This is a genomic window from Campylobacter sp. RM16192 (assembly GCF_004803855.2).
Taxonomy (GTDB): Bacteria; Campylobacterota; Campylobacteria; order Campylobacterales; family Campylobacteraceae; genus Campylobacter_A.
In genome coordinates this window covers 55148-112818 of record NZ_CP012552.1, presented here as the reverse complement: position 1 = coordinate 112818, position 57671 = coordinate 55148, and the positions used below count along the sequence as shown (strand labels likewise).

General features: G+C 34.9%; 45 protein-coding genes, 2 tRNA genes and 1 pseudogene (2 of these 48 running past the window's edge). 29 read left to right on the top strand and 19 right to left on the bottom strand.

Annotated features, from left to right (window positions below; translation table 11 throughout):
* A protein-coding gene (locus CDOMC_RS00600; RefSeq protein WP_172126998.1) for a TRAP transporter substrate-binding protein crosses the window boundary here: on the top strand, positions 1–938 show its 3' portion. It extends 115 nt beyond the left edge of the window; 938 of the gene's 1053 nt are visible here — the last part of the coding sequence; the start codon falls outside the window, past its left edge; it ends in the stop codon at positions 936–938.
* A 28-nt stretch (positions 939–966) separates the two neighbouring features.
* Here the strand turns inward: CDOMC_RS00600 and CDOMC_RS00595 are convergent, their stop codons facing one another.
* Together CDOMC_RS00595 and CDOMC_RS00590 are read right to left on the bottom strand one after the other, a co-directional pair.
* A complete protein-coding gene (locus CDOMC_RS00595) occupies positions 967–2295 on the bottom strand; it encodes a hemolysin family protein (protein WP_172126996.1) in 1329 nt (442 codons plus the stop codon).
* Positions 2296–2392: 97 nt separating this feature from the next.
* Positions 2393–2605, bottom strand: a complete 213-nt coding sequence (locus tag CDOMC_RS00590) for a hypothetical protein (protein WP_172126994.1) — start codon at positions 2603–2605, stop codon at positions 2393–2395.
* Positions 2606–2791: 186 nt separating this feature from the next.
* On the opposite strand from CDOMC_RS00590, the gene CDOMC_RS00585 reads away from it, so the two are divergent.
* The 3 genes from CDOMC_RS00585 (at position 2792) to CDOMC_RS00575 (ending at position 5375) form a co-directional block, all read left to right on the top strand.
* A complete protein-coding gene (locus CDOMC_RS00585; protein ID WP_172126992.1) occupies positions 2792–3772 on the top strand; it encodes a putative transporter in 981 nt (326 codons plus the stop codon).
* A gap of 60 nt (positions 3773–3832) precedes the next feature.
* Complete coding sequence (locus tag CDOMC_RS00580) at positions 3833–4639, top strand: M48 family metallopeptidase (protein ID WP_172126990.1); 807 nt, start codon at positions 3833–3835, stop codon at positions 4637–4639.
* Between the two features lie 97 nt (positions 4640–4736).
* Complete coding sequence (locus tag CDOMC_RS00575) at positions 4737–5375, top strand: hypothetical protein (protein ID WP_172126988.1); 639 nt, start codon at positions 4737–4739, stop codon at positions 5373–5375.
* 6 nt (positions 5376–5381) lie between these two features.
* On the opposite strand, the gene CDOMC_RS00570 is transcribed toward CDOMC_RS00575, so the two are convergent.
* From CDOMC_RS00570 to sodB, 4 genes are all read right to left on the bottom strand, one after another.
* Positions 5382–6722, bottom strand: a complete 1341-nt coding sequence (locus tag CDOMC_RS00570; protein WP_172126987.1) for an FAD-dependent oxidoreductase — start codon at positions 6720–6722, stop codon at positions 5382–5384.
* A gap of 142 nt (positions 6723–6864) precedes the next feature.
* The gene (locus CDOMC_RS00565) at positions 6865–8958 is read right to left on the bottom strand and encodes a ribonucleoside triphosphate reductase (RefSeq protein ID WP_172126985.1); all 2094 of its coding nucleotides are present in this window, start codon (positions 8956–8958) and stop codon (positions 6865–6867) included.
* Between the two features lie 413 nt (positions 8959–9371).
* Positions 9372–9716 (bottom strand): MliC family protein, encoded by a 345-nt coding sequence (locus CDOMC_RS00560; protein ID WP_172126983.1) that lies wholly within the window; start codon positions 9714–9716, stop codon positions 9372–9374.
* A 213-nt stretch (positions 9717–9929) separates the two neighbouring features.
* On the bottom strand, positions 9930–10583 hold the full coding sequence (gene sodB, locus CDOMC_RS00555; protein ID WP_172126981.1) for a superoxide dismutase [Fe]: 654 nt from the start codon (positions 10581–10583) through the stop codon (positions 9930–9932).
* A gap of 328 nt (positions 10584–10911) precedes the next feature.
* Between sodB and CDOMC_RS00550 the strand changes: the two genes are divergently transcribed.
* From CDOMC_RS00550 to CDOMC_RS00540, 3 genes are read left to right on the top strand one after another with little or no spacing between them, the layout of a single operon-like run.
* Positions 10912–11910: a DctP family TRAP transporter solute-binding subunit gene (locus CDOMC_RS00550; RefSeq protein ID WP_172126979.1), complete on the top strand. Its 999-nt coding sequence runs from the start codon at positions 10912–10914 to the stop codon at positions 11908–11910.
* A gap of 6 nt (positions 11911–11916) precedes the next feature.
* Positions 11917–12459, top strand: a complete 543-nt coding sequence (locus CDOMC_RS00545) for a TRAP transporter small permease (RefSeq protein WP_172126977.1) — start codon at positions 11917–11919, stop codon at positions 12457–12459.
* Between the two features lie 9 nt (positions 12460–12468).
* Positions 12469–13752: a TRAP transporter large permease gene (locus tag CDOMC_RS00540; protein ID WP_172126975.1), complete on the top strand. Its 1284-nt coding sequence runs from the start codon at positions 12469–12471 to the stop codon at positions 13750–13752.
* A 52-nt stretch (positions 13753–13804) separates the two neighbouring features.
* Here CDOMC_RS00540 and CDOMC_RS00535 read toward each other — a convergent pair whose 3' ends face one another.
* From CDOMC_RS00535 to CDOMC_RS00525, 3 genes are read right to left on the bottom strand one after another with little or no spacing between them, the layout of a single operon-like run.
* Entirely contained in the window at positions 13805–13954 is a 150-nt protein-coding gene (locus tag CDOMC_RS00535; RefSeq protein WP_172126973.1) for a hypothetical protein, read from the bottom strand.
* Between the two features lie 10 nt (positions 13955–13964).
* The gene (locus CDOMC_RS00530; RefSeq protein WP_172126971.1) at positions 13965–15851 is read right to left on the bottom strand and encodes a mechanosensitive ion channel family protein; all 1887 of its coding nucleotides are present in this window, start codon (positions 15849–15851) and stop codon (positions 13965–13967) included.
* Positions 15848–16477 carry a carbonic anhydrase gene (locus tag CDOMC_RS00525; protein ID WP_172126969.1) on the bottom strand — a complete coding sequence of 210 codons (630 nt, stop codon included), beginning with the start codon at positions 16475–16477 and terminating at the stop codon, positions 15848–15850. Before CDOMC_RS00525 ends, CDOMC_RS00530 begins: the two co-directional genes overlap by 4 nt.
* A gap of 247 nt (positions 16478–16724) precedes the next feature.
* Between CDOMC_RS00525 and CDOMC_RS00520 the strand changes: the two genes are divergently transcribed.
* The 7 genes from CDOMC_RS00520 (at position 16725) to CDOMC_RS00490 (ending at position 20976) form a co-directional block, all read left to right on the top strand.
* Entirely contained in the window at positions 16725–17426 is a 702-nt protein-coding gene (locus tag CDOMC_RS00520) for a Bax inhibitor-1/YccA family protein (RefSeq protein WP_172126967.1), read from the top strand.
* The gene (locus CDOMC_RS00515) at positions 17419–17808 is read left to right on the top strand and encodes a thiamine-phosphate pyrophosphorylase (RefSeq protein ID WP_172129604.1); all 390 of its coding nucleotides are present in this window, start codon (positions 17419–17421) and stop codon (positions 17806–17808) included. Before CDOMC_RS00520 ends, CDOMC_RS00515 begins: the two co-directional genes overlap by 8 nt.
* 61 nt (positions 17809–17869) lie before the next feature.
* Positions 17870–18202, top strand: a complete 333-nt coding sequence (gene secG, locus CDOMC_RS00510) for a preprotein translocase subunit SecG (RefSeq protein ID WP_172126965.1) — start codon at positions 17870–17872, stop codon at positions 18200–18202.
* A gap of 5 nt (positions 18203–18207) precedes the next feature.
* Positions 18208–19182, top strand: a complete 975-nt coding sequence (locus CDOMC_RS00505; protein ID WP_172126963.1) for a polysaccharide deacetylase family protein — start codon at positions 18208–18210, stop codon at positions 19180–19182.
* Positions 19172–19729, top strand: a complete 558-nt coding sequence (gene frr / locus CDOMC_RS00500) for a ribosome recycling factor (protein WP_172126961.1) — start codon at positions 19172–19174, stop codon at positions 19727–19729. The genes CDOMC_RS00505 and frr overlap by 11 nt, the downstream gene beginning before the upstream one ends.
* A gap of 135 nt (positions 19730–19864) precedes the next feature.
* A complete protein-coding gene (gene pyrE, locus CDOMC_RS00495) occupies positions 19865–20473 on the top strand; it encodes an orotate phosphoribosyltransferase (RefSeq protein ID WP_172126959.1) in 609 nt (202 codons plus the stop codon).
* A gap of 77 nt (positions 20474–20550) precedes the next feature.
* Complete coding sequence (locus tag CDOMC_RS00490) at positions 20551–20976, top strand: RDD family protein (protein ID WP_172126957.1); 426 nt, start codon at positions 20551–20553, stop codon at positions 20974–20976.
* 193 nt (positions 20977–21169) lie between these two features.
* On the opposite strand, the gene CDOMC_RS00485 is transcribed toward CDOMC_RS00490, so the two are convergent.
* From CDOMC_RS00485 to CDOMC_RS00465, 5 genes are all read right to left on the bottom strand, one after another.
* On the bottom strand, positions 21170–21907 hold the full coding sequence (locus CDOMC_RS00485; protein ID WP_172126955.1) for a hydroxymethylpyrimidine/phosphomethylpyrimidine kinase: 738 nt from the start codon (positions 21905–21907) through the stop codon (positions 21170–21172).
* Between the two features lie 875 nt (positions 21908–22782).
* On the bottom strand, positions 22783–23055 hold the full coding sequence (gene cas2 / locus CDOMC_RS00480; protein ID WP_172126953.1) for a CRISPR-associated endonuclease Cas2: 273 nt from the start codon (positions 23053–23055) through the stop codon (positions 22783–22785).
* The gene (gene cas1, locus CDOMC_RS00475; RefSeq protein ID WP_172126951.1) at positions 23052–24857 is read right to left on the bottom strand and encodes a CRISPR-associated endonuclease Cas1; all 1806 of its coding nucleotides are present in this window, start codon (positions 24855–24857) and stop codon (positions 23052–23054) included. Before cas1 ends, cas2 begins: the two co-directional genes overlap by 4 nt.
* Positions 24836–25246, bottom strand: a complete 411-nt coding sequence (locus tag CDOMC_RS00470; RefSeq protein ID WP_172126949.1) for a hypothetical protein — start codon at positions 25244–25246, stop codon at positions 24836–24838. Before CDOMC_RS00470 ends, cas1 begins: the two co-directional genes overlap by 22 nt.
* A gap of 133 nt (positions 25247–25379) precedes the next feature.
* Entirely contained in the window at positions 25380–26099 is a 720-nt protein-coding gene (locus CDOMC_RS00465) for a hypothetical protein (protein WP_172126947.1), read from the bottom strand.
* A 379-nt stretch (positions 26100–26478) separates the two neighbouring features.
* Between CDOMC_RS00465 and CDOMC_RS10285 the strand changes: the two are divergent.
* The 4 genes and pseudogenes from CDOMC_RS10285 (at position 26479) to CDOMC_RS00440 (ending at position 32933) form a co-directional block, all read left to right on the top strand.
* A pseudogene (locus tag CDOMC_RS10285) lies at positions 26479–27628 on the top strand (DUF2254 domain-containing protein).
* 417 nt (positions 27629–28045) lie between these two features.
* A complete protein-coding gene (locus tag CDOMC_RS00450; protein ID WP_172126943.1) occupies positions 28046–30352 on the top strand; it encodes a WG repeat-containing protein in 2307 nt (768 codons plus the stop codon).
* Between the two features lie 830 nt (positions 30353–31182).
* Positions 31183–31812 (top strand): recombinase family protein, encoded by a 630-nt coding sequence (locus CDOMC_RS00445; protein WP_172126941.1) that lies wholly within the window; start codon positions 31183–31185, stop codon positions 31810–31812.
* Between the two features lie 824 nt (positions 31813–32636).
* The gene (locus CDOMC_RS00440; protein ID WP_172126939.1) at positions 32637–32933 is read left to right on the top strand and encodes a hypothetical protein; all 297 of its coding nucleotides are present in this window, start codon (positions 32637–32639) and stop codon (positions 32931–32933) included.
* 321 nt (positions 32934–33254) lie between these two features.
* Here CDOMC_RS00440 and CDOMC_RS00435 read toward each other — a convergent pair whose 3' ends face one another.
* From CDOMC_RS00435 to CDOMC_RS00425, 3 genes are all read right to left on the bottom strand, one after another.
* Positions 33255–33617 carry a hypothetical protein gene (locus tag CDOMC_RS00435; RefSeq protein ID WP_172126937.1) on the bottom strand — a complete coding sequence of 121 codons (363 nt, stop codon included), beginning with the start codon at positions 33615–33617 and terminating at the stop codon, positions 33255–33257.
* Positions 33618–33766: 149 nt separating this feature from the next.
* A complete protein-coding gene (locus CDOMC_RS00430; RefSeq protein ID WP_172126935.1) occupies positions 33767–35317 on the bottom strand; it encodes a tyrosine-type recombinase/integrase in 1551 nt (516 codons plus the stop codon).
* A 120-nt stretch (positions 35318–35437) separates the two neighbouring features.
* Positions 35438–35514 (bottom strand) — tRNA-Met (locus CDOMC_RS00425).
* Between the two features lie 111 nt (positions 35515–35625).
* Here CDOMC_RS00425 and CDOMC_RS00420 point away from each other — a divergent pair.
* From CDOMC_RS00420 to CDOMC_RS00395, 6 genes are all read left to right on the top strand, one after another.
* Positions 35626–35714: transfer RNA gene (locus CDOMC_RS00420), tRNA-Ser, on the top strand.
* 194 nt (positions 35715–35908) lie between these two features.
* Entirely contained in the window at positions 35909–37138 is a 1230-nt protein-coding gene (locus tag CDOMC_RS00415; RefSeq protein WP_172126933.1) for a tyrosine-type recombinase/integrase, read from the top strand.
* A gap of 206 nt (positions 37139–37344) precedes the next feature.
* On the top strand, positions 37345–37578 hold the full coding sequence (locus CDOMC_RS00410; RefSeq protein ID WP_172126931.1) for a hypothetical protein: 234 nt from the start codon (positions 37345–37347) through the stop codon (positions 37576–37578).
* A complete protein-coding gene (locus CDOMC_RS00405; RefSeq protein WP_172126929.1) occupies positions 37575–38237 on the top strand; it encodes a helix-turn-helix domain-containing protein in 663 nt (220 codons plus the stop codon). Before CDOMC_RS00410 ends, CDOMC_RS00405 begins: the two co-directional genes overlap by 4 nt.
* Positions 38218–38535 carry a plasmid mobilization protein gene (locus tag CDOMC_RS00400; RefSeq protein WP_172126927.1) on the top strand — a complete coding sequence of 106 codons (318 nt, stop codon included), beginning with the start codon at positions 38218–38220 and terminating at the stop codon, positions 38533–38535. The genes CDOMC_RS00405 and CDOMC_RS00400 overlap by 20 nt, the downstream gene beginning before the upstream one ends.
* Complete coding sequence (locus CDOMC_RS00395; RefSeq protein WP_172126925.1) at positions 38529–39518, top strand: hypothetical protein; 990 nt, start codon at positions 38529–38531, stop codon at positions 39516–39518. Before CDOMC_RS00400 ends, CDOMC_RS00395 begins: the two co-directional genes overlap by 7 nt.
* A gap of 221 nt (positions 39519–39739) precedes the next feature.
* Here the strand turns inward: CDOMC_RS00395 and CDOMC_RS00390 are convergent, their stop codons facing one another.
* Both CDOMC_RS00390 and CDOMC_RS00385 read right to left on the bottom strand, forming a co-directional pair.
* Positions 39740–46525, bottom strand: a complete 6786-nt coding sequence (locus tag CDOMC_RS00390; RefSeq protein WP_172126923.1) for a calcium-binding protein — start codon at positions 46523–46525, stop codon at positions 39740–39742.
* 58 nt (positions 46526–46583) lie between these two features.
* Complete coding sequence (locus CDOMC_RS00385) at positions 46584–47834, bottom strand: ankyrin repeat domain-containing protein (protein WP_172126921.1); 1251 nt, start codon at positions 47832–47834, stop codon at positions 46584–46586.
* 174 nt (positions 47835–48008) lie between these two features.
* Here CDOMC_RS00385 and CDOMC_RS00380 point away from each other — a divergent pair, with 174 nt between their 5' ends.
* The 5 genes from CDOMC_RS00380 to CDOMC_RS00360 form a co-directional block, all read left to right on the top strand.
* On the top strand, positions 48009–49472 hold the full coding sequence (locus CDOMC_RS00380; protein WP_172126919.1) for a TolC family protein: 1464 nt from the start codon (positions 48009–48011) through the stop codon (positions 49470–49472).
* Positions 49457–51556 (top strand): peptidase domain-containing ABC transporter, encoded by a 2100-nt coding sequence (locus CDOMC_RS00375; protein WP_172126917.1) that lies wholly within the window; start codon positions 49457–49459, stop codon positions 51554–51556. The genes CDOMC_RS00380 and CDOMC_RS00375 overlap by 16 nt, the downstream gene beginning before the upstream one ends.
* 9 nt (positions 51557–51565) lie before the next feature.
* Complete coding sequence (locus CDOMC_RS00370; RefSeq protein WP_172126915.1) at positions 51566–52867, top strand: HlyD family type I secretion periplasmic adaptor subunit; 1302 nt, start codon at positions 51566–51568, stop codon at positions 52865–52867.
* Between the two features lie 404 nt (positions 52868–53271).
* On the top strand, positions 53272–54261 hold the full coding sequence (locus tag CDOMC_RS00365; protein ID WP_172126913.1) for a hypothetical protein: 990 nt from the start codon (positions 53272–53274) through the stop codon (positions 54259–54261).
* Between the two features lie 13 nt (positions 54262–54274).
* Positions 54275–57671, top strand: the 5' portion of a protein-coding gene (locus CDOMC_RS00360) for a calcium-binding protein (RefSeq protein WP_172126911.1). It continues 2729 nt past the right edge of the window; only the first 3397 of its 6126 coding nucleotides appear in the window; it begins with the start codon at positions 54275–54277; its stop codon lies beyond the right edge, outside the window.

Below are 57671 nucleotides of genomic sequence, written 5' to 3'. Positions count from 1 at the left end.
GAGAGGCTCCTAAAAAATTTAAAGAGCTAGTTGAAAAGATGAGTAACGGGCGCATAGAAGTGCGAGTAGACTACCCATCAAAGCACAAAGCCGCATTTGCTATACTTGATATGGTTAAAAGCGGGCAATATGACGTAGGATACACCGCAAGCTACTTCTATAAAGGCAAGGATGCAAAACTAATGCTTTTTACAACAGTCCCTTTTGGAATGAATGCATCTGAACAGCATGCTTGGTATAACTACGGAGGCGGAAAAGAGCTATCAAAAAAAGTATTTGCAGAGCATAATTTAGTAACATTTTTAGGCGGAAATTTCGGTATGCAGATGGGCGGATGGTTCAAAAAAGAGATAAAAACCATTGACGATCTAAAAGGGCTAAAACTTAGAATGACAGGGCTTGGCGGTGAAATCATGTCAAAACTTGGAGTAAATATCAATACAATCCCGATAGGTGAGCTTTATATGGCACTTGAGATGAATACTATAGATGCGGTAGAGTGGGTAGGACCTGCGCTAGATATTAGCTTTGGTTTTCAAAAAGTGGCTAAATACTACTACACAGGATGGCAAGAACCTGCTAGCGAGAATGAATTTTATATCAACAAAAAACTGTTTGACAAGATGCCAGAAGATCTAAAATATATAATTGAAGCGGCAACAAAGGTCGTATCTGACTTCGTTTATGAATATGCAACATACCAAAATGCAATTGTTCTTGATAAGATTAAAAAAGAGTATCCGGATATTAAGATAACTTCATTTTCTCCAGAAATAATAGATGCTTTAAAAAATGCAACAGATAAAATTTTAAATGAACTTAGTGAAAAGGATCCTGTGTTTAAAGAAATTTTAGAATCTCAAAGAAACTTTATGAAAATCGGCAGAGAGTGGACTAAAATTTCAGATTATGCATATATTAAAAATTTAGACAAATAGTATTTAGGCGGCTAAGACCGCCTAAAATTTAATCGCTCTCTTCGCCTTCAATCTTTTTGCGCACTTTAACAGTCAGAATGCTTGTTCCATCCATTTTACGTACTTCGTAGTGGCAGTTATCATCATCTATTCTATCTCCGACCACAGGCAGTCTGCCAATAAGGTTAAACACATACCCTCCGATAGTGACTTGATCAGTCTCCTCATCAAAGTTAATTCCCATAAGCTCCTCAACGCTTTCTAGGTCAAATCTGCCGTTAAATTCATATATATTGTCATTTATCTTTCTGTAGTGAGGATCAGCGTCGTCATGCTCATCATTTAGATCGCCCAAAACCTCTTCCATAATATCTTCCATAGTAAGAAGACCTGCGGTACCACCGTATTCATCCACAACAAGAGCTGCTGAAATTTGCTGTTTGTTCATCATTACTAGCGCCTTTGAGATAGACAAACTCTCAGGTACTATCAAAAATTTTCTAACAATCTGATCAAAATCTTTTTTCTTGCCTTCGCTAAAATGAAGAGCCAAGATATCTCTTATATGTATCATTCCCAAAATCACATCTTTACTACCGTCTATATATGGGAAGCGAGTATATTTTGATTCAAATATTACTTTTAAATTATCTTCAAAGCTCTTTTGCTTATTTATACAGACCAAATCACGGCGAGGAGTCATAATTTCTTTAGCTACAGTATCGCTAAAATCCACGGCATTTTTTATAAGTTCAGTCTCAAAACTATCTAAAACTCCGCCTTTTAGGCTCTCTCCTACGATTATCTTTATCTCCTCTTCTGAGTGTGCAAGCTCACTCTCTTTGGCAGGTTTTATACCAAGAGTTTTTAAAGAGATCCATGCAAGATAGTCAAATGTTTTAATAAGAGGTGAAAATACAACCCAAAACAGATGAAGCGGCTTTGCTACAAGAAGGGTTGATTTCTCTGCTTTGGCTATGGCAATTGATTTTGGAACCAACTCTCCAAGCACTACGTGAAATAAAGTAATAGTCGTAAAAGCGATAGCAAATGCAACAGTATGAACGACAAGGTCGCTAACATCAAAATAAATTTGAAGTGGTCTTTCTATCAGTCTTGCGATCGCAGGCTCGCCTATCCAACCAAGAGCAAGCGAACTAAGCGTGATACCAAGTTGAGTTGCACTTAGATATGTATCAAGCTTATTTGACATATCGTAGGCTAATTTCGCATTTGGAACCTTATCTTTAATAAGCTCTTCAAGCCTGCTCTTGCGAACTTTGACAATGGCAAATTCAGATAAAACAAAGAAAGCGTTTAAAAGTACAAATAAAATTGCGAATAAAATCATAAAATATGAATCGCTACTGGGGTGCAATAAAAATCCTTAAAAATTAAGATAAAATTGGCATTATATCACAAAAGCAACCAAATCTCAATTAACTTGCTTGCAAGAGCCTTAAACGATAACAATTTTAAAATTTAGGTTTGCCATCGTTTGATTTAGATATGTTTATAAAATCAATAGCTATCTTCTGGCAAGCGGTTTTATCCTTTTTATCAAGACAAAGTGTCTCAAGCTGCTCTTTGCTCATGTTTTTATAATCCGCTACTGTTTTATTATCCGCACCCATATAAACCCAAACAAGAGCAAATACAACAGTTAAAACAAATATAACTCTAAGCAAATTTGCCTCCTTAAATTTTTAGTTTTTCAAATAATACTATATTTAAACCGAATTCAATCATACTTTATATCAATCAAATTTTATATTATTAAGTCAAATCTAGTAATTTGAATTTAATATCCAAATTTAAATTAATAGATTTTTTGATATACTTTGAAGTTTTAATTTCATACTCGGGAGCAAAAAGTGTTTTTATCCTTTTTCAAGAGCAAGAAGTGGGCCGTTTGGGCCTATGGCGGTATAATTTTTATATCGTTATCTCTTATACTTCAAACATATCTTAATATACAATTTAACAACTGGTATAAAAATTTTTATGATATCTTGCAAAATGCAAAAGAACGTAACGTAGAAGAATTCTGGGCAGGCATAAGGCTCTTTTTATACTTAGCTATGCCGTATGTCATACTCCGCGTTTTCATCTCTTTTTTCTCTAGTCATTGGATATTTCGCTGGCGTGAAGCGATGACATTTAGCTACCTTAGCTACTGGAGAAAGGTCGAAAAAGACGTAGAAGGAAGCTCGCAACGTATGCAAGAAGACACATATAGGTTTGCAAAAATCATGGAAGATCTTGGAGTTGATATCCTAGACTCCATAATGACTCTAATCGCGTTTATTCCGATACTTTGGGGGCTTAGCAATAAAGTAAATTTACCATATCTAAAAGATATTCCGGGTTCACTTGTATGGATAGCTTTGTTTATAAGTGTAGGAGGACTTATAATTTCTTGGATCGTGGGCATAAAACTTCCAGGCCTTGAATACAATAACCAAAAAGTAGAAGCAGCCTTTAGAAAAGAGCTTGTTTTAGCAGAAGATGATAAAGTAAATTACGCTCATCCAGTAAAGATAGTAGAGCTTTTTACAGGACTTAAATTTAACTACTCAAGGCTATTTTTGCATTACGGATATTTTAATATGTGGCTTTATTCTTACCATCAAATTACAATCATAGTTCCTTATCTCATAATGGGTGGAGGGCTATTTACTGGGCTTATCACGCTTGGAATTTTGGTTCAGGTAAATAACGCATTTGCACAAGTTAGATCAAGTTTTGGCGTTTTTATCAGCAACTGGAAGACTATAACCGAGCTTCGCTCAATTCATAAGCGTCTAAAAGAATTTGAGCACAATATAGATTATAAAAAAGTTGACTGGGAGTAGAAATTTAATAAAATCTAGTATAATTTTTAGAATTTTATAACCTAAATTCAAGGATAAAATATGAAAAAAATTATACTTCCTTTTTTATTTATAATCATATTTTTAGCGGGCTGCTTCGTTAGTTCAACTGATTCAGGAGTTGTAGGAGCAAATAGAAAACAGCTCTTTTTGGTAAGCTCAGAAACTATGAATCAAAGCGCAAATTTAGCATATACTAAAGTGCTTCAATCAGCCAGACAGTCAAATGTTTTAAATATAGATCCTATACTAACCAAAAGAGTCCAAGAGATAGGAAGACGCCTTATATTAGAAGTTGGGGCTTTTCGCAAAGATGCGCTTAAATGGGACTGGCAGGTAAATGTCATCAACTCAAATACCTTAAATGCATGGTGTATGCCTGGAGGCAAGATAGCTGTTTATAGCGGGCTTATTAACAACTTATCCTTAACAGACGCGCAGATAGCAGCCGTCATGGGTCATGAGATAGCTCACGCGCTAAGAGAGCATAGCCGCGAGCAAGCTAGCACGGATCAGCTTAAAAATATAGGAATTTTTGCTGTCTCAACCGCTGCAGGGCTTGGCGATACGGCAACAGGGCTTATAAATTTAGCTACCCAGTACACTATCAGCCTGCCTTTTTCAAGAAGCCATGAGACTGAGGCCGATCACATCGGCACCGAGCTAATGGCAAGAGCGGGATATGATCCGCAAGAAGCGGTCGTAGTGTGGGAAAAGATGTCTAAAAAATCAGGCGGTGCGGTGCCTGAAATCCTAAGCACTCACCCGTCAAACGAAAGTCGCATCAAGGATCTAAAAGAGATAGCTAAAAAGGTTGAACCGCTATATCTCGCAGCCAAAAAGAGCTAAATTTATCCAATAAAAGCTTAAATTTGTGTTTGGTTTAAGGGCTTTGAGGCTGTTAAAATGACGATACTAGACTACGCTAAGCAATTTGGCAAATTTAATGCAAATCAATCTTTATTCAGGAGATTTAAAAGATCTGAGTGCTTGTTTTTACGGACTGTTTGAGGAATTTATGCCTTACGGAGATGGTGTAGATAAAGTCTTTGAGCCGCTAGTTTGCGCTAAAGATTTACAAGATAGGATTATGCCGCTTTACGAGGCGAACAAAGACAAAGCAAATGCTTTTATAAAAGCGGGCTTTACGCCGATATTTTCTCCTCCGCCATCAAATGACAAAGCAAAGCTGATCGCTCTTGGCAAATCTCACATCGATAGCCTTAAAAAATTTGCCGAATTTATAAATGACAAAGAGCTTCTTGAGAGGCTTAAACGTGTGCATGAAGTTGCAATTTGGGACATTAGAGAGGCTATTTGGGAGCTAGACTTAGATGAACAACTCTACAAAGCCATAACTAAATGGAGGCACAAAGCAGAATTTATAGACGAAAAAGCTGCAATTTTAAAAGAGACGTACGGATCGGTTGTAGCAGATGCTTTATTGATAAATTACCTGCTTTATCCTGCACTCAGGCACAAGCCTAAGGAGGATTTTTTAAAGAGCTGTTTTGAAATTTATCTACTCGGACACCTTTGCGAGTTTGACAAACATAAACTAGCGATCTATCCTCTAGCTGTGTAAAGTAGCCTAATCTACAAGCTCGGCGTTAAATCTATCCTCATTAAATTTCCTGCCCAAAAACTCGCAAGCTCTTCTAGCGTCTCTAAAGCCGTTTGCAAGACAGCTCGTAGCTCCTGGGCTTGGCGTCATATTAAAGATAATCCCATCTCCTGTGTTTATGCTAGCCTCGCCAAGCATCAGCTCTTTGCTCTTTTTGTCAATCACTTGCGGGCGAACTCCGCCAAAATTTCTAGCATAATAAACATCATCGCTTTTAAGCGAAGGCACGATCTTTCTTGCCGCTTTTACAAATAAAATTTTATTTATCATAGGCACTTCATAGGCGAAATTTCTCATCACATACTCTCTTATATCGCCATCTTTAAAAAGCCCCGTAAGCACACTCATCACACTTGAATCAAGTCGCAAGCTCCTTACAAAATCAACAACCGTCGAATTTCCTCGGTAGCGCTCAAGTTTAGGTAGCACAAGCGCAGTCGGCCCAAATCTAGTAAGCCCGTCGGCTAGGATATCAGGATCGCCGTGGATAGCGGCAAATGGGAGTTTTGGATTTTGCACGGTATATACCTTGCCTCTTAACAGCCGCTTTTTGCTCATGTAAAAGCTTCCCGCGATAGGCAAACAGCTAAATTCAAGCCCAAGTCCCATCATGTGAGCAAGATAAAGCGAATGCGCACCGGCATTTACAACCACGTAATTTGCGTTAAATTTGCGTCCGTCGCGAGTCTTTACAAGATACCTATCACCTTGCTTTTTGATACTCTTAACCCAAGCGTCAAAAAATACATCGGTAGTCTTATTTGCCTCTTTTGCGTGCTTTATAAGGCTATTTGACATCTGCTCAAAATCAACAGTCGTGTACTCGCCGCCACCTACGCCCATAGCGACGATCTGCTCTTTTCGGTCGTTTCCGTCAATGCCTCGCACCACCATAGGCTCAATCTGCTTTAACTTCTCTTTATCAAAAATTTCAAGCGAGGTATAAAGCTCCTTAAACTTCTCAAACCTAGCTCTTATCGCTTCGCTTTCAGTATCACCTACGCCTATGACCATCTTTTGATGAGCGAACATAAATTTGTTCTCATATCCATGCATGAGTGCGTATTTGACGATCATATCGGCTGATTTTTTGACGCTTTTTGCTTTTTCAAAAGTGTAGTTAGTCTCTATATCGCCGCAGTGAATAGTCTGAGAGTTGCTCGTGCCCTTTGAGTTTAGAGTCGCGCAAGCCGGATACTTCTCCAAAAGTGCGATACGCTCTATGTCCGTATAGCGCGCAAGCTCGTAAAACAGAGCCGTTCCTGAAATTCCTCCGCCCACAACCAAAACATCATAGTGATTTGACACGACCTACTCCATGAAAATTTAGACGAATTGTGCCACAGAATTCTTAAAATTTTATTTTATCGTTAAATACCGCTTATAAAAGTGGCTTTAACTCACTCGCATAGCTAAAATTTGGCATAAATTTGAGCGCAAATTTTAGAATTTAAGCCTTTTGAAGCTGCTTCATCAGCTCCTCATCGCAAATCGGACAGTACTCATGCTCGCCTGGGATATATCCGTGCTTTGAGCACACGCTAAAGACAGGCGTGATCGTGATATACGGCAAGCGGTAGTTATTTACGATGCCGCGCACCAGATCTTTGCAAGCTTCAGCCGAGCTAATGCGCTCCTTCATATAAAGGTGAAAGACCGTTCCGCCCGTATAAGCACTTTGAAGCTCATCTTGCAGATCAAGCGCCTCGAAAGCATCGTCGGTGAAATTTGCAGGAAGCTGAGTTGAGTTGGTATAGTAGATGTTTTCATCCATACCCGCTTGCAAGATGTCAGGATAGCGCTTTTTATCCTCTTTGGCAAAGCGGTATGTGGTGCCTTCCGCAGGCGTTGCTTCAAGGTTGTAAAGATTGCCCGTACTCTCTTGAAACTGCCTAATTTTAGAGCGCAGATACTCAACCATCTCAAGCGCAAATTCGCGCCCAAATTCGGTAGAGATATTTTCTGTATCGCTTGTAAAATTTCTTAAAAGCTCGTTCATACCGTTGATGCCGATAGTGCTAAAGTGGTTGTTAAAATGCTTCAAATAGCGCGCCGTATAAGGATAAAGTCCGCGATCATACATCTCTTGGATAAATTTGCGCTTCTTTTCAAGGGTTGATTTTGCTAAATTTAAAAGATAGTCAAGCCTTGTATAAAGCCCTTTTTTATCGCTTTTATACAGATATCCAAGGCGAGCTAAATTTATGGTTACGACGCCTATAGATCCTGTCATCTCGGCACTGCCAAATAGCCCTCCTCCACGCTTTAAAAGCTCTCTTAGATCAAGCTGCAAGCGGCAGCACATCGAGCGAACGTGTCCTGGCTTATAAGCGCTTTCATTTAGAACGCGGTTGCCGTTTTCATCAAATTTATACTGAGAACCGACGAAATTTTGAAAGTAGCTTGAGCCCATCTTTGCTGTATTTTCAAACAAAATTTTAGCCACTTCGCTATCCCAGTCAAAATCCTCGGTGATATTTACGGTAGGGATCGGGAAGGTAAATGGTTGAGAGCACTTGTCGCCCGTGGTTAAAATTTCATAAAATGCCTTATCGATGCGCGCCATCTCAGGCTCAAACGCTCCGTAAGTCATATCGGTAAGTTTATTAAACCCACGCTCTTTGGCAAGTTTCAAAAGCTCCTCATCCTCTAAATTTGAAAACAGATGTATGTCGGTTGAAGTTGGAATTTGCCCCTTTAGATCGGTCGGACAAGTGATGTCGATAGTTACGTTGGTAAAGGGACTTTGACCCCAGCGAGCAGGGACGTTTAGGTTAAATATAAAGCTTGTAATCGCTTTTTTTATCTCCGTATCGCTTAGCTTATCTTTAAAAACATATGGCGCAAGATAGGTGTCAAAGCTACTAAATGCCTGAGCTCCCGCCCATTCGCTTTGCAAAATTCCTAAGAAATTTGCCATCTGGCTAAGAGCTTCGCGAAAATGCTTTGGCGCGCGACTTTCGACCCTGCCGCGAACGCCGTTAAAACCTTCATTAAGAAGCGCTCTAAGCGACCAGCCTGCACAATATCCGGTGAGGCAGTCCAGATCGTGGATGTGATAGTCGCCGTTTCTGTGCGCGATGCCCTCTTCTTTGGAGTAAATCGCGTCAAGCCAGTAGTTTGCGATAACCTTACCTGCAGTGTTGTTAATGAGTCCCGCGTTTGAGTAGCTTGTGTTTGAATTAGCCGAAATTCGCCAGTCTGTGCCGTTTATGTATTCATTTATCGTTTGGGTGGAGTTTATGTATGTGGTGTCTTCGTTGAGGCCTAAAATTTGTTCGCGCTGCATTTTGTGAGTGTGGCGATAGAGCATGAAACTCTTCATCACGTCAAAATAGCCCGCCTTAAAGAGTGCTTTTTCTATGAAGTCTTGGACGTCCTCGACGGTGATAAGCTCCTTTTGCGCGACATCTTGCATAACGTCAGCAAAAATTCTATCATCATACTCTTTGCTCTCGCTTGCAAAAGCCTTTTTAATGGCATCTTGAATTTTATATGGAAGATACTCCTGTCTTGTGCCGTCGCGCTTTAAAATTTGCTTCATAGTCACCCTCTTAAAAATTTATCAATTTGTTAAGTATAGTAAATTTAGATTAAAAGTTTAATTAGGTAAAATTGAATATTTTTGATAGTAAATTTCGATAAATGACATAATAGTGACATTTTTCTTAAGTTTTAAATTTGTTAAATTATAGCTTATTTACAGTGGAGTTCATTAAATTCATTTTTCTAATATCTTAAAAATATATATTAATATTTTTATTTAATTATTTAAAAATAACATTATTCAAATTTATATAGACTAAGTTTAATATGTATTTGAAAATAATTTTATACCATAAAAACAAAAGCTGTTAATAAAGCTGAAAGGAAATTAGGAGTAGATATATGAGTTTATAGAAAGATTTGATTTAAATTTTGAAAAGGAAGGGGTGTTTAGCCCCTCTATCTAGCTTATTAATATTTTAAAAATATATCTTTTTGGCCCTTGCCAAGATTTAGTATAGCTTCACCTTTTTTAAAATGTATCTCAGCACCATTATCAGCCACTAACCTTGTTCCGCTTGCTGAAGGAGCATTTTTTAACTTAAATTTATTGCCTTTTGTATCAGCAAAAACAGCCGTCTCAAAATTGTCCGTAGAGATTAGGTTAACTTTATAGTTCTTATCGTCAATACTTTGGAATTCAATAGTATCAACGTTTATAACTTTTGTAGTAGACGCTTCTTGTTTTGGTGCAGTTGATGCGCAACCGCTTAAAAGTGCAACCGCAACCAAAGAAGAGATTATGATTTTTTTCATTTTGTATCCTTTAATAAAATATTTTCTAATACTAACCAAGAAAGGTAAATTAAATTTACACAGGATTATATATTTATACAATCGGCAGACACAAGTTTTATATAGACGTTCAGATAAACAATAAGTTTAAAAATATTAAAATATAGTAAGAATATTAAAAAAGTGATTTATAAGTTATGTAATTTAAGAAGAGGTCAAGACCTCTTCAAAAAATTAATGGCAACCGCATCCTTTGCCACATCCACAACCTTTAGCATGAAGCTCGCCAATATAAAATTTAACTGAATTTACACCCTCTTTTAATGCCCACTCATAAGCTGCGGAAACAAAATCCCAGTTAATATTTTCATAAAATTTCTCTAGATATGCAGCTCTTGCATTTCTATGATCTACATAATAGGCATGCTCCCATACATCTACCACCAAAAGAGGTATCAGACCCACCGTTACAGGTGTTTGAGCATTGCTAGTTTGGATTATTTCTAGTTTGTCAGATTTTGGACTATAGACTAACCATGCCCACCCAGAGCCAAATAATGTAGTAGCTGATTTTAAAAATTCCTCTTTAAAATTCGGAAGATCTTTTTGCAATCTTGCTTTTAGTTCATCGCTCATATCGCTCTTTTTAGCTATACAATCCCAATAAAAATCATGGTTGTAAACTTGGGCAGCATTGTTAAAGATACTACCTGAACTCTTTGATATAATTTCATATAATCCTGAATTTTCAAATTCGGTACCTTTAATAAGGTTATTAAGATTTGTTACGTAAGTTTGGTGGTGCTTACCGTGATGATAAGAACAGGTTTCTTCGCTTACAACTGCATTTGATTTAGGATCAAATGGAAGCTTTCTAAGATTAAACATTTTGATTCTCCTTGTAATTTAATAAAATTTTCGAGATTATATGATAAAAAAGTAATTATTTTGTTAATAGGATAAAATTACTATTATTTATAAAATTTAAATTTAAGTGTATTTTAGTAACACTGTTTCAAAAAATAATCGAATTTAATAAAATTACTTAAATTTTATCTGCTATTACAATAATAAAAATGTTACTAATTTACTCATATAAAAATAAATTTTTGAGAGTTTTTGAAACAAGATTGCCAATTTATAAATTTTATGATTTATAATTACGTCTAGCTATGATTAATTTTGTAGTGAATCAAAAAATAAAAAGGATTCAATAATGAAACTAAAATTTCTTTCGGCACTATTCCTAACTTGTGCTCTAGCAGGTAGCGCATTTGGCGCCCAAAAGACATACACTATAAAATTTGCTCACGTTGTTGCCGCAACTACACCAAAAGGTAAAGCCGCAGACTTTTTTGCTAAACGTGTAAGCGAACTTAGCCAAGGTGCAATTAAAGTTGAGGTTTATCCTGCAGCTCAACTAGTAGATGATGACCGCGTATTTGGTGCACTAAAACTAAATAACGTTCAAATGGCGGCTCCGAGCTTTTCTAAATTTACGCCTATAGTTCCTGAGTTCCAACTATTTGACTTACCTTTTATATTTAGAGATAACGCCCACTTATATTCAGTACAAGGTGGTGAAGTTGGACAAAAGCTTAAAGATATGATCGCTAAAAAAGGCTTTGTAGCACTTGATTTTTGGGATGCGGGCTTTAAACACTTTAGTTCAAGCAAAAAAGCTATCGTTGCTCCTGAAGATGCAAAAGGACAGAAATTTAGAATTATGAGCTCAAAAGTTCTAGAAGAGCAAACAAAAGTAATAGGTGGTAACCCGCAAGTTCTACCATTCTCTGAAGTTTATCCTGCACTTCAACAAAAAGTTGTAGATGCTACAGAGAACCCATTGTCAAACTTTTATAACTCAAAATTCTATGAGGCGCAAAATTCTCTAACAATATCTTCACACGGATATTTGGGATATTTAGTTATTTTAAGTGAGAAATTCTGGAAAAGCTTGCCACAAGATATGAAAAATCACGTTACTCAAGCTCTTAAAGAGGCTACTGCTTTTGAAAGAGAAGAGTCTGCGAAAGAGGATGCCAAAATTATAGACGCTCTTAAAAAATATGCAAGCGAGACAGGCAAACTTGAGATAGTAGAGTTAACCCCTGAGCAGAAAGTTAAATGGGCTGAGGTTATGAAAACTATCTATCCAAACTTCTATAAAGTTATAGGAAAAGACCTGATAGAAAAAACTATTAATACAAAGTAGGTCTTTATGCGAAGATTCTTTGAGATTATAGATATCGGCATCGCGACTGTAAATAAGACGATCGCCGTAGTAGGCATAGTAGCGGGAACGCTACTTGCCTTTATAAACGTTGTAATGCGTTATGTCTTTAATACCGGATGGGCATGGGCGGGAGAGGCGACTAATTATCTTTTTATTTGGTCCGCATTCTTTGCTGCCGCATACGGCTTTAGAAAAGGCATACACATATCAGTCACAATCCTCATTGAAAGATTCCCTTCCCCGATAGCAAAAGCATACCTTGTATTCTCCAGTGCTCTTACTACAATCTTTTTAATATTTATAGTAGTTTATAGCGTGCAGTATCTATACGTGATGTACGAGCTAAATTTCATGAGCGTAGACCTTGGAATACCACAATGGGTGCCTATGTCAGTTCTTCCTATAGCATTTTTAGGAGCAAGCTATAGAGCGGGAGAAAAAGTATATCAAATAGCCGCTACACCTTCTGATAAGGTTATCATTAACGCTGAAGCAGAGATGATTCGTGACTCTATCAAGAAAGACTAAGGGGTAAAGATGACTATTGCATTTTTATTTATATGTTTATTTGGACTTATGCTGATTGGTGTTCCTGTCGCAGTCTCTCTTGGCGCTAGCACTGTTCTTACAATGCTTCTTTTTACAGACCTTGATGTAGCTACGGTTCCACAAATCATATTTGACGGTATTAACAAATTTGCACTTATGGCAATTCCTATGTTTATTTTGGCTGGAAATTTACTCAGCAAAGGTGGTTCAGCTAAAAGAATAATCGACTTTGCTAAGTCAGTAGTAGGGCACCTTCCAGGAGGTCTACCGATAAGTGCTATATTTGCTTGCGTTATCTTTGCTGCGGTTTCAGGAAGCTCGCCTGCTACGGTTGTGGCCATAGGCTCTATTATGTTCGTAGCCATCAAAGAGGCGGGATATCCTCCGGCTTATGCGGTTGGCGGTATTACGACAGCAGGATCTCTTGGCATCCTTATCCCTCCTTCGGTTGTTATGATTGTTTACGGAGTTACAGCCGAGGTCAGTATAGCACAGCTCTTTATGGCAGGTGTTGTACCCGGTATAATGCTAGGCGGTATGATGATAGCTCAGACATATATAGGAGCAAGAAGGCTTGGTTTTAAGGCTACAGAGCCTGAGCCATGGAAAGAAAGAATCAAGAAATTTACTAAGGCATTCTGGGCTCTTTTAATAATAGTTGTCGTTATAGGCGGTATTTACGGAGGTATTTTCACTCCTACCGAAGCTGCTGCCGCAAGTGCCGTATATGCGCTATTTATATCGCTAGTAGTATATAAAGATATTAAAATAAAAGATCTCTGGGGTATCTGCCTTGAGTCCGCGCTTACAACAGCAATGATATTTTTTATCATCGCAAATGCGGTTGTGTTTGCATATCTTCTTACTAGCGAACAGATTCCTCAGGCAATCTCAGATGGAATTTTAGAAGCAAATATAGGCAAGATAGGATTTTTAATCATTGTAAACATCCTACTTTTTGTTATGGGTCAATTTATGGAACCTTCAAGCGTTGTTATGATTATGGTGCCTTTATTGTTACCTATAGCACTTCAACTAGGAGTAGATCCGGTTCACTTTGGAATTTTACTTATAGTTAACATGGAGATAGGTATGATTACTCCGCCAGTAGGGTTAAATCTCTTTGTATCAAGTGGTTTAACAGGAATGAATCTCAAAGATGTTGTTGTGGCATGTCTACCTTGGACTTTAACACTATTTATAGGCTTGATGCTAGTTACATACATACCACAAATTTCACTTTGGCTTCCAAATTTAATGTATGGACATTGATAGTAAGGGGCAAGTCCCCCTTACTTAATCTTTCGCTAACAACCTAAATTTATTACATCTCGTAGCTATCTTCCTCTTCACCATCATCGTTATACTCATAGTCGTTTTCGTCATAATTGTAGTTGTATGAATTCTCTTCTTCTTCGTCAAAATCAGAATACTCATCTAGATCTTCATCTTCATAGCCATATTCTTCACTCATTTGCTCTCCTTTATTGTATTTGTGTTATACCTTTAGTACCTATGACATCTTTTAAGTTTTCAATATATAAGCTTTGACTCGGGAATGCAAAGCTTAGTCCATTTTTTTCTACGATATTCATAATTTTTAGTATTACATCTTCTTTTACGCTTAAAAATTCTCCCCAAACTATCGTCTTTGAAAAGCAATACACCAATATATCAATAGAGCTGTCAGACAAATTATCTACAGCTACAAATAAATTTGACTTATATCCTATTAAATCATCTATTGAAACTATATTTTTCCTAAGTCTTAATGTGTTTTGAATGTCATTTGAACCAAGATCATTTGGTTTGGCTATATCCGGATGATTTAATAGCATCTCTTTAATCTCTTCTGCACATTTTTTAACTTGAGCGACAGTAGCTTTATATTCAAGAGATATTGTTAGTCTTATAAGCCTACCAAGGCGTCTTCTTGTCCAGTTTCTGATAGGATCGCTAGCCAATTTTGAATTTGGCACAAAAATCAGTGCGTTATCAGCGGTCCTAACAGTTGTCTTTCTAAGACCTATTTCAACTACAACACCCTCTATATCGCCACATACTATACTATCACCCTGAGAAAAGGAGTTGTCAAACAACATCATAATAGAAGCAAAAAAATTCGCTAAAATGTCTTTAGTTGCCAAAGCTATGGCCAAACCACCGATTCCAAGCGAAGCTATGATTGCACTTACGTTAAAACCAAGCCTGCTTAAAATAAGTAAAAAAGCTATGATTATAATAATAAAATAGACTATTTTAAGTATTAAATTTATAACCTCTTTTCTACCTCCGCTTTTTTTGGTTATCTCGCTTATAAATACTATACCATAACTATCCAAGATACCAAGGATAAGCCATGTAAAAGAGATTATGAAAACTATAGAAAAATAATTTACAAATTTAATAGGCACAGGCGCTGGATAGTAAAATATAGAGGCGCAAAGATCTATCGCATAAACAGCCAAAATAAAGAAAATAGGCCGTTTTACTATACGCATAATTTGCTCTTTGATAAAACTTCCTTGATTATCCTTAGAGAATAAAGAGAGTAAAATTTTATAAGTTATCGCAGATAAGATTCTTGTAAACGATATGAAAAACAAAAATACAAAAAGAATAAGTATTATTTTGCCAAAATTCACATCTTTCATCTCAAAAGGAATCTGCTGATTGATAAATCCTATGGCGGTTTTTAAATTTAGCTCGCTAAAAAAGTAGTTTGTGCTAAGTAGCTCCGCATTATCCCTAAGATATATCAAAATCTCCTCAAAAGTCTTCCTATAAAGCTCTAATGAGTTAAATTCATTTATATATCCTTGTATTCCCATACCATCCATGCTAGACTTGAGCTCTTTAATACTCACATAAGAGTTTGTCTGAAGATCAAGCAAGCCATCTTCTATAGCCGATTTTATCTTCGCAGTTCTTGCTCCATCGCTAAATATCTTTCCAAGTTCGATTAGAGTTTTATAAAAATATGCTTCCATATTCATCTTTTCAAGCTCCATCGCACTTTCTATATACGCTTTTTTATTATTTGCCGTTTTTAATCTTTTTACCTTTGTTTCAAGTTTTGCTTTATTACTTCTAAACTGTGAAATTTGCTCATCGTCCACCCTTGCTTCCATTAAAAGATATGGTATTTTATCCAGCAATTCACTCTTTTTTGTTACTACGCCTTTAAAAAGTACATTTTGCTCGGCAGTTTCATTTTTATCTGCCGCTTGAGCCTTTATTGTCTCTATTTGAGCATTTATCTCATCTAGTTTTTTTACGGCTAAAACTATATCAACATCATCAATATTTTCTGCAAAAGAATTAAAAGATATAAATATCAAGCTAAAAAACAGTAAAAAAATCTTTTTCATTTGTCCACTCCAAGCAGTCTAAAAGTCTTTGAAACAGGGTTATAGTTGTAAATTTCACCAGTTTCTATTATATAGTGCCAAGCGTAAATTTTAAGGCTTCCATCTCTAAATTTAGCCTTTACATCTGGGTATGTAAGTAAATTTTGAAATGAATTTACTACATTTAGTCGCTCTGTAAGCCACTCTCTTTTGGCGGGATTGTTTCTAGTAGCAACTTCGACATCTTTTTTTATGTGTCCAAGCAGATCAAGCCACCTTTTTACGTTTGGTATGTTTTCGAATTTACTCTCTTCAAGATATAAAGCGGCACAGCCTCCGCAGTTTGAATGACCACAGATAATTACATTTTCTACTTTTAAGCTTTGCAGGGCATATTCGATCGCCGAAGTGGTAGCCAGATACTCCTCACTTCTTCTATATGGAGGTATGATATTTGCGATATTTCTAACCACCACAAGATCTCCCGGCAACGTATTTGTGATCAAATTTGGCACAACCCTAGAGTCAATGCAGCCGACAAAAAGAGTATGAGGAATTTGCTTGTCGCTAAGGCTCTCAAATAGAGTTTTGTGTGCCACAAAATCCTCTTCCATAAATTTAATCGCGCCGCTTAAAAGTGACTCCATAATATCTCCCAAAACCATTATTTTTATCATTATATCAAAAACCACAAAAAGATAATTAAACAAAAAGGCAAGATTAAATCAAAGTTTCAAAGCCTAAAAGGCAAATTTATTGCAAAAAAAATAATTAGTCAAAAAATAGCAATAAAGTCTTTTTAAAAATAATATTTTTCGGTTCTTTTAAAGAATATTTTAGACTCTATTTACTATTTTTTAGATAAATTTACCAAAAAATAAAAAAGGAGATTTAATGAGCTTATACAATAGAAATTATGCAAGCTCTCGCGAGCAAGAGATAGCCAACGAGTACTCTCAAAGCTCTCTTAGCACATTTATCAAGCAAACTTATCAGCTATTTGCCGCTTCGCTTTTAGCAGCGAGCGTAGGTGCTTATGTTGGGCTTTTTAGCTCACTTGGAGCAATGGTAGCCAATAACTACTGGCTATTTGTAATACTTGAAATAGGCGTTTTAATAGGCCTTATGTTTGTTAAACGCAAGGCAGGATTAAATTTAGTCCTACTATTTGCCTTTACATTTATTAGCGGACTTACACTTACGCCTATTTTAGGACGTACATTTGCCATGCCTGGAGGAGCTGCCATAGTGGCTCAAGCGTTTACTATGACAACTGTTGCTTTTGGAACATTAAGTGTATTTGCCATGAATACAAAGCGTGATTTTACAACTATGGGCAAGATGCTTTTTATAACACTTATCGTGGTTATGGTGGCAGCTATCATGAATATATTTATGCAAAGCCCAATGCTTCAACTTGTAATAGCTAGCGTAAGTGCAGTTTTATTTAGTGCATACATCCTTTATGATACTCAAAACATAATTCGTGGCAACTACGAAACTCCTATAGATGGAGCAATTGCGCTATATCTTGACTTCGTAAATCTTTTTGTTGCCCTACTTCAAATTTTAGGAATCTTTGGTAGAGATGAATAAAAATTTAGATGAGCGCATCTACCGAGTGGTAGATGCCAATCTAAACAGACTTAAAGAGGGGCTTAGAGTTGTTGAAGATATAAGAAGATATGTATTTGACGACAAAGCCCTCTCTATAAAAATTAAAATTTTACGCCACAAAGCTAATATCGACTCAAGCGAATTTATTAAATTTCGAGACTCTATTAATGATGTCTTAAAACCAAGCATATCAAACGAACTAACCAGAATAGATTTACAAGATATTCAGATAGCAAATATAAAACGAGCGCAAGAGAGTGCAAGGGTTTTAGAAGAGTGCTTCAAACTAATCAAAATAGAATACTCAGAAATTTTTAAGTCCATAAGATACGAACTATACGCTATAGAAAAAGAAATTTAGACTATTTTTAAAACTTTTTTAGTATAATCGCTAATTATTTTAAATTTTTAAAGGATTTTTTGTGAGTTCATTTTTTTTAGTCTTGCAATTTATTTTAGCAGCCGTATTAACCGTTGCGGTCTTGCTTCAAAAGAGTTCATCCATAGGACTTGGGGCTTATAGTGGAAGTAACGAGAGTCTGTTTGGAGCAAAAGGCCCGGCGGGATTTTTAGCCAAATTTACTTTTGTGATAGGAATTATTTTTATACTAAATACACTTGCTTTAGGCTACACTTATAATACGAAAACAAAAAAATCAATTATAGATAGCGTAGATACTACAAATATTGTGGTTCCGGAAAAAGCGCCTAGCGTACCTGCGGTACCAAATGCTCCGGCAGCACCGTCTAAATAAATCCAATGATCTTTAAAAGATCTCTTTTAAAGCTTAGCATAGTTTTTTTTGCGCTTCAGGCAGTTCTTTTGGCTGATGCGCATATATTTAATTATCATAGATTTAACGATGACAGGCATCCAAGTACAAATATTTCAAATGAAAATTTAAGAGCTCAATTTGATTTTTTTAAAGAGAATGGATACGAAGTAATTCCTCTTTCTAAACTGGTTAATGCTATAAAAAATCAAGATGAAATTCCTGATAACTGGGTAGTATTAACTATAGACGATGGCTACAAGAGCTTTTACAAAAACGGCTTGCCTATTTTTAAAGAGTATGGATACCCTTTTGCTCTAATGGTATATGTTGAGGCAAGCGCTAAAAAATATGGCGATTTTATGAATTTTGACGAGATAAAAGATGCTGCACAGTATGGTGAAATAGGTTATCATTCATACGGGCATCTTCATATGGTGGGGCTTACAGAAGATAGATTGAGGCATGATTTTAAAGATGGGATTAGCACTTTTGAAAAACACATGGGGTATAAACCAAAATACTTTGCTTACCCATACGGCGAATATAATAGTAAAATAATAGAAATGTCGGCAGAATATGGATTAGAGGTATTGTTGGCGCAAAATTCTGGTGCTGTATCAAAAGATAGCGATCTTCTTGATCTTGATAGAACTCCTCTAATGAACGGCACAAATCTGCCTGCGGCTCTAGCTAGCAAATTTTTAAAAGCCGAGTGGATCTTACCAAAAGACTATCCAAAAGATAATAAGATAGATGAGGTTATAATAAAAACCGAAGAAAATGCCACGTTCGGATATTTTTCCGCCACAGACAAAAGTACAAAAAAAGTTAAACTTAAAAATGGCGAAATGAGAGTTAAATTTTACGATCCAATAGATAAATTTAAAGTCAGAATGAGTCTTAAAGTCAATGGAAAAACAACAACAAAAATTCTAGTAAAGGATATAAATGCTGAATGAAATTTACAACAAACAAAAAGAGCACTCCGACAAATGCATAGATGGATTAAAGCGCGATTTTTCAACACTTCGTACAGGAAAAGTTAGTATAAACATAGTAGATAATATCTATGTGGATTATTATGGTAGCCAAACTCCCCTAAATCAAGTCGCAACAGTACTGGCAAGCGATGCAAGCACGATTAGCATAACCCCTTGGGAGAAATCTATGCTAAAGACTATCACGGCTGCAATTTCTGCTGCAAATATAGGTGTAAACCCGAATAATGACGGAGAGAGCGTGAAGCTATTTTTCCCTCCAATGACAGTCGAGCAGCGCCAAGAAAATGCAAAGCACGCTAAAGCAATGGGAGAGAAAGCAAAAGTAAGCATTAGAAATATCAGAAAAGATGCCAATGATGATGTCAAAAGGCTGGAAAAAGATAAAGAAATAACCGAAGATGAGAGTAAAAAAGCTCAAGACGAGGTACAAAAGATAACTGATTCCTATACGGCTAAAATAGACACTCTCGTAAAAGAAAAAGAGGCTGAGCTTCTTAAAGTATAAAAATATTTTGCCCGCTAACTAGTGGGCAAATTCTATCTTTTCTACACCACTAAAACTCAATAAACATAATCTAATTGTTATTGTAACTTAAGTGCTTATTTGTTAAGATTTGTCTTAAATTTTAAGGGGTTCATGATGAATTTAGAGCAAATTTATAAAGAGGCGGGCGCTTATCTTAAGGGGCATTTTTTGCTAACGAGCGGTAACCATTCGCAGTTTTATCTGCAAAGCGCAAAAGTGCTTGAAAATCCGATGATAGCAGGCAAACTAGCCGATGAACTAGCTCGCGTTATATCCAAAGCGGGAATTAAATTTGACGCTGTGTGCTCACCTGCGATAGGCGGAATTTTGGCAGGATACGAGCTTGCTCGCGCAGCAAAAAAGAGATTTATATTTACGGAAAGAGTTGATCGCGTGATGACTCTGCGCCGCGGCTTTGAGGTGCATGAGGGAGAGAAATTTATCATCTGCGAAGACATCATTACCACTGGCGGCTCCGCACTTGAGGCGGCAAACATCATAAAAGATCTTGGCGGAGAAGTTGTTGCATTTGCAGCGCTTGCCAACCGTGGATTTTGTCCGCTAACAAATTTAAAGAGTGAGCGAAAGCCAAGCTGCAAGCTACCAAACGATCTGCCGATATTTGCGCTTGGAAATTTTGAGTTTGAAATTTACGAACCGCAAAACTGCCCGCTATGCAAGGACGGCAGTATAGCTATAAAGCCGGGAAGTAGAGGCAACTAAAATTTCCGTGCGGTCTTGATGGGGATAAATTTAGCTCTACTAAACTGCACGGACTTCATATCAAAACAGGAGAAAATTTGGCAAAGCAAAAAGCAGTCATCGCAAGCGTTCCTTCACGCATAAAAGCCTTTATAACCGATGTTTTTTTCATACTTATGCCAATTCTTTACATCACGACTTATGCCGTTTTAGACGGCAAAAACGAGTTTCAAAACAACCAGCTAGCGATCTTTATCACAAATTTTTTATTCGGCGTTATCATCTGCCTTTTTCAAAGCATCAAAGCGCAAACTCCAGGTTATAAAAGCCAAGATATCTACCTTGTAAATTTAAAAAATGGTCAGAAGCTAGGCTTCTTTCACGCTCTGCTTCGCTATATCTGCTTTGTTTTGGCCGGCTTTAGCTTGGTTGGAATTTGCCTATGCTTTTTTCGCAAAGACAAGTTAAATTTACACGATCTACTTACAAACTCCGCTGCCGTTAGCAAAAAGCAATCTATTTAATCGCGACGTATAAATTCCATCTGCCGTTTTCATGCGCGATATTTTGAGTCTTGCTAAATCCAGCCTCTTTTAGTATATCAAAAAACGCGCATATTTGGCGCTATTTCCTTCCAAAAATTTATATTTTTCTAGCGTAATCTAAGTAAATACATAAAGAGACCGGTAAGAATATACTCGAAAAGAAGGCCTGATACTAGGCTTTTGCTGTGTGATTTAGTAACTTCCTCTCACCTAATTTTGTATCAACACCACTTGTAATAGCATTATAAATATACTTTTTTGCTTGCTTAATAGCGTCCTCTATACTATTTCCTTGAGCCAAAAGGCAAGCCAGCGAGCTAGAAAAAGTACATCCTGCACCGATAATAACCAAGGGATCAGCCAAAGGAGCCTCAAAACTACTCTTGCTACCATCTTTGCGATATAGAGTATCTATGCTTTTATCTCCAACTATATGTTTTTTTACTATGGTATCACAAGGCAAATTTGAAAAATTACCACTAAAAAGCACTTCTGCCTCACGTAAATTCGGAGTTGATACAGTCGCAAATCGCATAAGATCTTTTAATTTATCAATAGCACTATCTTTAATTAATTTATGTCCCATTTTTGATACGCAAACAGGATCTAGAACCACTGGAGCTTTGTTGTTATACAGAAATTGCCCCACTACATCCATTATCTCCTCGTTAAAAAGCATGCCGATTTTAACGGCATCAAAATCAAATTCAGCACTCAGCATATCAAGCTGATCTTTTACAAAATTTGCATCAAGAGAGACTATATTCTTTATCCTATCTGAATTTTCGGCAGTGAGAGCCGTAACTGCTGTAGCTGAATAGCATCCAAAGTACGAACAGGCCTTGATATCAGCTTGAATTCCTGCTCCACCGTTACTGCAAGAGCCAGCAATAATTAAAATTTTTTTCATCTTATACCTTTAGATAGCAAATTAAAACGCTATTATATGAATAAATTTAAAATACATATAAAATGTACGAAATTGCCCTATACACAAAGTTCATATAATCAAAAAATAAAATTATAAATAGAAATTTTAGGATGCGATTCCTCTTGAAAATACTACAAAAGAAGTGGCTTATCACTATTTTTTAGAAAATTTACTAGCCTAATTTTATAGTCGCCTCTATTCCAATACGCCAAAGTCGAATAAGATATCCGTGTTATTTTGCTATTTTCTTAAAATTACATTACTAAAAGCTCAATAAAAATTTAATACAAACAAAAACAAGTATTAAATTACAATAAGAACTATAACATCATCTAAGCTCCTTTATAAATATTAGTAATATTCTATCATATATTTTAATGTATTTTAAATGATAATCTCAATAGAGGTATCTAATAGTCTTTATGATTTAACTCTTACTAGAACGGGGAAGCTCGAGCGAAATCCAATATCTACATCCACAATCCTCCAAAAATTATTATTGCTTCAATCCCCTAGAACGGGGAAGCTCGAGCGAAATAGCCAATAAAACGCATTAAAATTAACAATGAGTTTTTAAAGAACTGCTTGCAAGAGGGATTATATCAGAAACAGCCAAAAAGTTCGAGAATGTAGCAAAAAACATTTTTCAAATTTGAGGTATTTTGCTTATAGCTACATTAAAGCATCGATAAACAGCATATTTACAATAGCTAAAAAATCCGAAAATCTAAGTTTTGAAAATGTAAAATTTCGGATTTTCGAATATATTTAAACTTAATCTAATATAAAATATCGATTAGTGCGCAGGTTTTGAATTTTAAAAAGTTCGAAAACCTTTTGCGAATAAAATGGAGTTAGATGTAAGTATCAAGTGGGTTAAAAATTTTGCCTTCTCCTAGACTTTCACTTTTAGCCAGGCAAGTTTTGCATATACGATAAAACAGTACTTTATCGCTTTTTGGCTCTATGAGTTTTGAAATTTGAGCCTTTATAAGATGATAATCACTCTCTTTTATATCAAGCTCAAAAACAGAATAATTTGCTCTTATACCATAGCTTTCTAATAAATTTGAGACCTTATTTCTGCGTTTGGTGGATCGTATATCGTAACATATTATTAGGTTCATTGAAATCTCGCTATAAATGGTTTATATTTCACGTTTTCCGAAATAGAACGCTTAAGTGCGTATGCTTGTCTGGTTATGATATCTTGTGTTTTTAACTCTTCACTCCTAAATGTAGTATATGCAAATAGTTTTTCATTGACGTTTTTAGTGATATTACGCCTAGTATCGACACTTAATAAACCATCCTTTATATCAAAAGGCTCATTTTTATTTATCATAGATATTATTGCACGATCAACTATAAACGTCCTAAACTCTTCTATTAAATCAAATGCCAAAGTGGGCTTTTGCTCGTCTAATGCGTGTAAATATGATACATGAGGAGAAAGACCCGCTGCGACTATAGACTTTAAGACTTTGGAGTAAAGTATAGCGTAAGCATAGTTAAGTGCGGAATTAACTGTATCGGTTGCACCTTTAGTGATGCGCCCGGAAAAGCCAAATTTGTAATCAATAGCCTTTGCGATAGCCTGCCAGTATGAGTTAGCGCTTGTGCCTTCATATCCCATAAGCTCCGTTGCAGAAGCTGATGTGAGTATAAAATTTTTTAAAATACCTTGCATGGCTTCTATTTCGCTATCTAAAATTTTATGGTATTTGTTTAGATATTTTAAATAGTTAATTTGGTTTTTTACTTTGCCAATAACGAATTGCTGAGCTATCTTAAGGGATTTTTTAGTTTTTACAACTGAAATTTGAGAAATAGCTGTTTTAGTTATAGAGCTATTTGATGTAAAAAGTGTGGCATAGCTTAAATTTGTCTTTTCATCTATAAAATCTATACGAATTTTCTTTTTAGAGCACTCTTTGATGACGGACGAGCTTATAGAAGTATCAGCGTTTATTATGATTTGTGAAGTTTGATTTATGGGAAATTTATGCTTTATCTTGCCATGCTCTTTGAGAACAAATTTGCCTTGAGAAAGAGCTAAAAAATAAAACGGGGTAGTGATATGAATAAGACTGCTATGCGAGAAATTTTTAATATACTCGCGCTTTTTGGCTTCTATGGTATTTTCGACACACTTTATGCGAGGCTGCTTGGCGTTTTTGTAATAGGACAGAAGCTTTGATTTTTTAAGCTGCTGGGTTAGAGGATAAGGAAATTCCAAATTCACAAGCTCGTTTACTAATGTTTGTTTGTCGGTAGTTTTTATAAATTTTCTAATTAAATTTGTAACCGTTTCATCAAAATGCTTGATAAGTCTATCTTGCTGAGTTAGAGAAAGTAGCTTTAGCTTGATACTTTTTAAATGAAATATGTAAGAGTTTAAATTCTCTATACTCTCTTTTATAGTCGGTTTTCTGGTTTGTGATGAGAGTTTTTTGAGGGTAGATAGACGCTTTTCTTCGGATATGCTTAAATTTGAACCTTTAAAATTAACACCTAAAAAAGTAAATTCACTATTTTGATCATGTATGGCAGTTTTGGTTTCGTTTATAGATAGCTTGATAGTGGATAAAAAAGCTTTAAGCTCAGCTAGGATTTGCTCTGCACTCTCTTTAGACCTGCATAAAATAACAAAATCATCTGCATATCGCACAAAATCGATGACTTTTGAGTGTAAAAACATATCCATTTGATTTAGATATATATTTGAAAGTAGCGGGCTTAAAACATCTCCTTGATGAACGCCTTTAGTGTGAGAAAGATAGTCAAATTTAGAAAAAATACCGTTTTTTATCCAAAGTTCAATGAGTCTAGTGATACGAGAGTCTTTTATATGATTGTTTAATATATCAAGCAAAAAATTATGATCTATGGTCTCAAAGAAATCTTTTATGTCACTTTTATCACGCATGTATATGTCTTTAAAAAATCTCTTGCGCGGTAAATTGCATTAGTATAGGATTTGCCGCTCATATAGGCATAAGAGCAGTTTGAAAAACCTTTGTCAAAATATCTTGAAAGCTCAAATATCAGTATGTTTTGTATAAATTTGTCTTTTAAAGATGGAATTGCAAGTTTTCTAAGCTCGTCCTTGTTTTCTTTGGGTATAAAAGCTCGTTTTAAAGGCTGTGGCGAATAGGAGAAGTTAAAAATTTCATCTTTTAAATCTTCATAAAAAGATGGAGTACAAATATCATCTATGCTTAAACCATCAAGCCCAAGCGATGTTTTCTTGAGTCTTTTTAGGGCTAGCTCATAAGCGTTTTGAGTAAATATATCCTCCAGACTAAGCTCAAACACAACTATTTCCTTTGTAGATTTGTTATAAATAAATATGAGTTAAATTCGCTCTACTTTAATCTTGCCAAGCGCAAATGCGGTGCTCTTGCCAACATTTATTAAAGTAGCAAGTTCTAGAAATTTAGCCGAATTTTCATCTAGCACATAAACCTTCATATCCCCCCATAAGACCACCGAATTCCATTTTTGTTTTTTGGCGATTTGAGTATCGCTCGAGATCATGAAATTTAAAATTTTGCTCCAATTTATCAAATTTCACTTCAAATTTATCTATGCTAGTATCCGTTAGTTCGCCAAATCTCATAGCTATTTGTCTAATAAATGATTTAAAATCAAGCTTTGAGCGAACATAGGCATCTTTTTGTTTAATCCGAATTGGAGTTAACGTAGTAATCTTGTAGTCGCCGGATGAAAAACTTGGTGAAAAAACAAGAGCATGATCGGATGAGTTTATAGACTCTTGAAGGGATATAATATCACCATTTATAGTTAAATTTTTAAATTCAAATTTTTGCCTAGGCATGCCAAAGCCTATCTGACACATGTTTTCTATTGCAATAATAACATGAGGCAAGTATGATGTGACATTATCGAAAAGTAAAATTTGAAAATCAAAGCTGTGCAAGTCAAAATCTATATCAAGTATAAATTTGGGCGATTTGGAGACATTTTCAAAAAACTCAGCGTATATACACTCGTTAAAATAACGACAACTTTCGCAACTTGTATCAACATAGGGACAAGCAACCTGTCTCAAGCCTCTACCAAAAACACCTCTTATAGTAGAGCCAGTAAATGTATGAATAGGTTTTATACTAATGCCATTTACGCCGATAGTTAGATATTTGATCATTATTATTCGCTTGTAAAATTTAATATTGATTATACTGTAAAATAATTTTTCATACCAATATAAAAAGTATTATGGTGTGGCAATATTTAAGTGTAATTAAAATAAAAGGCAATTAGCAACATTGCAGTAATTTATTTACGGTTTTTTGGAAATTTTAATGCTTAATTTTATAAGACAAAATAGCAACTACTGTTAGACCGGTCATTATTACTAACTTTGCCTTATATTAAATTATAATTTTACACTATATAATTTAAAAAATCCAAAAAATACTTTTGATAAAAATGAAATACCAAAAACGAATTATTGTATAATCTTTAAAAGGATCTTATTTGTGGTATAAAATTTTAATATGGCTAAAAAAGCCAAGTAATACATTATGGGTTATGCCTACGATCGGCGCTGCTGTGGCTATAATATTTGCTTTTATGGCTTTTTAGGTACTTTTTACTTACCTCCACAACTTTTACCAGATATAGGGCGAGATATTTTGCAAAGCCTACTTGATATTATAACTTCAAGCATGCTTGCAGTTATTACATTTTCACTTTCTATTATGGTTTCGGCATTTGCCAGTGCATCAGCAAATGCCACGCCTAGAGCTACAGAGCTAATTATGGCTGATGACGACACGAGACTAACGATAGCTAGTTTTATCTCTGCTTTTATATACGCAGTTATTGCAAGAGTAGCTCTAGGATTAGAATATTATGGTCAAAACGGAAGATTTATACTGTTTATAAGCACAGCTACGGTTCTTGTATATCTCATATACACATTAATAAATTGGTAGGCTTGGAAATACTCTTGATAAAATTTATAAAGCAACCTCAAAAGCTATGAATAATTACAGCATAAATCCAAATTTAGGAGCCTGCTGGAAGCCAAACGATAAAAAACCAGATTTTATACTTAACTCTAAAGATACAGGGTGTTTAACGCATATAAATTTAAGTCATTTATATAATCTATCCAAAAAATTAGGATTTAAAATTTTTATCAATACAAGACACGGAGATTATATCATCAAAGGAGATGAAATAGCATTTTTATACTTTGATGAGGTAATAAATCAAAATACGCAAGAGATAGAAAAAATATGTGCTCAAATTTATGAAACTATCGTTATTGACGCCCAGAGAAGTTTTGAACAAGATCCAAGATTTGGATTTATAGTACTTAGTGAAGTTGCACAAAAAGCTTTATCGCCGGCTATAAATGACCCGGGAACTGCATTTAGTGTATTAAATTTGATTACAAGGCTATTAATTGAAAATTATGATTCGCAAAATAAAGATAAAGCTTATTCTTACGACAGAATAGGCTTACAAGAAATTAATACAGGCGACTTCATAACCCAGAGTATAGACGCTATAGCTAGAGATGAGGCTTCAAATGTGGAAGTTGCCTTGAGAGTTCAAAAAACACTTTTTGCAATATATAAAAACAGTGAAAATGAAATTTTAAAAGAAGTATCAAAAATTCAAGCAAAAAAAATCTATAGACAGAAGCTTGAGTGTGCTTGTTAGTGATTTTGATAAAATTAGATTAAAAGAAAAGTATAACATTTTTTTTAATTAAGAATTTTAAAATTATTATAAAAAATAACTCAATCAAACGACAAAATAATAGTATAGTTTTATGAAATTATATCTTTAACGAATCAAAAACAATTATTTTAACATCTCCATCAAAGGATAAAAATGATTTTAAACATTTAAAGTATCATAATTAAAATTTTTAGAGTAATGGTAATTTATTATTTCTTTTATCTTATAATAATATTTATCATAAGATAAAAAAATGCGAATAATAATCAAAAAAATATAAACATTCATTTTTTTAAATTATCAAAAAATTAAAAAATAATGCTTATATTTAAATAATATTTATTTTAATGTATAATCCATAAAAACATTCAATCAAAGTAAAAATGAGGATAAAAAATGTTTTATTTATTAAAAAAAATATTTAATATAAAACTACCTAATTTCATAAAAACAAACAGCACCAATATAAACAAATACGATATTGGAAATGAAAAAAGTAAAGAATTAGACAGTGACAATTTTAACAATCATTTAATTAGAATAAATAAAAACAATAAATATGGATATATCAATACAAAAGGCGAAGAAGTAATAGAGTGTAAATTTGATTGGGCAGATCATTTTAATGAAGGTTTAGCTGTAGTAAAGCAAAATGATAAATATGGTTGCATAAATACCATAGGCGAGCAGATAGTAGAATGCAAATTTGATGAAATTGATGGATTTAAATATGGTTTGGCTAGAGTCAAAAAAAACAATAAATATGGATATATCAATACTAGAGGTGCGGAAGTAATAGAGTGTAAATTTGATTGGGCAGATCATTTTAATGAAGGTTTAGCTGTAGTAAAAAAAGGCGAAAAGTACGGTTATATCAATACTAGAGGTGCGGAAGTAATAGAGTGTAAATTTGATTGGGCAGGAGACTTTAAAGACGGGTTAGCAAGGGTAGAAAAAGATAATAAATGGGGATATATAAATATAAGAGGCGAGCAGGTAGTAGAATGCAAATTTGATGAAATTGATGAATTTAATGAAGGTCTAGCTGCGGTCAAAAAAAACAATAAATATGGATATATCAATACTAGAGGTGCGGAAGTAATAGAGTGTAAATTTGATTGGGCAGGAGACTTTAAAGACGGGTTAGCAAGGGTAGAAAAAGATAATAAATGGGGATATATAAATATAAGAGGCGAGCAGGTAGTAGAGTATAAATTTGGCGAAGTTGATGGTTTTCAAGACGGGTTGGCTGCGGTCAAAAAAGGTAATAAATGGGGGTATATAAACACCAAAGGCGAAGAAGTAATAGAGTGTAAATTTGATTGGGCAGGAGACTTTAAAGACGGGTTGGCTGCGGTCAAAAAAGGTAATAAATGGGGGTATATAAACACCAAAGGCGAAGAAGTAATAGAGTGTAAATTTGATTGGGCAGGAGACTTTAAAGACGGGTTGGCTGCAGTCAAAAAAGGTAATAAATGGGGGTATATAAACACCAAAGGCAGTCAAGTTACAGAGTGTAAATTTGATTGGGCAGGAGACTTTAAAGACGGATTAGGTTCTGTACGAAAAAACAACAAATACAGCTATATAAATACCAGAGGAGAACAAATAACAGAGTTCGAATTTGATGAGGTTGATGGTTTTAAAGACGGGTTGGCTGCAGTTAAAAAAGGTAACAAATGGGGGTATATAAACACCAAAGGCGAAGAAGTAATAGAGTGTAAATTTGATTGGGCAGGAGACTTTAAAGACGGGTTGGCAAGAGTATCAGACAAAGGAAAGTATGGATATATAAATACAAATGGAAATTTTATAGTATATGATGAAAACAAAAATGATATAGAGGTGTCAGGAAAATTTGATTGGGCCTATAGCTTTAAAGATGGATTGGCTAGGGTAGAAAAAAATAATAAATACGGATATATAAATACAAAAGGCGAAGAAGTAATAGAGTGTAAATTTGACGAAATTGGAGACTTTAAAGACGGGTTGGCAAGAGTATCAGACAAAGGAAAGTATGGATATATAAATACAAAAGGCGAAGAAATAATAGAGTGTAAATTTGACGAAATTGGAGACTTTAAAGACGGGTTGGCAAGAGTATCAGACAAAGGAAAGTATGGATATATAAATACAAATGGAAATTTTATAGTATATGATGAAAACAAAAATGATATAGAGGTGTCAGGAAAATTTGATTGGGCCTATAGCTTTAAAGATGGATTGGCTAGGGTAGAAAAAAATAATAAATACGGATATATAAATACAAAAGGCGAAGAAGTAATAGAGTGTAAATTTGATTTGACAGATGACTTTAGCGAAGAATTAGCTGTAATCAAGAAAAATAATAAATACGGATATATAAATACAAAAGGCGAAGAAGTAATAGAGTGTAAATTTGATTGGGCAGGAGGCTTTAAAGACGGGTTGGCTGCAGTCAAAAAAGGTAATAAATGGGGGTATATAAACACCAAAGGCAGTCAAGTTACAGAGTGTAAATTTGATTGGGCGGATGACTTTAGCGAAGAATTAGCTGTAATCAAGAAAAATAATAAATACGGATATATAAATACAAAAGGCGAAGAAGTAATAGAGTGTAAATTTGATTGGGCAGGAGACTTTAAAGACGGATTAGCCAAAGCGATACAAGATAATATTGAAATGATTATTAATAAAAAAGGTAACTTAATAATTTACAACTAACGTATGTAAAAATATAACACAACCAAAAAATATATTACAATTATCATATAAAGTGCTACCAGTATAAGCAAGTACGGAGGATACTTGAGGCTACTATATAAAAATAAAGTTATCTCTATTAGTTATAAAATACAAGAGGGACTACGGGGCAAAAACAAATAATTCGCAATTTATATATGGTCTCTCAAATATTTTTATTATTTTTTATAGGATCTATTTAAAAAGTAATACAAAAAGCGATACACAATTTAACCTTTTATTTATTCTAAAAAGAGGTTATAATATACATTACAATTAACTATAGTATTGCTTTAAGTTACTTTAGTAAGCGATTTTTAGGGCTTTATGTGGATTGTTAATGGTGTCAAGAGAGAGACTTGAACTCTCGACCTCCGGCTTATGAGACCTAAAAATATTAACTAACAAAAATCTATGTAAGTGATACTTATTTGATTTTCATTGTATATTATAACATCATCTTAGTTAAAAAATATCTTAAAATGCGTAAGTATTAGTGCAACTGTGTTTGCTTAATGGCTTATAAAAAATAATAAAAATATTTGAGAGACCATATATAAATTGCGAATTATTTGTTTTTGCCCCGTAGTCCCTCTTGTATTTTATAACTAATAGGACTTCCTCTATCTTATCAGCCATTAAATATCCTCCATGCTTCCTTATGCTAGGCAGCACTTCAGTAGTCACCAGTTTATTAACTCTTAATCATCGTTATATCTTAGTTTATTTATTAAGTCTTATACTTGACATTGTATTAATAATATGATATAGTTTCACCTATAGAATACATTAAGACTTAATAAGGATTAACTATGGCAACTATAGGCTATATTAGGGTTTCAACTGATAGTCAAGTTACAAGCAATCAAAAGAGCGAAATACTTAGCTATGCTTTTGACAAGGGCTTAAAAGTAGATAGGTTTATAGACGTTATACTAAGCTCACGTAAAGACACCATAAGCAGGCGTATAGATGAGCTTATAGCATCCGTAGCCCCTTGTGATATAGTTATAGTGTCTGAGTTATCAAGGCTAGGGCGGTCTACACAGGAAGTCTTACAGACTATAGATAGGCTTATGACCGCTAAGGCTGAGCTACATATAATTAAGCAGGCTATGGTAATTAATCCAAACAATAAAGATGACTTTGCCTCTAAGGCTCTTGTAACCCTTTTAAGCCTATTTAGTGAGCTAGAGCGGGACTTAATAAGCCAAAGGACTAAGGAAGCCCTAAAGGTTCGTAAGGCTCAAGGGGTTAAACTAGGTAAGCCTAAGGGGTCTATTCAAAAATCTAAATATGATGAGCACAAAGACAGGATATTAGAGTTATACGGATTAGGGCTATCACTTAATAAAATAGTAGATAACCACTTAAAGCCTGTTATGGGCGGTTGTAGTGTCGTAAGTCTTAGCCATTATCTAAAGAGTAGGAAGCTGATATAATACCGACCTTTAGCCATCCTTCTGTGTCCCTTTGTATATCTCATTAAAGCCTTAGACACCCTTCAATATGCCTAGACAATCATAACTAACTAATATAATAATTATTACTTTAAGATTTCTATAAACAGTCTCTGCAGAGCCCTAAAAATACGTATCAAATTGCCTGTGCCCTACTAAGGGGAAGGGAAAGGATAAAGTAGAGCTAAAGAAATACTATAGTAATACTTAAGGAATACTATAGGTATGCTTAAAGTAGAACTATAGATGACTTAAGATGAGCTATAGAGACACTATTAAGAATAATAATATAATATATAACTATAAGAGATACTATAGGAATACTTTAAGTATAACTGTAAGATTGCTAAAGATACAGTATAGGTTATAACTATAGATATTACTTTAGGTATGACTTACAGTAAGGCTTAAAGGACAGCTATAACAATCCTAGTGTTGATTATTTATAATATATCCCTACACATAAACTAATAACAAGACAATCCAAGTCAATTAGATGCCTTGCTTGGTTTGTCATTAATAACATACTCCTATATATTCTTTTAAGTGGCATAAGAGAGGGTTACATAGGTGGTCTTTTACAAGGCTACCTATTTGCTCGTAGGGCTAAAAGTTCCTTCATACCGCCCATCTATGGAGAAGGACAGCTAAGACCGGTTATAGGTATTCTTTAGGTGATGCTATATGATAACTCTTGTCGTATGACCTAAGGTATATTACTTTGAGCACAGCCCTATAATTGGCTAAGGTTGGCTATAGAAAGCTTAGGACTACATTTAAGCACAGCTAAAAGGATATAAAAAGAGATGATAACATTGACCCCACTACCACAAGCAGCTTTACATGATGATGTGATATTTATGATAGAGAATATAGCACGCTATAGGACTATAAAAGACCCTACTAACTATAAAGATATGCTTATACAGCTGGCTAATAATAAGGCTTTACCGTGCAATACTTTAGAGTTTAAAGCAGATGACAATAACCCCGTATTTATTGAAGTTGATATACAAAAGTTAAGTAACTTACTAGGGTGGCTTCTTTTAATAGCTGATAGGGATAAAATTAATCTAATGAATAATAAAGCACCTATTAAATGACAACTTCTAATTAATAATGAAAGTGCACACGCTTACAGATCATAGGGTTTGTAAGCTCATAACAAAATCTAATTATAGGTAATCCTAAAGGACACTCAAAGTTCCTAAAGGCTACCTATATTTTTCTTATTTAGTATTCCTTATATTATTCCAAATATTAAAACCCTAAATACTCCTTTAACTATTCCTAAACTTCACTTATTATAAACTTAAATTACACACTAACCATTCTTACTAAAGTGTCTTTGTAACCTTCTGCTTATCTTGTCCGTATTTACGTTTTGGCGGACTACTCCGCAACTATATACTATTGCCTTTAATCTATCTATCTATTGTTATATTACCCTGTGCTACACCCCCTTTTTTATGATATATATAATAACCTGCTTTAGCCTCTATAGCTTCCTCTGATGGAGCATCTTGCACCCATAGTCTAGTCTTATCATCACAATAACTAGCCATGTCAAATATATGCCCCATCTTGTCTGTTACTTCCTCTGATAGCTCATCAAGCATCCTTTTAAGCTTAGGAAACTTTTCAATATCCTCTATAAATATCTCAAAAGGCTTACCTCTCATATTAATAACACTTCCTACACATAAAGCCCCACTATCTGAAAGTGTCAAAGACAACTCATATTTACCTCCAAAGGCTTCTGCCTGTGTGTATAGGTCTAACTTCATTTCTATCTCCTTTATTTTATTAAATATTTAAAAACGTTCATAAGCATACCTAAGAAGCTCTACAATCAATTTTAGACACTTAGAGCCACCTAATATTCCTTTAGCCTAGTTCGTTCAACCTTGAGCCTATTAGAGCCATTACTAACATATTAAGGAAACTCTATTGTGTCTATAGCCTCCTTAAGTGTTGCTACAGGATACCTTCCTGCATACCTACCAAATGTCATACCGCCATGTGTATGCCCCATAAGCTCTGCTATAACTTCTTGCTGTATGCCTTTATACTTTAAGATGGTTGCGAAGCTGTGCCTAAGACTATATAAGACCTTACGGCTGTCATCTGATATATGCTCTCTTATTAGTTTGTTAATAATCTTACTAGCCTGCTGTGAGTATGATAGCTCTTTAATTAAATCTGTATCTACACAACCATGGACTGGTATCACTCTATGACTGCTCTTAGTCTTTAGCTTTATGTCTCTAGCTGTTAGGTCATAAACCCTTATGCCGTCTATTTCTTTAATCTCACACTTATAAACTTCTGATAGTCTCATGCCACTTGTATATAAAATCTTAACTAAGTTCTGTATAGGTTTATTATCAGCCAGTAAGTCTATAAGCTTTAAGACCTCATCAAGATCTAGCGGTAATCTCTCATCCAGTGCATTAGTGTTTGATGTGATGCTAACTTGCTGTGCTATAGCTCCGCTTATCCAGCCCTTAGAGTTGCAATAGGTATAAAATGATTTAATCCATTTAACCTGCTTTGCTACTGTGCTTAGGGATATTGTGTCAGCTTCTGGTATCTCACTCTCTAAAATCTGACTAATAGGCATATCTCTATACTTTTGTATGTTACGTTTAGGGAGTGCTTTTAGTATGTCTGCAATGTCTAAGACATCCTCTAGGGTTGTGTCTGCTATATCTCTACTAGTGTCTAAAACCTCCATTAAGACATCAGTTAAAAAGTTAGTTACGTCCCTTATTTGCCCTGCTGAGGTTCTGTCATTAGTTCTAATGCGTTTATAGTGTGCTAGGTATGCCTCTAGGGCTTCTTTATTTGTTACTATAGGCTTCTTAGGTTCTAGTGTATGAGAGCTTAAGCTAACACTATTGAATAACTTATTAATAATAGTGGCTGGTTGCTCTGGTATGTTTCCTCTGCCTCTTTGGGCTACTTCCTCTAATATTAATATCCAAGCGTGCATTAGATAATAACTAAGTAATTTATAGCCGTCTGATGCCTTATCTATAGCTATGCTGTTTTGCTCTAATAGTTCGTCTGCACAGCTTTTAACTAGGCTATAGTCAGCATTGCTTAAAGCTTCTGTATACTCACTTATAAAAAAGTTTGCCATAGAAGCACTGGCAAGGGCTGGGGTGTTCTCATAAAGCTCATCTTTATAAGCTGGTGTAAATACTATGCCTTGACCTGTCTTAGCTCTGTCTATTAAGTCCTGCTCTAGTGTTTCTGTGATAAACTTACTAACTAATTCTTGTATGTGGTGTTTTTCTAACATGCTACTAGCCTTTAATATTTGTTTGTATTTGGCAAATATTATAAGTGCTTTTAATTTAGCTTCGGCTTTATATCGCCCTAAAGATTTATTTATTTCTTTTTTATTGAAGTAGCTTTGCAGTTTAGGATTTATTCTAAATCTTATCTTGTAAATACCATGCTTACTAAATATTAATTTCACAATAAAATACCCTTAAAGTGTGTATCACTTTGTGTATTTGTTAGTAAATAAGTTGAATTTAAGTAGTAGCACTATAAGCTAGAGTTAGCTTACAATCCCATATATTTGGGGGATTTGCTCTGGTGTCAAGAGAGAGACTTGAACTCTCGACCTCCGGCTTATGAGACCAGCGCTCTAACCAGCTGAGCTACCTTGACACATATAGAAGAATTGCGAATTATATTACACGATTGCTTATATATAGATAAAATTATTTTTCTTATAAATTCTAAATTTATAAATTTTCTGCTAAAATCACTCTTTAAAATAGACAGGTGTCCGAGTGGTTGAAGGAGCACGCCTGGAACGCGTGTAAGGTTAATAGCCTTCGTGGGTTCGAATCCCATCCTGTCTGCCACTATTTAAATATTTCAATTCCAATCTTTTCTAAATCTTTCTTTTTAATCCCTAAAATACGCTATTTTGATATCATATACTTTCTATTGGACCTTAAAAAATCCTAAAACATGCTATAATTTTCCTATCGATTATGTATCACTATCTGTATCACTTAAAAAATGTATCACTAGTGATACAGAAAAAAGGACAAAAATGGCTACTTTAGGAACCGAAAAAGAGATAAAAGCGTTAATCGCTCCTAGTAGTGGTAAGGCTACTTATAGCATAAAAGGTCAAAAAGGCTTAAAGCTGTATCACTATTCTACGGGCGGTAAAATCTTTAAACTTCGCTACATGGATCAAAAGGGTAACCACACTACAAAGACTATAGGAGATTGGCAAGAAAAGGTTTACGGTATAGCAGAAGCCATTAAAGATTCACTACCTTATCTTAAAGAGCTTAGTGAGCATAATACACTAAAGCCTAATAAGATTAATAACTTCTCCGAGCTTTGGAGTTTATATAAAGAAGACGCTTTAAAAACTCAAACATTTAAATCGCTCCCCTCAGAGCTATCAAGATTTGAATATAATCTACTTGATCTTATCAAGAATGTTAGTATAGAGGAGATGAATAGTTCAAGAGTAGCTACTCCCATATTTTTAAATGCCTTAAAGAGTCTTCAAACAATAGGCAATCCAAAGAGTGATACAGTTAAAAAACTACTAAATAGACTAAATCAGGTATTTGACTTTGCAGTAATTAACGGCCATATTGAAAACAACCCTACTAGAATACTATCTAGAAACTTTGAAAAGAACTTCATAAAGGTAGCTCCTATTCCAAGAAAGGCTATAACCGATATAGATAAGTTTAAAACTCTAATATCTAGCATTAATGAGTACTGGGGAGATGTAAATGTGCTTAGCTGTATGAAATGGACTATGCTTTACGCTCTTAGACCTAGCAACGCTAGACTTGCTAGATGGGAAGATATTAATATGGATAAGAAAGAGTGGATAATAAAAGCTGATGACATGAAGATGAAAGAGGAATTTGTTATTCCCTTAACCGATACGGCAATAGAACTTTTAAAAACAATTCCAAGCTATACTATAAAACAGGGTTATCTATTTAGAGGAGCTAAACACAATGCGCCCATAAGCGACAACTCTATGAGAATGGGTCTTAAAAGGCTTGGGTATGATGGTGAGATGGATATGCACGGCTTTAGATCTAGCTTTAGAACAATAATTAGCGAATTAAACTACACTGAAAAACTTGGATTTAGTGAAGGGGTAATGTCACTTTGCATAGACCATAGATTTAGGAAGACTATTAAGAGTGACGAGAGCTATCATAGAGCCAAATTCGAAAGCGGAAAAAGAGAAATTTTTGAATTTTGGCATGAAAAATTGAGAGAATTTGGTCTAAAAATTTAAAAAATAGATGCAATTATCAATTTTTTACTATATTTATATGATATATTTGCAAGTGCGATATTTTTAAAGTCTTTTATTTTTCTTAAACTATACTATTTAAGCTATTTATAAGCTAATTTATAATATAATAGCAAAGTTAATACTTGCATAAAATATTTTTTCATGATACAATTTCATCAAAAAAACGAAAGAGAGAAATTGTATTTATGAATATAGAAACAAATCTACTTACTCCACAAGACTTATTAAACGCTTTTGGTGTTCCTCTTCAAACTCAAGCAAAATGGCGTATGAAAAAAGGAGATGGGATAAAACTTCCGTATATTAAACTGGGCAGAAGAGTTTTTTACAAGAAAGATTCTATAGAAGCTCTTGTAAATAGTTTAGAAGTAAATTCTATCGCTTCAATAAATGCTAATACCATAAAGGATAAAAGATGATAGAGATAGCAGGTTTAATTCTATACACTCCAAAAGATATAGAAGATACATTGGGAATAAACGGTAGGATTCAGGCTAGGTATAGAAATAAAGGACTACTTCCTTTTAGAAAGATGGGATCATCGATATTTTATACACAAAGCGATATAAGAGACTTTTTGGAAAATACTAAGATATCAAGCGTAGCTATAAAAAGTGTAAAAAATAAAAAAGATAGATTAAATGAAGATGATGGGTGTAATGGCGACAAAGAAATTACTTCTGAAAAAGAATTTATCGTTAATGGTGAGGGCATTAAACATATACCCGACCAGCAAAACATCTACCATAATAAGAACACGAATCAGCCTCAAGAAGATAAGAGCGATATAAAAAGTAATACCGATACGCTAAGCCGAAATTCAAACCCTATTAAGATAAATCTAAACGATAGTTATTTGACGCGTGATATAGATGATATTAAAAGTAGTGGCATGAATAATGCGGAAAGTAGTAGCATGCAGCAGGCATCAGGTCATGTATTTTTGCTAGGTAATAATGCGCAGACCATGCAACATAAAGAGAATCCGAAATTTTTTAAAGACCTAGACGACACAAAGCTTGAAATACAATATGAAACTGATCAACAAGGATCTATAAATGAAACCAAAAGACAATAAAGATAAAAGAATATCTATTAGACTAACCGATAACGAAATGAATTCATTGGAAACTAAAGCGTCTTTGTACGGTTTAAACAAATCAGCGTTTACAAGACGCACTATCCTTCACTCCAAATCCCCTATCCATAAATTCGATAAAGACATAGTAGTTCAAATTTCAAGGATAGGGGCCAATCTTAACCAGATAGCTAGGCATGCTAATACAACTAAAAGCATAGACGCCATCGCCTTGAAAAACATTATGAAGATTAATAGCTCTATAAATAGTTTGTTAGATAAGGACAAGAAGTGTTAGTTAAGTTCTTTGCTAATAAACAAGGAGGAAGCGTATCGGGAATCAACTATCTTTTAAATCATAGAGTCAAAGATCAAACGGCTAGAGTTTTAAAAGGAGATGAGGCTATAACAAAAAATATAGTTTCAAACATAACCAAGAAACAAAAACTCTGTATGGGCTGTTTGTCGTTTGAAGAAAAAGATATCGATCTATCTTTAAAACAAACAATAATAGACGAATTTGAAACTCTTCTATTTGGAGATGAAGTTGCAATTGAGAAATTCAGAATTGTTAAATTTAAACAAAGCCTATCAAAAAGAGATAAAGAGCTTAACAGACTCAAATCAAAACTTAACAATGAAATACAAAAAAGAAACAACTGGCTTAAAGAGCAATCTTCAAGAGAGCCGAAAAGAAACTCGAGCATATCAGACATTATCAATGATACTATTTGTAGTGATAATTTTTCTATCGATATGCAGTTACAGCCTTTATTCACAGAACAAAAAACTCAAACAAACAAATCAAAATATGAAAACTTATATAAAACAAAATATAAGTGGCAACAAACAATAAACGATAAAACCAAAATCTTTACTACAAGGATGTATCATGACACTACTAGAGCAAGAGTTATTCAAAGAATTAGGGACAAGAGAGAAGCAAGAGAAAGAGAGAAAGGAGTTATTAAACAAGCTACTCAAAGAATTAGAGAGCTCACAGAAGACACAATCCTTATTGTTAGAGAATCAAAAGATCTTACTAAAAGAATTAAAGAATTTAAAGAAAGAGATAGATATGCAAAATTCTTCTCAAGAGCAATTCGAGCAATTATTGACTTCTTTGAGCAATCAGTTGCAAGCTGTTATAAAAGATCAAGAGAGCTTATCTCAAGAATTAATGCAATGGAGATAAAACAAAGAGATATAACAATGCTTGAAAGAGAAAACTATGATAAAGAGAGGCACTCAAATGACAAATTTGGGAGTATGGGTGTATGAATTGGACTAGAAACAGTGGATAGTATGATTGTGAATGTCTCTAAATTGGCAGTAGGCAATGGTTGGTAGTAATCAGATTAATGATTTGAATAGAATAGAAAAGTTAGGATTATAAGCAAAATAAATGAATATCGGTAATTTATTATAAAAATGCAAATTTGCAATATCAATGGAAACCATATAGTATCCATTGATATTTAAATGCAAATCAAGCCTAGTTTCTACCCATTCCATCCATTCATAACTATATTCATCATATCGTTATTGTTTCTTATAGTGTCGTGGTTGATGCTTGATATGCCGTTATCTTTAGCAAAGGCATTTATGTCTTGTATTATCTTATTGATCTGGGTATTGGTTATGAAATTTCCGTTATTTAGTTCTATCTTATCTATTTGATAAGATGGTGAGCTATTGTAACTAGATAGTGTAATAGTATCTTCATTGCTGTATTTTATAGATAGATTACTACCGTTAAGCATAAACGAGATATCCCTCTTACTTATCCCTTCTTTAAATTTAATAACATCCATTCTATCTTTGGAGTTGTCATTATTATATATAGTATCTTGTCCGTCTCCTCTACCGAATAGATAGATATCATTTCCGGCTCCTCCGTCAAGATTATCATTGCCAGCTCCGCCTTCTAGGATATCGTTGCCTTTATCGCCTTGAAGACTATCATTACCTTCGTTTCCGTAAAGGGTGTCGTCGTTATCACCGCCGATTAGCGTATCCTTGCCCTCATTACCGTAAAGGGTGTCGTTACCCGCTTGTCCTTCAAGCCTGTCATCGCCTTCGTTTCCGTAAAGAGTATCTTTGCCGCCTTGTCCGTAGATATAGTCATGAAGTTTACCGCCGTAAATAGTATCATCGGTGCTAAATCCGACAATAGTATTGTTTGCGGAATCTTGCCCGTTAAGAAGTTTAAGTTTTATGTCCTCCAAATTCAGTGAGGTTCCGTCGTAAAATTCTATCTTATTTATTCCGTAAGAGTTGTCCTCATTATAAAACATAGAGCTTACGGTTACAGTATCTTGTGTCTCTTTAATGCGAATGACTAAAGAGTTATTGCTATCCCTGGTAATTGTCAGATCGTTTTTTGATACTCCCTCTTTAAACCTAATAACATCCATTCTATCTTTGGAGTTGTCATTATTATATATAGTATCTTGTCCGTCTCCTCTACCGAATAGATAGATATCATTTCCGGCTCCTCCGTCAAGATTATCATTGCCAGCTCCGCCTTCTAGGATATCGTTGCCTTTATCGCCTTGAAGACTATCATTACCTTCGTTTCCGTAAAGGGTGTCGTCGTTATCACCGCCGATTAGCGTATCCTTGCCCTCATTACCGTAAAGGGTGTCGTTACCCGCTTGTCCTTCAAGCCTGTCATCGCCTTCGTTTCCGTAAAGAGTATCTTTGCCGCCTTGTCCGTAGATATAGTCATGAAGTTTACCGCCGTAAATAGTATCATCGGTGCTAAATCCGACAATAGTATTGTTTGCGGAATCTTGCCCGTTAAGAAGTTTAAGTTTTATGTCCTCCAAATTCAGTGAGGTTCCGTCGTAAAATTCTATCTTATTTATTCCGTAAGAGTTGTCCTCATTATAAAACATAGAGCTTACGGTTACAGTATCTTGTGTCTCTTTAATGCGAATGACTAAAGAGTTATTGCTATCCCTGGTAATTGTCAGATCGTTTTTTGATACTCCCTCTTTAAACCTAATAACATCCATTCTATCTTTGGAGTTGTCATTATTATATATAGTATCTTGTCCGTCTCCTCTACCGAATAGATAGATATCATTTCCGGCTCCTCCGTCAAGATTATCATTGCCAGCTCCGCCTTCTAGGATATCGTTGCCTTTATCGCCTTGAAGACTATCATTACCTTCGTTTCCGTAAAGGGTGTCGTCGTTATCACCGCCGATTAGCGTATCCTTGCCCTCATTACCGTAAAGGGTGTCGTTACCCGCTTGTCCTTCAAGCCTGTCATCGCCTTCGTTTCCGTAAAGAGTATCTTTGCCGCCTTGTCCGTAGATATAGTCATGAAGTTTACCGCCGTAAATAGTATCATCGGTGCTAAATCCGACAATAGTATTGTTTGCGGAATCTTGCCCGTTAAGAAGTTTAAGTTTTATGTCCTCCAAATTCAGTGAGGTTCCGTCGTAAAATTCTATCTTATTTATTCCGTAAGAGTTGTCCTCATTATAAAACATAGAGCTTACGGTTACAGTATCTTGTGTCTCTTTAATGCGAATGACTAAAGAGTTATTGCTATCCCTGGTAATTGTCAGATCGTTTTTTGATACTCCCTCTTTAAACCTAATAACATCCATTCTATCTTTGGAGTTGTCATTATTATATATAGTATCTTGTCCGTCTCCTCTACCGAATAGATAGATATCATTTCCGGCTCCTCCGTCAAGATTATCATTGCCAGCTCCGCCTTCTAGGATATCGTTGCCTTTATCGCCTTGAAGCGTATCGTTGTTGTCCGTCCCCTTAATGTATTGAGATTGCACCAATATTGATAGGCGACTATCGTCGCTAGATAGTGTCTTTAGGTTGCTATCCAAACTATTTTGCAAATTTGGCTTATACACGCTAGCTTGTCTTACTAAGCTTATAAGCTTTACGATATCCTCGTATTTTCCTCTAGAATATAGTTCTTTTATTTTTAAATTAAAATCATCAAATTTATATCCTAACGCGTTCGTTTCATGATTGTAGTACATATACTCCGTATCTATTACGTCCTTAAAAGCTACTTGTAGCTCTAAATTTGCATAAACATAATCTTCAAATTCTTGATAAAGATTATGTAACATATTTGCGACGGAACCTCTTGGATTTCTACCTTGACTTACATGAATAAATTCTTCTCCCATAAGAGCTTCATATACGCCAAGCTCCCTGGCATCTTTCATATCGCCTCTGCTGTTAATATCTATATTTTCCGTCTTTGTCCATTTAAAGATAATACTCTTTATCATAGATTTTCTAGCCGATTCGTCTTTAGAATCCATATAGTTGTTAACTAGATTTCTTAGATTGTAATCCTTCATCATAGCAGAATGAAGATCATATACATTACCTTTTGCTTCAAGATTAGGCATGTTAAGAATATCTTTGGATATTTGAATCTCGGCTTGAACAGTATCACTTAAATCCACTTCAAAATTCACATCATCGGCATTTGCTGTTGAGCCGTCTTTAAATCTAACTTTTGAAGTTTGTTTTATAGTATTTCCGGACATAAGTATGTTTACATTGGAGTAGTTAAGATCTATAGATTCTATTTGAGTGTCCGTTATACTTATAAGCTCCCCGTCCTCCGTTTTCGCATTAGAGTTAATATCTCTCCACAAGGATAGCTTTTGCCATATCAAGTCTTCTTCATCAATCTTGTCATCTTTATTGCTATCAAATTTCTTTAGCGCCTCAAAACCATTAGATGCGCTAGTCTCTCCAAACATCTCACTTCCATCATCTATAATGCCGTTGCCGTTCTTATCGTATGTTAAAAATGCATCCGCGTTACTTATCCATCCAGTAGCTTCTTTAAAGCCGTTTGCGTCGTGGTCGAAATTTAATGCCGGATTCAACTCAGTTAGTTTTACTCCGTCTTTGTTTAAATCTATTACAAGCGGATCATAGGTTCTTGGGTTTTGAGGGGGCTTTTTTCTATCATCATCCATGATAGTAAATCTTCCTCCTTTTTTTGGTACATGCACGGTCGTATTCGATGAGACCCAATATACGTTATGATAAAATTTACTATCCTCTTCGGGAATCTTATCATCAGACCATTTTGCAGCATTAAATTCTTGAGTGGTATCCCCTTTGCCTTTGAAATTCTTTTTACTTCCGCCTATCCATAAATCTATATATTCTCCATCTTTTAAAGATCTACTAATATTGACATGCCCTTGTATTTTTTCTGCCGCTTCCGCAGCTCCGGAGCCCTGAACGGATATGTCCACAGGCAGATCGTCATCCGTTACGCTTAGTGTTCCGCTTTTTATAACCTCTGCAGCTACTCCCTCCCCCTTGATAGATATAGGAGATATTAGATACTCTCTTATACGATCTGTATTAACTATAAAGTCTCCATTCCATCCAAAGCTACTTTGAACGGTTTGAACACCGGCAGTAAAGACTATCTCTTTAAATTTATCAAAACCTTTTCCTACTCCTGTCGGTATATACATAGTTACTTTTTCATCATCTTTTAGCGCATCGGTAAGAGTTATGTTGATGGTTGCGGTATTTTTATCGGCAGGATCGCCCTCTTGTCCAGATGCGTCTGATACCTCTATACCTATCTTTCTTTTTAAGTCTATATGCAGATCTTTATTTTTAAAGTTTTCTATAGTGATTGAATTGTTCGTAGAGTCTTGAGTAACGCTTAACTCTCTTCCATTTAATCGGTAAGTATATCCTCCGCCTTTATATACTTTTGAACCCGGCGAAGTCTCGACCCCTCCCGTTAAATAGTGATAGCTGTTATTAAACCAGACTTCCCCTTTGCCGTCGCTATCCATGATAGTATCGTTATTATGCACATAGTATTTATCGTACCCGCCTTCGCCTTCAAGCCTATCACCGTCATTATCAGAACCTGCGCTAAGGGTGTCGTTTCCCCCGCCACTTTTTATAGTGTCGGCTCCGTCTCCGGCGCTAATACTATCATTTCTATCTCCGGTAGTAATATTATCGCTATCTTTACCTGCGGTTATGGTGTTACTTCCGTCCATGTCGGTTATAGTATTGTTTCCGTCTCCCGCATGTATGTTATCATTACCTTCTCCACCGTCTATAGTATCGCTACCTTTGCCTGAGTATATATGATCATCTCCTTTGCCGCCATATATAGTATTGTCATCTGCACCGCTTTCTGCGGCAGAGCTATTAGAATTATCAGATGAAGCATATATATTATCGTTTCCGTCTCCACCGTGTATGGTATCGTTTCCGTCTCCTGCATAGATGATATCATCATCGCCTCCGCCGTAAATGATATCATCTCCGTCATATGTATAAATTTTATCTTTATTAGAACCGGATGACATAGATCCCGTCTCTATATCTTCGCTTAGATCATCCCCGTATACTATATCGTTCCCTTTGGTGCCGTATATGCTATCTTCTCCTGCTCCTCCTATCAAGACGTTTTGTTCATCGGAGCCGTTGTTACTTATATTATCGGTAGTAGCTCCTATTTGATTGCCTTTAGAGCTATTTCCCCCATAAATCGTATCGTTACCACTTCCGCCGTTAACCGTGTCGCTTCCGTCTCCTCCGTATAGAGTGTCGTTGCTTTCTCCGCCCTCTATAGTATCGTCTCCTTTGCCTCCATGTATGGTATCTTCGCCTTTATCGCCGTAAAGCTTGTCGTTATCATCTTCTCCATATATGGTATCGTTTCCGTCTCCTCCATAAAGTTCATCGTTTCCAGAGCCTCCGTATATAGTATCCTTATCATTTCCTCCATATACGATATCGTTCCCGCCTTTAGTACGGATAGTATCCTCACCGTCTTCACCATATACTATATCTTTAGTTTTTGAGCCGTGGATAGTATCGTTGCCTGAGCCCGAATGAACGGTATTTGTTCCGCTATCTTGATCGAATTTATCGTCTATGTTCGCATTGGTATAGATAGTATCGTTGCCTGAGCCTGTTGTTATTTTATCACCGCCAAGACCTGCTTCAATGTATGCGGTGCCGTGTCTACTAATTATAGTATCTGAATTTGAGTATCCGTAAATCGTTTTTAAATTAGACTGATATGAGGCTTCATATTTTCCGTCAACAAATGCGGTTAAATTTCCATGTATGCCGGTTTTTGTATATGCACCTCCTGATATACGTTTGCCGGTTTTAGTATCTATAAACATTTTATTGATATTAGCAGATATTCCTATATCTTTCTTTACGCTTACTTGAAAGAACTCCGCTCTATCATTTATATGACGATCAGAATACATCGATAGATCTTTAGTGTATTCATTGGAGCCTTTCGTGTCTCCTTCTAATACGTAGCCCACCAGATTGCTTAGGGCATGAGCGGCGGCTTGTTGAATTTCATCCTTATCGTTCTTTATATCGCTAGAAACCCTACTAGCATTAGCTCCGAAATTTCCATAGTAGTTAGCGATTAGCTTTTTTACTTTTGATGAACTAAATTTGATATGAGCCTCTTTATTATCATTTGGAAAGTCTATTCTTTTTAAGAAGGATATGATAGACTCATCGCCCTCCTGTGTTCTAAATTCAAAGGTATTTGCTTTACGGTCTTTATATTCCTTATAAAATACGACATCCGCATCGGAATTTGATCTATCCGTTGCTAGGATAACTCTATCCATATTCGGGTTATTTATATCAGATCCTATTGCTCCCCAATGAGAATTTAGTATGCTCTCATACTCTTTGGCATTATATATCACATATTTTTTCTCTTTTATCTGAGAGGAATTTATATCCTTATAGTCGATGTTCATTATATGATTGCTTGTTATTTCCTCTTTTATATTAATAAAAAAGCTAGCTGCAACTCCTATATATCCAGTTTTACTTACAACAAAGTCTAGAGCATCGCCGGCTATGGATTTAAATCCATACCACATCCGGTTTTTATCTATCTCGGGATATAGTCCCGAAGCCTCTCCTTTTTTGCCGTAAGTTGAGCCGTCATGGTTAAGTTCAAGAGCATTGATTTTTCCCTGATCCAGTAGGCTATTTATTACAAACCATTTACCGTCATGATAAAAGCCTACTTTCTTCTTAAGAGCCTGCCTAGCTTTTCTATCCGCCTCGTCGGCATCTTTTATACTGCTATCTACAGCATCTCCTAATAGCTTACTCATCAGATCCTCTACACTCTGAGCTATCTTTGAAGCATCTCTTTTATAGGCACCCTCTATAATGCCTTTAATACTCGGAGCATATTCATTAATCTTGTTTTTTATAAATTCATTTCGATTGAAATTTGACACTTTTACTCCTTAATGTTTTTAATTTTATTATAAATCGTATCGGTTGGATTTTTAAAGATCACCTCTTATGTGCTTCTTCCACTATCTTTTTTATCTCATCTGATGTTAATTTTTTGTATGGTTTTATTACGTACTCGGTTTGGTTATCTTTAAATATGATTTTATCTTTTTTGGAAGAAAATAAAACATCTTCTATTCTATTGGCTCTTGTATATTTATTGGTCCATTCAAAGAATACCTTTGTTTCATTAAAAGTAGAATTTGCGTCATAGCAATACTCTTGATGGACACTTCTTGTCAAATTTTCATATCTTAAATAATATGTTAAGTTATCATCTATAGTATATGCAGATAAAATACTAAGTATATATTGCTCATGACACCAATCATAAGCCTCTTTAAGCTCCTCTTTAGTAGGTTGTCCTACTACATCGTATTTTAAAAGAAGCTCAAGCATACTCTCATGGTTTGGAATCTCATCAAGCACATGATATACCGAACGCTCTACATTAGAGCCGTCTTTAATGCCGGGCAAGCCATCGATAGGTTCTTTGCTTAGTTTTGGGACATATCCGCTTTCTAGTATCATTTGAGCTAGTTCGATATAGTTACGAGAAACAACGTAGTCCATAGGGTGAATTGCATCTTTTGAGCGAGTATTTCTTATATGGTTTCTCTCAAAGATAATCTTTATATCATCTCCGTTTATTATCAGTTTATCTATTAAATTATAAAATGGCGGAGAGATATATCTTTGTATAGCCTTAACCTCTTCAAATTTAACCCCGCTATCTAAAAGCAGTTTAGCTGTCTTAGTTGAGTTGTTTTCAATAGCATAAGCTAAAGGACTTAGCTTATATCTATCCGTTGCTCTTATATTAGCTCCTAAGTTTATAAGCTCTTTGGCAGTTATATCATCGTCATAAAATGAGCTATACATCAAAGGAGTAAGATTGTATGTCATGTTTACGTCAACGCTTAAATTATTATCCTTGATAAAGTTTAAAACACCCTTTGTATCTTTTGCTTTTAAAAGAAGTCTTAGTTTTTTAAATGTCTCGTTTTCCGTTTGGTGTTTATTAGTGTATTGTATCTCATCATCTATATCCCAATATCTAAATGCAAAATCATCTATCTCTTCTTGTGTTACAAATTTAGCTAGCTTGGAATTCGGATCTATCTTGGTATCTTGGGTTATGGTGAAATTTGACTTCTTTGAACTAAATTTAATATCAGAAAGATAAAAGATGGATAAAAGAGCTATGATGGATATTGTAATGGAGATTAGGATGTATCGCAAGCGAAACAAAGAATACTCCTATCAGATAAAATATTAAATTAAAATATGTGATATTCTATCTCAATATAATTTAAGATATATTTAAAATATGTTTTAATAATAGCTTTAATAATTTAATCAGTTTTTAAGCCTTTAGCCCTTAGAATTATAAGCAATTTGGATAGTTTAATAAAAGAGGTTTTGGTGAGGGCGATATTGATTTTATCTATTTTTTCTATATGCGCCTTTTGTAAAACATACTCTTTAAAAGAGCTGATGATCTCTCTTGAAACTACCAATCCATCTATCATCTCTTCTCGTCTTCAAACCATGTTAGCCAATGAAGAGTTAATAGGAGTAAAATCAGCTTTTTATCCCAGACTTAGTATCGGTGCAAATTCTGAGTACTCTAAAAAATATTCTAATCTCAATGCTTCATACATAGGAGATGAGAGTCTGGTTAATTCATCGGGATTTGCAAGTTCTCTTTCTTTAAAGCTAAACTACGAGCTTTATAAATTTAACGCTACTTCTTTAAATGTAGAGGCAAGCAAAGAGAAGATAAGAAGTCTAAACTATAAAGAGTGTGATATAGTAAATGAAGCCAAACTTAAGCTGCTTGAAATTTATCACAAGATACTTGACTACAGAGAAAAGATAGGCCTTTATAACAAGCTAAAAGAGGTATATAAAGAAATTTACGAACTATCTAAAAGGCTTTATGAAGCAGGCGATATACAAAAAACACTTCTTGCAAATAGAGCTATTGAACTAGTTGAAGTAGATGATATACTAATCAATCTAAAAAAGCAAAGCGAAGAGCTACTTAGTGAAATATCAAATTTAAGCGGAATAGATATAAAAAGCAGCGATGAGCTAGATGCTTTGCCTAGCGCAAATTTAAACTCTTTTAATTCATATAACTCATTAAATTTAGATTTAAATTCACCTTTGTATTTAGAGGCAAAAAGCTTAAATAAAAACCTAAATGATCATAATTCATCATCTTTAGACTCTAGCTTAAATTTAGATATGTCTTTAAGCACCAATTCTCTTAATTTAAATAAAAATATAGACTACTCCTTTCCCTCTTTTGAACAAACGGCTAAGGCTAAAGAGCTAAATGCGCTAATAGCCAGCAAACAACTAATATATGAAGCCAAAAAGAAAGATTACTTTCCTGCGGTTTATCTATATGCCAAATATGATTTTTATGGAGATGATAAGGATAGCTTAAGAAGATCAATTGACGATACTCAAAGAAACGGATATAGGATAGGACTTAGTATATCTTATAATCTCTTTGACGGCTTTAGTAGAGAGTCCGAGATAAAAAGCGCTCTTATAGAGGTAAGCCTTGCTAAAGAGCAGTTTGAAGAGGCAAGAAGAGAGTATGAAAAAGATATTAGAAATTTAAAATATGATTTACATAGCGCTAAAGATAAGATTAAAACATCTTTGGATCTAAAGGATAACTCAAGCGAGCTTTTAACTATGAGCAAAAGACTTAACAAAAGTGGAGAGGCTGAAAAACTACTTGTATATCAAAGCATGATCAAACATCTTGAAAACACCATCAAATTTAACGAAAGCTTGCTGGCTAAAAATATGCTTGATATAAAATATGAGCTTACGCTAACAAGGGCAAATAGTTGCAAAGCGCTTTAAGAAGTTTAGAGATAGTAGCTCATCTAAATAATGTTGCGATTGATTCAAGAGCTATAATAAGAGATTATGCTTTAAATTCCACTCCTACAATAGAAGAGCTAGTAAGAATAGCAAAAGACAAAGGCTTTAAGGCTAAGATTAAAGAGTTTAGCTTTAAAAACCTTTTAAACTATCCTCTGCCTTGCATAGCTATAGATAATAACGGGCAGTATTTTAATATACTAAGAGTTGATGAGGAAAAAAGAGAGCTTTTAGTCTTTAAAGATAAAAACGAACCTTATATAGTTAAATTTGACGAGATTATCTCTAGTGTAAATAAAAAAATGATCATCTTAAAGCATAAGCTTTTAAACGATAGGATTAAATTTGGCTTTGGATGGTTTTATGCAAGGATGCTTCATTATAAAAAGATAGTAGGCGAAATTTTAATAGCCTCTTTTATTATTCAACTATTTGGACTAATAACCCCTTTATTTACTCAAGTAGTTCTTGATAAGGTCTTGGTTCATCACTCCCTTAGCACTCTAAACGTTATAGCCATAGCATTTTTAGCGGTTATTATATTTGAGATGCTAATAAGCCTTAGTAGAAACTATATATTTGCCCATACTACCTCTAAGATCGATGCAAGACTAGGTTCGCTACTGTTTGACCATCTAATCAAACTTCCCATGATCTACTTTGAAAACAGAAAGGTAGGAAATATAGTCGCTCGTGTTAGAGAGCTTGACAGCATAAGAGAATTTATAGCCAATAAATCAGTTACCGTCTTGCTTGATATACTCTTTAGCGTAGTATTTGTAGTTATGATGCTGTTTTATAGCGTAAAGCTAACTTTAACGGCTATATTTTTCGTAACTATAATAGCCACTCTTTACTTCTTTGCCACCCCAAGGCTTAGAGCCAGACTTGAAGAGAAGTTTCAAATGGGTGCTAAATCAAACTCCTATTTAGTAGAATCAATCACGGGCATAGCTACGGTAAAATCTTTAGCCATAGAAGGAAGCATGCAGCGTCTTTGGGAGGATTTTTTAGCCAAATACGTAAAGTCAAGCTTTGATCTTTCAAATCTATCAAATATCCTTTCAGGTATTGCAAACGCGCTTCAAAAACTGATGACCTTAGCTATACTCTATCTTGGAGTAGGACTTGTCCTTGAAAACAAACTAAGCGTAGGCCAATTAATAGCTTTTCAGATGTTTGCCGGGCAATTTAGCACTCCTATTATGAGGCTGGTCGGGCTTTGGAATGAATTTCAACAAGCTCTTTTAAGCGTAGATAGATTAGGAGATATACTAAACACTCCAAAAGAGCAAGAAAACGATAAGGCCCTTACTCTTAGCTCCTTAAACGGAGAGGTTAAATTTGATAAAATTTCTTTTAAATATAGTCCCGACTCTCCCGTAGTTTTAAAGGATTTTAGCCTGCAAGTAAAGTCAGGAACCAGTATAGGACTGGTAGGAAGAAGCGGAAGCGGAAAGAGTACGGTAACCAAACTTCTTCAAAGATTATATTATGCAAACGAAGGAGCTATCTATATAGACGGAGTTGATATTAGACATATGAATCCCTCTTGGCTTAGACAAAACATAGGCGTAGTTTTGCAAGATAGCTACCTGTTTAGCGGAAGCATTAAAGAAAACATAGCCTTTTCTTATCCTAGCGCTTCGATGGAAAGGATATTGCAAGCTTCAAAGATAGCAGGAGCCGATGAGTTTATAAGCTCTCTTCCAAAAGGATATGACACTTTAGTAGGCGAAAGAGGCTCATCTTTAAGCGGAGGGCAAAAACAAAGAGTAGCTATCGCAAGAGCGATACTTGGAAATCCTAAAATATTAATATTTGACGAAGCTACATCAGCCCTTGATTATGAAAGCGAAAAGATAATATCAAACAATATGGCATCTATTAAAAAAGATAGAACTATGTTTATAGTAGCTCATAGATTAAGCACCGTTAGGGATTGTGATGAGATCATAGTTTTAGATAAAGGCATGATAATAGAAAGAGGAGATCATAAAAGCTTAATGGAGCTAAAGGGGTATTACTACTTTTTAAATAGCCAACAAGAACAAACCGCTTAAAGGAGCCTCTTGAAAAATAGACAAGACGATACTCACGAATTCAAACCCCTTTTAATAGAGATAGAAGATCGCCCCTTAAACCCCCTTGGAAGAGTTATCCTTTATCTTATGATGGCGGTTATAGTATTTGGCACATCTTGGCTGATACTTGCTAAGGTAGATGTAGTAGTAAGCGCGCAAGGTAAAGTCATACCAAGCGGAGAGATAAAGATACTAAAGCCTCTTGAAAGCGGAGTGGTCTCAAAGATATTCGTTAAAGACGGAGATAAAGTTAAAAAAGGCGATATCCTTATACAGATAGACCCAACCGTAACGGATGCTTCACTAAGTAATAAACAAGATGATCTAAAAGTAATTAATTCTGACATCTTGCTATTTAACGCCTTAATAAACGAACAAGAGTTAAGCAAAGAAGAGCTTGCCAACTTAAACATATCTCAACTGAATTTATACACCAGTCAAAAAGAGATACTTAAAAATACTTATGAGAGTAATGAAGCCAAGATTGAAGCTGCAAATTTGGATATAAAAACTCAAAAGGCAGAACTAAGCAGAGTAAAACTTCTACTTAGCAAAGAAGAGGCTACAAAGAAAAGACTTCAAAGCGTTTTAGACATAATAGCTAAAAAAGAGTATGACGAAGTAAATAAAAATATCATAAATTTAACCGAACAAAACAGCATGGCTAAATTTAAACTAGATGAAGCGGATAAAAAGCTAAAAGAGATAAAAGAGCAGAGTAAAACCCTTATAAAAGAGCTAAAGTCCAAATGGATAGAAACATCATTATCAAAAGAGAGAGAAAGAAGAGAGCTAAGCGCTCAAATAGATGCGATACTCTTTTCAAACAAAACTCAACAGATCAAATCTCCAACTGACGGCTACGTAGGAAAGCTGCTTATCCATACCGAAGGAGGAGTAGTAAATCCAAACGATAATCTTATATCTATAATACCTTCCGATGTTCCATTAGTTATCAAATCAAGCGTCTTAAATAAAGACATAGGCTTTTTAAAAGTAGGTCAAGAAGTAGCTATCAAGATAGATACCTTTAGCTTTCAAAAGTATGGTCTACTTCAAGGAGTGATAACCCATGTAAGTAATGATGCCATAGAAGATGAAAAGCTAGGGCTTATATACGAGATACAAGTAAAACCAAAAAGCTTAGAGATAAAAGTAGACGGAGAGATGAAAAAACTAGACATTGGAATGAGTGTAATAACAGAGGTAAAAGTAGGCAAAAGAAGAGTGATAGAACTATTTATCTACCCTATCATCAAATACCTAGATGAAGGGCTTAGTGTGAGGTGAGAGAGTAAAACTTCTAGTAAATTTAGCTTAATTTAAAAAATAAATTTATTTTAAATATATCTTAAATTATATTGAGATAGAATATCAGATAGTTTAATTTAATATAACATTAATAGCACAAACTATAAAAAGGATAAATAAATTTGAGAGATTATGATAAAGAGCCGTATAGTGATAAAGGATTTCGGAAGATTTTATAATTTATTTGCGTATACTTGCATATAGTTACAAAAGATCTTCTTAAACTAAATACTTGGTTGATAAAAGATTGGTTGCCTAGAATACAAAGTTTAATATAAAATCAAATATATAATTAATATTTTTAATTATATTTAAGACTATCAAGTTAGAATCATTGAAAGTAATTTTGAAAATATAAAAATAAAAGAGTTATATAAAATACTATGGAACTAAACACAAATGAAATAAAAACACCAAGTAGAAAAAAGACTTTTAAAAACATCCTAAAAATAGCTTTAATAGTCTTAACAATAGGACACACGGGAATGTATATAGCCCAGAGGAGCGAGTGGCTATACAAAGATCAACCATACAGAAAAGCAAAAGAGTGGCTAATAGGCGCAAATTTTATGATGGTGTATGGCAATTTTCTAACCAAACTCCCTTTCATAGACGAAAAAAGCTTTATCATTCAACCTGTACTTGCTTTGCAGGATTATTTCATAAAAAGATGGAAAGAAAATCTGCCAAACGACGATGCAGAGAAATACACGGACTGGTATGTTTTTAGATTGATGATGTATATCGCCTCCGACCGCATTTATCTGTTTATAAAGTACAATATGGACGAAGTCAAAAAAATAAATGAAAAAGCATGGGAAACTATAGAAAATATGGTTAAATATGAAGCCAAAGACAAGATGTTTCAAGAGATTAGATATGCCGCTTTTAATAACTCGTCCGTTATTTTTGCAAAAAACGTACTTGTGAATTGGTCTAATATAGAAAACAAAAACGGGCGCAAGTTGGTAAATATAAAAACCGAAATGAAATTGCAAGACGTGAAACAGCACGAAAGGCTCATAAAACTGCGCGAATATATAAAATATATGAATACGCTTTACTCCTCAAAATATCCCGAAATCTATGATAAAGCCAAAAAGGCCGAAGCGGCTGAGTATTATGAAAACGCAAGGCTACACTCCATCGTAAGCCAAATTTTACACTGGCAAATACTCACGAATGAATACGCAAATATAGACAGTTTTTGCCAAACAGATAAAAACGAATACTTAAAAGATTACACTAAAACTAAGGATTGGCTGGTAAAAAATAAAGAAGATTTGGACAAATACAATATAAATATTTATACGACCGTAATAAGATCGGTGGACGATAAGATAAAAGAAGTTTGTGAAGATTTAAAATTTTAATCAGGAGTAACGCATGGCAAAGATTACTATAGACGGCAAAGAGTATGAGTACACAATTTTAGATGGAACATCTTTAACTTATGGTATGGCGACAAACGCAGTAAATATCTATACTCAGAAATTTTCAAGCTTTAATATACAAGATAAAGTTAAAATAAATTGGGCAACAGGACTTCAATCAAATGCTATCGGTGCCGTAGTTACTTTTGTACAGGAAAAAGATAAAGTAAGAGCTGTAGCAAAAGTCGGAGGCTCTATATTGGGAAGTATAGCTGCTACAACCGCAACAGAGGCTATAATAGCATTTGCAGCAGGATTTGGTGCAACATTATCGGCTCCAGCTGTTATAGGCATAGGTGTAATTGGTGGGGTTGTATTGTCTATCGCAGGAAGTGAAACGGCTGGCGACTTATACGATACTATAAAGAGTTGGTTTGGTCATGGCGCAGGCAAGAGTAAGGATTTTGATATCGAAGCCAACAGTCAAAATAATAGTATTTCCATCGAATGCTACTCCGACAAATACCCCGAATCTAAATTTATGGATAACCGCACAACTATGAGTTACAATATATATAAGTGCGTAAATAAATCTACCGGCTTTGAATTCTCTTTCGACAAACAAAGACATACTTCCACCGTAAGAACAAACGACATCAATACTCAAAAACAAGCCATACAAATTTTAACCACAACCGACGACATCAAACAAATAACCTTAAACTCCCACACCTACAACATTAAATCCTTATCGAATTTAGAGATAAGAAATGCACTTGATAATATACCTAAGGTATCTTTTTTACTTTCTAATATCCTCATAAGAGCAGGAGAAGAGATAGATCTAGGAAGTAGAGGAATTTATAAAGTAAAAAGCGGAGATACTCTTTCAACCATAGCACAGAGAAACGGTATGGTTACAAAAGATCTTCTTAAACTAAATACTTGGCTGGTTGATGAAGGAAGAGTATCTTTCCTGCAAAACAAAGTGCTTATAGAATCAAACATACTTAATCTAAACGAAACCGACCATGTTTTAGTAGGAGATCAAAACGCCGATAATATCCTTATAGATAGTAACGGAGGAGATGATGTCTTAAAAGGAGGCAATAAAAAAGATATCTTAAAGGGCGGAAGAGGCTTTGACACCTATTATGCCGGCAATGGGGATATTATAACCGATTCTGACGGAAGAGGTAAAGTATACTTTGATAACGTTATCTTAAAGGGCGGAACGTATGATAAGAATAAAAAAGCTTATATAAGTGATGATAAATCCACAGAATATAGATTAAGCGGAAATAAGCTCATAGTAAGCAAAGGCTCAAAAACTCTAACTATAAATAACTTTAAAAATTTAAAAACAAATCCGCACTTAGGCATAACTCTTTTAGAAGCAGATGATATAGAGGTAAGCGTAAGCGATGAGTCCGCTTTTGAAGCAAACGGAATAATGGATTTTAAAATATCTTTAAATAGAGCTCTTAGAAAAGGTGAGCATTTTTATGTTTTAGTAAAAGGCAAATCTACTAAAGAGGGAGGTATTGAAGCTCCGGAAAAGATGATCTTATTTAAAGAAGGAGATCAGGTAAAAAACTACCAATATATCTGGAAAGACGATGAGAAAGTAGAAACGGATGAAAAGATAAACGTTACCGCAACCATAGGAAAAAACAGATCGGCAAACATAAATCCTAAGGTTATAAAACAAGGCGTAGGAATCATTAAAGACGATGACGGAAACAGCGTAGAGATAACTATATCCGATTCTGAAGCTCTGGAAGCCGAGCAACAAATGATATTTAACATATCTTTAAGTAGGGCTCTTAAAGAAAACGAATTTATAACTTTAGCGGTAAACGGAGATATTGTCGAGTTTAAACCGGGAGAGCAATCTAAAGAGTATAAGCATACATGGAGGGATAATAAAACAGTAAATAAGGATGAAGAGATAGACGTAATGGGTGCAGTCATATCTCAATCGGAAAATTTAAATGCTAAAATCATAAAAAACGGTCACGGCGTAATAAAAGATGATGACGGCGGTAGTGTCTATGTAACGGTAAGCGATTCTTCGGCTATGGAAGCCGAAGGCAGGATGAGCTTTAACGTATCTTTAAGTAGAGCTCTTAAAGAAGGCGAATTTGTTAATGTGTTAGTAAACGGAGAGCTAATCGAGTTTGGACCAAATAGCCAAAGCAAAGAGTATACACATACTTGGACCGATGATAAAAAAGCGGAAGCAGACGAGAAAGTAAGTGCTATAGCCACTATAGCATCAACCTCTGAAGGATTAAAGGCGGAAGTTATAAAACAAGGAAGCGGAACAATACAAGATGATGATGCAAGTCAGGTAATAGTATATCTTACCGATGCATCGGCCCCTGAAGCGGCTAAAAAGATGACATTTTTCGTTTCAATAAGCAGGCCTCTTAACGAAGGGGAGTATGCGGTGGTATCGGTAGGAGGCAAGACATTTCGCTTTTCTCAAGGAAGCACGACTAATTACGAATACGTATATACGTGGCCTACCGATGATAAAATACCGGAAGAAGATGTTCATTTTAAACTAACTCCTAGCGTAATAGCTTCATCTAGCGGATTAAAAGTAAATGTAAGCTCGGGCAACGGCACGATAATAGACGATGACAGAAGAGATGACGATGACGATCCTGAAAATCCGCCTATCCCGTCAGATCCTTTGGTAATTGATCTAAATAAAGACGGAACTCGCACTCTTAAGCTAAACGGGGCTTTAAATTTCGATATAGACGGTGACGGCTTCAAAGAAGCTACGGGATGGATAAGTCCCGAGGATGCATTTGTGGCATATGATAGAAACGGTAACGGCAAGATAGATAACGGAACCGAGCTGTTTGGAGATAAAACCGTAACTAGCACAAGGTTTGAATACACCAGCAAAACCGCCGAAAACGGTTTTGAGGCTTTAAAAGCATTTGATAGCAACAAAGACAATATAATAGATGAAAAAGATGAAGAGTTTGATAAATTACTATTGTGGCAAGATAAAAATTCAAACGCCGTATCTGACGAAGGAGAATTAAAGAGTCTAAAAGAGCATAATATAAAATCAATTGATTTAAATTACAAAAACATAAATTCTACCAATAACGGAAACTACATAAGACAAACCTCCAAGGTAACTTTTAATGACGGCACTACTACTACTGCGGACGATGTGTGGTTTAAAGTAGATTTAAAAGATACTATTCAACCCGATATATCCATATCTAGTGAAATAAAAGCTCTTCCCGAAGTGCACGGTTTTGGAAACTTATATAACTTAAGAAGCGCAATGAGCAAAGATGCCAAGTTGGCAGATATGATAAAAGAGTATGTAACCCTTAGTGAAAAAGAGAAAGAAAAAAGACTAGAGAGTATTTTATTTA

What these genes read in the sequence shown, in the direction of transcription:
- CDOMC_RS00580 (WP_172126990.1), top strand. Translation starts at nt 3,833, where the DNA reads ATGAAAAAAATTATACTTCCTTTTTTATTTATAATCATATTTTTAGCG.
- CDOMC_RS00575 (WP_172126988.1), top strand. Translation starts at nt 4,737, where the DNA reads ATGCAAATCAATCTTTATTCAGGAGATTTAAAAGATCTGAGTGCTTGT.
- CDOMC_RS00565 (WP_172126985.1), bottom strand. Translation starts at nt 8,958, where the DNA reads ATGAAGCAAATTTTAAAGCGCGACGGCACAAGACAGGAGTATCTTCCA.
- CDOMC_RS00560 (WP_172126983.1), bottom strand. Translation starts at nt 9,716, where the DNA reads ATGAAAAAAATCATAATCTCTTCTTTGGTTGCGGTTGCACTTTTAAGC.
- sodB (WP_172126981.1), bottom strand. Translation starts at nt 10,583, where the DNA reads ATGTTTAATCTTAGAAAGCTTCCATTTGATCCTAAATCAAATGCAGTT.
- CDOMC_RS00550 (WP_172126979.1), top strand. Translation starts at nt 10,912, where the DNA reads ATGAAACTAAAATTTCTTTCGGCACTATTCCTAACTTGTGCTCTAGCA.
- CDOMC_RS00545 (WP_172126977.1), top strand. Translation starts at nt 11,917, where the DNA reads ATGCGAAGATTCTTTGAGATTATAGATATCGGCATCGCGACTGTAAAT.
- CDOMC_RS00540 (WP_172126975.1), top strand. Translation starts at nt 12,469, where the DNA reads ATGACTATTGCATTTTTATTTATATGTTTATTTGGACTTATGCTGATT.
- CDOMC_RS00535 (WP_172126973.1), bottom strand. Translation starts at nt 13,954, where the DNA reads ATGAGTGAAGAATATGGCTATGAAGATGAAGATCTAGATGAGTATTCT.
- CDOMC_RS00530 (WP_172126971.1), bottom strand. Translation starts at nt 15,851, where the DNA reads ATGAAAAAGATTTTTTTACTGTTTTTTAGCTTGATATTTATATCTTTT.
- CDOMC_RS00525 (WP_172126969.1), bottom strand. Translation starts at nt 16,477, where the DNA reads ATGGAGTCACTTTTAAGCGGCGCGATTAAATTTATGGAAGAGGATTTT.
- CDOMC_RS00520 (WP_172126967.1), top strand. Translation starts at nt 16,725, where the DNA reads ATGAGCTTATACAATAGAAATTATGCAAGCTCTCGCGAGCAAGAGATA.
- CDOMC_RS00515 (WP_172129604.1), top strand. Translation starts at nt 17,419, where the DNA reads ATGAATAAAAATTTAGATGAGCGCATCTACCGAGTGGTAGATGCCAAT.
- CDOMC_RS00505 (WP_172126963.1), top strand. Translation starts at nt 18,208, where the DNA reads ATGATCTTTAAAAGATCTCTTTTAAAGCTTAGCATAGTTTTTTTTGCG.
- frr (WP_172126961.1), top strand. Translation starts at nt 19,172, where the DNA reads ATGCTGAATGAAATTTACAACAAACAAAAAGAGCACTCCGACAAATGC.
- pyrE (WP_172126959.1), top strand. Translation starts at nt 19,865, where the DNA reads ATGAATTTAGAGCAAATTTATAAAGAGGCGGGCGCTTATCTTAAGGGG.
- CDOMC_RS00485 (WP_172126955.1), bottom strand. Translation starts at nt 21,907, where the DNA reads ATGAAAAAAATTTTAATTATTGCTGGCTCTTGCAGTAACGGTGGAGCA.
- cas2 (WP_172126953.1), bottom strand. Translation starts at nt 23,055, where the DNA reads ATGAACCTAATAATATGTTACGATATACGATCCACCAAACGCAGAAAT.
- cas1 (WP_172126951.1), bottom strand. Translation starts at nt 24,857, where the DNA reads ATGCGTGATAAAAGTGACATAAAAGATTTCTTTGAGACCATAGATCAT.
- CDOMC_RS00465 (WP_172126947.1), bottom strand. Translation starts at nt 26,099, where the DNA reads ATGATCAAATATCTAACTATCGGCGTAAATGGCATTAGTATAAAACCT.
- CDOMC_RS00450 (WP_172126943.1), top strand. Translation starts at nt 28,046, where the DNA reads ATGTTTTATTTATTAAAAAAAATATTTAATATAAAACTACCTAATTTC.
- CDOMC_RS00445 (WP_172126941.1), top strand. Translation starts at nt 31,183, where the DNA reads ATGGCAACTATAGGCTATATTAGGGTTTCAACTGATAGTCAAGTTACA.
- CDOMC_RS00440 (WP_172126939.1), top strand. Translation starts at nt 32,637, where the DNA reads ATGATAACATTGACCCCACTACCACAAGCAGCTTTACATGATGATGTG.
- CDOMC_RS00435 (WP_172126937.1), bottom strand. Translation starts at nt 33,617, where the DNA reads ATGAAGTTAGACCTATACACACAGGCAGAAGCCTTTGGAGGTAAATAT.
- CDOMC_RS00415 (WP_172126933.1), top strand. Translation starts at nt 35,909, where the DNA reads ATGGCTACTTTAGGAACCGAAAAAGAGATAAAAGCGTTAATCGCTCCT.
- CDOMC_RS00410 (WP_172126931.1), top strand. Translation starts at nt 37,345, where the DNA reads ATGAATATAGAAACAAATCTACTTACTCCACAAGACTTATTAAACGCT.
- CDOMC_RS00405 (WP_172126929.1), top strand. Translation starts at nt 37,575, where the DNA reads ATGATAGAGATAGCAGGTTTAATTCTATACACTCCAAAAGATATAGAA.
- CDOMC_RS00400 (WP_172126927.1), top strand. Translation starts at nt 38,218, where the DNA reads ATGAAACCAAAAGACAATAAAGATAAAAGAATATCTATTAGACTAACC.
- CDOMC_RS00365 (WP_172126913.1), top strand. Translation starts at nt 53,272, where the DNA reads ATGGAACTAAACACAAATGAAATAAAAACACCAAGTAGAAAAAAGACT.